At 60.0% G+C, this 41,195-nt stretch carries 28 protein-coding genes and 1 pseudogene; 19 read left to right on the top strand and 10 right to left on the bottom strand.

The window, feature by feature from the left end:
- Window positions 1-190: 190 nt before the first annotated feature.
- From FJV80_RS30860 to FJV80_RS30850, 4 genes and pseudogenes are all read left to right on the top strand, one after another.
- Window positions 191-448, top strand: a complete 258-nt coding sequence (locus FJV80_RS30860; RefSeq protein WP_245437928.1) for a hypothetical protein — start codon at window positions 191-193, stop codon at window positions 446-448.
- Window positions 449-653: 205 nt separating this feature from the next.
- Window positions 654-1,268 carry a hypothetical protein gene (locus FJV80_RS35430; protein ID WP_246689090.1) on the top strand — a complete coding sequence of 205 codons (615 nt, stop codon included), beginning with the start codon at window positions 654-656 and terminating at the stop codon, window positions 1,266-1,268.
- Complete coding sequence (locus FJV80_RS34780; protein ID WP_179301184.1) at window positions 1,265-1,492, top strand: hypothetical protein; 228 nt, start codon at window positions 1,265-1,267, stop codon at window positions 1,490-1,492. The genes FJV80_RS35430 and FJV80_RS34780 overlap by 4 nt, the downstream gene beginning before the upstream one ends.
- Before the next feature lie 185 nt (window positions 1,493-1,677).
- Window positions 1,678-2,586 (top strand): annotated as a pseudogene (locus FJV80_RS30850) (IS110 family transposase); the annotation flags it as partial.
- 927 nt (window positions 2,587-3,513) lie between these two features.
- Here the strand turns inward: FJV80_RS30850 and FJV80_RS30845 are convergent.
- The 3 genes from FJV80_RS30845 to FJV80_RS30835 are packed head-to-tail and all read right to left on the bottom strand — an operon-like array spanning window position 3,514 to window position 4,802.
- Window positions 3,514-3,927: an MAPEG family protein gene (locus FJV80_RS30845; protein ID WP_095789638.1), complete on the bottom strand. Its 414-nt coding sequence runs from the start codon at window positions 3,925-3,927 to the stop codon at window positions 3,514-3,516.
- A 57-nt stretch (window positions 3,928-3,984) separates the two neighbouring features.
- The gene (locus FJV80_RS30840; protein ID WP_095789637.1) at window positions 3,985-4,488 is read right to left on the bottom strand and encodes an SRPBCC family protein; all 504 of its coding nucleotides are present in this window, start codon (window positions 4,486-4,488) and stop codon (window positions 3,985-3,987) included.
- The gene (locus FJV80_RS30835) at window positions 4,485-4,802 is read right to left on the bottom strand and encodes a metalloregulator ArsR/SmtB family transcription factor (RefSeq protein WP_095789636.1); all 318 of its coding nucleotides are present in this window, start codon (window positions 4,800-4,802) and stop codon (window positions 4,485-4,487) included. The genes FJV80_RS30840 and FJV80_RS30835 overlap by 4 nt, the downstream gene beginning before the upstream one ends.
- A 2,216-nt stretch (window positions 4,803-7,018) precedes the next feature.
- On the opposite strand from FJV80_RS30835, the gene FJV80_RS30830 reads away from it, so the two are divergent.
- The 6 genes from FJV80_RS30830 (at window position 7,019) to FJV80_RS30745 (ending at window position 21,737) form a co-directional block, all read left to right on the top strand.
- Window positions 7,019-11,179, top strand: coding sequence for an RHS repeat-associated core domain-containing protein (locus FJV80_RS30830; RefSeq protein ID WP_185973339.1), 4,161 nt, complete (start codon window positions 7,019-7,021; stop codon window positions 11,177-11,179).
- A gap of 11 nt (window positions 11,180-11,190) precedes the next feature.
- A complete protein-coding gene (locus FJV80_RS30825) occupies window positions 11,191-11,766 on the top strand; it encodes a hypothetical protein (RefSeq protein ID WP_142878209.1) in 576 nt (191 codons plus the stop codon).
- Between the two features lie 8 nt (window positions 11,767-11,774).
- On the top strand, window positions 11,775-12,698 hold the full coding sequence (locus tag FJV80_RS30820; protein ID WP_095794083.1) for a hypothetical protein: 924 nt from the start codon (window positions 11,775-11,777) through the stop codon (window positions 12,696-12,698).
- Window positions 12,699-12,947: 249 nt separating this feature from the next.
- Entirely contained in the window at window positions 12,948-18,659 is a 5,712-nt protein-coding gene (locus FJV80_RS35650; RefSeq protein WP_281408800.1) for a calcium-binding protein, read from the top strand.
- A gap of 28 nt (window positions 18,660-18,687) precedes the next feature.
- Window positions 18,688-20,433 carry a type I secretion system permease/ATPase gene (locus FJV80_RS30750; RefSeq protein ID WP_095794101.1) on the top strand — a complete coding sequence of 582 codons (1,746 nt, stop codon included), beginning with the start codon at window positions 18,688-18,690 and terminating at the stop codon, window positions 20,431-20,433.
- Window positions 20,433-21,737, top strand: a complete 1,305-nt coding sequence (locus FJV80_RS30745; RefSeq protein WP_095794088.1) for an HlyD family type I secretion periplasmic adaptor subunit — start codon at window positions 20,433-20,435, stop codon at window positions 21,735-21,737. Before FJV80_RS30750 ends, FJV80_RS30745 begins: the two co-directional genes overlap by 1 nt.
- A 216-nt stretch (window positions 21,738-21,953) precedes the next feature.
- On the opposite strand, the gene FJV80_RS30740 is transcribed toward FJV80_RS30745, so the two are convergent.
- From FJV80_RS30740 to FJV80_RS30705, 7 genes are all read right to left on the bottom strand, one after another.
- Window positions 21,954-23,642, bottom strand: a complete 1,689-nt coding sequence (locus FJV80_RS30740) for an LTA synthase family protein (protein WP_245437931.1) — start codon at window positions 23,640-23,642, stop codon at window positions 21,954-21,956.
- A gap of 772 nt (window positions 23,643-24,414) precedes the next feature.
- Window positions 24,415-24,639 (bottom strand): helix-turn-helix domain-containing protein, encoded by a 225-nt coding sequence (locus FJV80_RS30735; protein WP_095794089.1) that lies wholly within the window; start codon window positions 24,637-24,639, stop codon window positions 24,415-24,417.
- A gap of 422 nt (window positions 24,640-25,061) precedes the next feature.
- Window positions 25,062-25,520, bottom strand: coding sequence for a MucR family transcriptional regulator (locus FJV80_RS30730; protein WP_095794090.1), 459 nt, complete (start codon window positions 25,518-25,520; stop codon window positions 25,062-25,064).
- Between the two features lie 764 nt (window positions 25,521-26,284).
- Window positions 26,285-28,351, bottom strand: coding sequence for a mechanosensitive ion channel family protein (locus FJV80_RS30725; RefSeq protein ID WP_185973340.1), 2,067 nt, complete (start codon window positions 28,349-28,351; stop codon window positions 26,285-26,287).
- Between the two features lie 212 nt (window positions 28,352-28,563).
- Entirely contained in the window at window positions 28,564-29,094 is a 531-nt protein-coding gene (locus FJV80_RS30720) for a hypothetical protein (RefSeq protein WP_142878208.1), read from the bottom strand.
- Complete coding sequence (locus FJV80_RS34755; RefSeq protein ID WP_185973341.1) at window positions 29,064-29,450, bottom strand: hypothetical protein; 387 nt, start codon at window positions 29,448-29,450, stop codon at window positions 29,064-29,066. The genes FJV80_RS30720 and FJV80_RS34755 overlap by 31 nt, the downstream gene beginning before the upstream one ends.
- A gap of 390 nt (window positions 29,451-29,840) precedes the next feature.
- The gene (locus FJV80_RS30705; protein ID WP_095794092.1) at window positions 29,841-31,556 is read right to left on the bottom strand and encodes a hypothetical protein; all 1,716 of its coding nucleotides are present in this window, start codon (window positions 31,554-31,556) and stop codon (window positions 29,841-29,843) included.
- Between the two features lie 25 nt (window positions 31,557-31,581).
- Here FJV80_RS30705 and FJV80_RS30700 point away from each other — a divergent pair, with 25 nt between their 5' ends.
- The 9 genes from FJV80_RS30700 to FJV80_RS30660 all read left to right on the top strand — a co-directional run bounded on the left by FJV80_RS30700 (window position 31,582) and on the right by FJV80_RS30660 (window position 40,892).
- Window positions 31,582-32,025, top strand: coding sequence for a hypothetical protein (locus FJV80_RS30700; RefSeq protein WP_245437932.1), 444 nt, complete (start codon window positions 31,582-31,584; stop codon window positions 32,023-32,025).
- A 208-nt stretch (window positions 32,026-32,233) separates the two neighbouring features.
- Window positions 32,234-33,034, top strand: coding sequence for a hypothetical protein (locus FJV80_RS30695; protein ID WP_095794093.1), 801 nt, complete (start codon window positions 32,234-32,236; stop codon window positions 33,032-33,034).
- A 390-nt stretch (window positions 33,035-33,424) separates the two neighbouring features.
- Window positions 33,425-33,664: a DUF3604 domain-containing protein gene (locus FJV80_RS30690; protein ID WP_095794094.1), complete on the top strand. Its 240-nt coding sequence runs from the start codon at window positions 33,425-33,427 to the stop codon at window positions 33,662-33,664.
- Window positions 33,661-34,536, top strand: a complete 876-nt coding sequence (locus tag FJV80_RS30685; RefSeq protein ID WP_095794095.1) for a peptidylprolyl isomerase — start codon at window positions 33,661-33,663, stop codon at window positions 34,534-34,536. The genes FJV80_RS30690 and FJV80_RS30685 overlap by 4 nt, the downstream gene beginning before the upstream one ends.
- A 44-nt stretch (window positions 34,537-34,580) precedes the next feature.
- Window positions 34,581-35,576: a HupE/UreJ family protein gene (locus FJV80_RS30680; RefSeq protein ID WP_095794096.1), complete on the top strand. Its 996-nt coding sequence runs from the start codon at window positions 34,581-34,583 to the stop codon at window positions 35,574-35,576.
- Window positions 35,577-35,587: 11 nt separating this feature from the next.
- Window positions 35,588-37,552 carry a DUF3604 domain-containing protein gene (locus tag FJV80_RS30675; RefSeq protein ID WP_095794097.1) on the top strand — a complete coding sequence of 655 codons (1,965 nt, stop codon included), beginning with the start codon at window positions 35,588-35,590 and terminating at the stop codon, window positions 37,550-37,552.
- Window positions 37,553-38,043: 491 nt separating this feature from the next.
- Window positions 38,044-39,072 (top strand): alpha/beta hydrolase, encoded by a 1,029-nt coding sequence (locus tag FJV80_RS30670; protein ID WP_210202267.1) that lies wholly within the window; start codon window positions 38,044-38,046, stop codon window positions 39,070-39,072.
- Window positions 39,073-39,110: 38 nt separating this feature from the next.
- Complete coding sequence (locus FJV80_RS30665; RefSeq protein WP_095794099.1) at window positions 39,111-39,437, top strand: hypothetical protein; 327 nt, start codon at window positions 39,111-39,113, stop codon at window positions 39,435-39,437.
- A gap of 36 nt (window positions 39,438-39,473) precedes the next feature.
- Window positions 39,474-40,892: a DUF1254 domain-containing protein gene (locus FJV80_RS30660; protein ID WP_095794100.1), complete on the top strand. Its 1,419-nt coding sequence runs from the start codon at window positions 39,474-39,476 to the stop codon at window positions 40,890-40,892.
- Window positions 40,893-41,195 lie beyond the last annotated feature (303 nt).

Genomic DNA, 41,195 nt, shown 5'->3' with positions numbered 1-41,195 from the left:
CGGGGTATCGACCAGTTCAGGCTCCATCGGCTTGATGAATTTCAGACGCATACCCAGGACTCGCAAACACGCGATTCAATTAGCTTGCGCTAAAATAGTTCCAGAACATTTTAGGTAAGTTGAATGTTTCACTCGCCGCAACATGAGGCACCGTATGTCGCGAGCGCCGAAAGTTGGAGACGAGATCACGTTGACAGCCACCATCCTGAAAGTGATGGAGAGCGGCGTGTCGAGCGTAAGCCTTCCGAGTTACAACTTCCCACTTGCGGTCGACTCGCCGGCAAAGGCCACGGCAGGTCAGAAAATAGAAGTCAGGGGATTTGTCACCCGGGTCGACAAGGAGGATGGTAAAGTTACCGTCCGCATCGATGGCGGCGGCCTCGTCACGGGGGATGCCGATTCAATCACGAACGTGTCGGCGACATCGCGGGTCAGCGTGCGCCAATAGCTATGGAGATGCTCGAACGCCCGCCCTAGGACTTCGGTTGAAATCCAAATGAAGGAAGTCGGTTCTGCGCGCGCTCGGGACGTCTCTTAAGGTTCCCTTCTGCGAACAGCCCGTCTCGCACCCAACCACCCGAGACGGGCTTGGAAGCTTCGGGGACAGGGTCACAACCCTTGACTTCCGGCGCCATAACTCAGGAAAGCAGAAAATGTTCCCTGCTGAGCCCAGGAACTTTCACCCAGGCGGATCGTTCGAACCGGCATGCACGAACCTTCCCGATCTTGGACCGCCTATTCCCGGCAAGCGACATGGCGCCGAGCCGGCACGGGTGGAGGACAATTTCTACGCCTGCTCCTACTGTGGGCAGTTGGTCGACCAGCGACTTGCGCCAGGTGTTCTGGCACGAGGAGCCGGGGCACCAGGCGCTGCGCCGGGTCCGCGAATAGACGAAGGCCGTCTTCACCCCGTTGGCGTAGTTGATCTCCTTGGTCTGGCCGTCAGCCTCATAGAGCGTCGAGGTGATGAAGGCGGGGGCGGAGATCTTGGTGCAGCCCGCGCGTATCAACGCGTCGCGGTGCAGATCGAGGTTCTGGTCATCCGTCGAAACGCGCGCGTGATGGTGCTGGCGGGCCTTCGCCCCTCGGACGCGCAAGGGGCTGCCGCGCCGAACCCGGCCAACTTTGTCCGCACCCTGCTTGATGCGCCCGCAGCCGGGATGGACTTTGGCCGGGCAAAGCTGGCGATCGACAAGTTCGTCGATCCCTCGACCGATGGTTGCCGCCTTGCCGAGATCGACAGCATGCTCGTTACGGTCAAAAAATGATCGCGACACTTCGGCCCGAAGCTGCCTCGACCAGCATGGAGAAGATGAAGGCTCTGCGCACCTTCCTCTACGAGGGCGGCTGGTGGAACAATAGCCGGCCGTTCGAATACGACCTGTCCGATTCCTATGGCCAAAAGCCCGGCTCTCAGTCGCTGGTCAACTACCTCGCGACCCGGAAAGGCAATTGTGTCTCGATGCCGGCGCTGTTCGTCACTCTCGGGTAGCGGCTCGGCCTCAATGTCACGCTGTCGACGGCGCCGCTGCATGTGTTCGTCAAGTTCACCGACGATGCCACGGCAAGACCTGGAACCTCGAGACGACCAGCGGCGCGGGATTCACGCGTGACGCGTGGTGTCGGCAAAAGCTCGAGATGACCGACGAGGCGATAGCCAATGGCGTCTATCTCAAGACGCTGTCCTGGCTGCATCCGGAACTCAAGAAACTCGGCCTTCCGGCCGTCTGCCTGGAGACGCGGCACGTGCGCGCCGCAATGTCGGCGCAGCGCAACAAAACCGACAAGGCCGATGCGCTCGGAATCGCCCACATCATGCGCACCGGCTGGTTCCGGCAGGCCCATATCAAGTCGGAAAGCTGCTACCGCACGAAGCTTCTGCAGACGCACCGGCGCAATCTGAAAGCCAAGTTCCGCGACCTGGAGAACGCCATCCGCCATCCACTGAAGGCATTCGGCATCCGACTGGGCAGGTCGGGCGAGGGGGCTTTCGAGCAGGCGGTGCGCACCGCGGTGGCGGACGATCCGCTGTCGTCCGAGCTGATGGACGCCATGCTGGCGGCGCGCGCAGCGACGTGGAGACAGTATTGCCGGCTGCACGATCTGGTCGTGAAAATGGTGGCACGCAGCGAACTGTGCCGACGCTTCATGGCAATCCCCGGTGTCGGCCCCATCACAGCACTTTCGTTCATGACGGCGATCGACGATCCGTCGCGCTTCCGTCGCTCACGCGACGTCGCGGCCTACTTCGGACTGACCTCGCGGCGCTGGCAGTCGGGCACCTCGATCGACGTTCAGGGCCGAATATCGGAGGCTGGCGATGCTGATGTGCGACGCTCGCTTTACGAGGCGGCATCGGGGCTGATGACGCGCTTCGAGGGCTCGGACAAGGTCAAGAGCTGGGGCCGGGCGATCGCCAAACGATCATGCCACCGCAAGGCCTGTGTCGCCGTGGCGCGCAAGCTGACCGACGGAGCGTTCTATGTCGGCGATTCCGCGGCGACCCGGAGAGATGTCGCCCGGCGCGCTCATCGCAAGGATCGCAGGCCGCTGGGGCGCATCGATGAGCGGTGCAACGGAAATTGAAACGCATGACGCCGACACGCTGACGGGCGCCACCTGACACAAGAGATCCGCTCCAGCGGATGAGGACCGATGCAGACCAGGAACGACGGAACGCACGCTATCTTTCCTGCGGCCGCGCCGATCGCGAGACGGCCGGACCGCGCCGGATTGCCTGTGACGCTGCCCCCCAGTCCGATGGAAAAGTACGCCACGACGGTTCCAGTGCTGCTTTCATGCAACTGGCAGACCCCGTCGCAGATCGCGGAAGACTGCACGGCGCATCGGGGGTCGACGCCAGAATACGGATCGTGACATAGAGCATAGAATAGTGTATTATCGTAGCATAGAGGAGGAACGACGATAGATAGCAAGTCTCGCAAAGTACGACCGATTTAGATGGCAAGATAAAAGACCGCACATACGGCGGTCGGTCGGTTGTATTCTCTGGGTTTTTCGCCCCTTGCTGCACATTGCGCGCTTTTGCTACAATGTGCGATTTGATATTAAGATATCGATTTCATGTTGGAATCTACAAGGTGCGCAGTGCATCCGCTGGCAAACACTGGGCTCGCAGCGTGCTCTTCAACGTCTGGCCTTGGCCAAAAGCGACCTGTCAGCTTGTTGCCGGACAGTTGAAATTCCGACACGTTTCCTCGACACGCCAACGACAGAATATGCGGCTCGGAGTTGGTGTTGGGCGATGTTTAGCAAACGGTCGTTTGGCGGACATCGCGGTGTGCATATTGGCCATCACGGCGACGTCGCCCTCGTGCTTCGAGTGCAGGCTTTGTGCCTCATGGGGTTGGGACCGGCTTTGCCAACTCCTGCAAGCAGGCATTGCTGGCGGTGAACGCTAGGGTGAATGGATGGGCCAGGGCCACGCATCGCACGAGACCAGCTTCTAAGTCTCTGCTGAAAAGCAATGTGCGGAGTCGTGACACCAACGTGTCAATTGAGTGCTGCCCATCCAGTCACAAGTAGGAGAAGAAGGGTGACGAGTGCGCCAGAGACGTACAGGATCGTCCTGATGCTGCCTCCCTTAGCGGCATTTCCGCCACGCAAGTAGACTCCCAGATGGAGCAGGCGTATCCCCAGGTGGGCGCCCACAAGCGCCGCCAAAATGGTCGGTTTGACGCCAACCATCATCGCTAGCACCGCGGGCACGACAAAGGGCGCCAGTGCCTCGACCGAATTCATGTGGACGCGATCGATCCTATAGAGCAGATTTTCGTCGTCTGCCGGGATCACCGGCCCGGAAAGTGCCCCCGCAAATCCCTTTGACGAACCAGAATAGATTGCCAACACCACCGACAGCAAACAGAGGGTGAGCACGCCGAGGATGCTTAACCAATAGACTTCCATTTTGTCTCCACTCCCAAGAATCGCGGTGGGTCCAACCGAGCTTCCGGGTCACGCCCCTTAACCGGCTGCGTTGTCAGGCCGCTCGACGGTGAAAAGGTCTTGGAACCGCTGCAGGTACAGCGGCCAGCCCTGATCGCTATCAACTCCACCGCGCACACCTTCCCAGCCTTCGCCGTGGCGTTCGAAATTCCGATGTTCGATCTCAACCAGGGTTCTTTTTTCTGTCTCGGCCGTGAACCGGACTTCCCATTCGCTGGTCTTGTTCAGGTTGGTCTCGATCTGCCATCGAGGGCTGATGTCCCAGCTCAGAACCAGCCGGTGAGGTGGATCGTAGGCCAGTACGCGGGCCCAGCGGCACTCGCTGCCGTCCACGCCGCGATCGTAGACGTGACCGCCGACCCGACGCTCGAAGATCGTCTCGGCGATAGGTACCGCGAGCAGATTGTGCTCGCGCGGTTTGAAGCTGCCGAAATCCTCGGTGAACACTTTGAAGGCGCGCGCGATTGTCGCTTCGACGACCACGGAATGCCTAACGGGAGCGGGCCCTGGTTGCTTGATCATGTCTCGTCCTTAGTCGGTTCCTCGACGGCCAGCTTGTAGCCCGCGAGCGTCTTCACCCAGAACTGGTCGATCTCTGCCCGAAAGGCCGCGAGGCCATCCGGATCAATCCGGTAGATGCGTTCCTTGCCGGAGCGCGTGTCGGCGACCAGCCCGGCATCCTTGAGGACCCTCAGGTGTTGCGAGACCGCCGGCCTTGTCACGGGCAGCGCATTGGCCAGCCCGCTGACCGAACTGGGCTGGTCGACCAGCAGTTCGAAGATCGTGCGCCGTGTGGGGTCACCGAGCGCTGCCCAATATTTCGCGTTAGTAGCCACTAACGCGAACTTAGATCGACGGGGTCCCTTTTGTCAACCTGAGCAGTCGACGCTATGGAACCTTCCCTGACGCCGGGTGCCAGCATCACGCCCAAAAAGCGGTGAAACGCGCTCTCGAACTCGATGCCGACGCCACTCTCGAAAAATGGACCGATCCGATGCTCGCGCCCTATGGTGATGCCACTTACCTTGCGCGTTTTTCGCAAAAATCTGCGCAGGGTGGCCTGCCAGGGCTCACCTTTAAGGCCAAATCAGTAACCGAGCGCCGACACCGTGCACTGGAACAGGGCCAGCGAAGCTGTCGCGCCGTCAGCTTCGCCCTTCACAAAATCCCCGTCGATCCGCGTGTTCCATGCGCCATGAGATACCACAACTGTCTGCGCCGACGTCAGCCGTGCCTGTTGAGGGCAGGGGGGTCTGCAACTCGAATTAAACGAGAGCCGCCCGGGTACGACTTTCGAGCGCGGGCAGCCCGGCAGCTCGGCCATCCCGTTGGCAATGCATTCAACCTTTCTCGGATGGATCTCAAATCCCGCCACCTAGCAACGGCCGTCAAATACGGCTGCTCAGTGCGCAAAGCCGCCGCTCGTTCGCTACGGCGCCTGTTTTGAGGCGCGCTCGCGAGCGGCTATGCGCGGCCCCTAATCTTAATGACCGCTCTGCGATTTACGAATGAGAGCTTCGAGCCCCATTCCGAGCGCATCGGCGATGCGTCCGAGAACCGTGACACTGGCCGAAACGTCAAAATCGGCCGTCGGACACGATAGTGGGTTTGAAGTGGTAGCGGGAGAGCGCTACACAGCGAGACCCACTATCGAGGAAGCACTCTTCTCCTATCGGCGACGCTCAGCGAGGCGTGGCGCGCATGCGCCATTTTGCGAAACGTCGGCATTCCCCGCTGCTGTCTAGACTAGCCCGACTGTTTAACGAGGTTTACTCATCGGGGTCGGCTATGGAGCCTAACGAGCCTCAAATCGGGGCGCGGCATGATTCCGGTTATCTCGGCAATATCGAACAGGGAGGCCGATGCTCTCGGGCAGGTGCTGCGCGCAGCGATCCTTCTGGGAGATATGGCCGGCCCCTATTGGCTGTGATGCCATATAAATACTTGGCATGGTTGGAGAATTCTGGCTCCAGGACGGCGAACTGAGTCGTACTCATACATGTGCAATACATAAAAGTGTAAATTAGAGAAATTGCATGTATTGACCAAATTTTCTTTGATCTATTTCTTTCTCGAGCTCTTAACAGGCTTTCACGGATATGCTACCGGTTCAACTGCAGGGGCAATGTGGCGATCCTTGCTCCGGGGAGCTCGTGAAGGTGGCGCGGGATTTTCATCGTGTAGGGCGGCGTGTTTGGTGCTGCTTGACTTGAAGGCAGGGGCTTGATGGTATGGCTGTTGGTACAAATGAGTACCCTGCAAGCATTCGCGATGGTGGAAGATGCGTTTGGCTTATATCAATGTTTAACGTTTTATTTGTCACTGAAATAGTTTAAGTTATTTTGTATCGTGGTTTATTCCACATGCTTGGCAAACTGTGCCTTGAAAAATAGTTTATTTGCTGGCGAAATCCGCATTCATTTTTCTTGTTGGGCGGTGATGCGTCGCAGTTGTTTAGCTGTGCCGAGTTTTCTTTAATGTCTGTATTGACAAAAGCATTTTTGGCAAGTGTATTCAAAAATATGCGCGGCGGAGGAGATGTGTGATGGCTTTTTGTCAGTCACATGAGCTCGGTTTTGTATCATTTTCTAAATTATTCTTTTCTAAATCAATAATTGCTATCTCTAGGCTGACGGGGAGCTATTTCGTCGCTGGGCTCGGCCGGGGCTCGAGGGTCCGCGCCAGACTCCTAGCGGCGTTGTTCGTGGCCATCGCTCTTGGTTTTGCGACCGCTCCGGCCGCTCAGGCGACCCCGCATGGCGGATGGAATGGGACGTACCCCACTGCCAGGGACGCCTGCTATTCGATCTGGGCTTACTGGCATCTGCCGCTTCCCCATCCGGGCTACAGCCATTTCACAGGGGCGTTCCCCACGGAAGATCCCAATGTGCAGCGTTGCCATTGGACACACTATCAGGACGGCACCTGCCCCTATGGTCCATTTGGCTGCACGACCATTCTGCCCGGGACTGTTTCCTTCGCTTGTGACAGTGGCTACGAGCGTACGATCGATGATCGGTGTGTCCAAAATGTTCCGCCGGAAGTCCCTCCTGTGTGCTCAAACCCCACTGAAGGCAATCCGATCGTTCTGGGTTCAGGCGCCAAATATTATCAGGCTGAGGATTTTGCGACGCAGGACGGACTGTTCCGGATCGGGCGACAATATCGCAGTTTCGCCGGTGGCAGGGTCAGCAGCTACAATCAGCCTGCTTTGACACCGTCTGTCGGCTGGCAATTCAATTTTGACTATGAGCTGCATCTGGGCGCGTTTTCGGGGTCGCCAAGTGCGCCGACCGGCAAGGTCACTCTGCTGACGCCGGATGGGTCCGGATATAATTTTGAACTGCAGGCGAACGGTACATGGCAAGCCCAGGCTGCGATGGGGGCCGTCCCGGACGACTACCGGCTAGAATTCATGGGAAGCTTGCCGAGCAACCTTGCCGACATGAAGGCTGTGCCGAGGCAATGGAAGCTGACCGGTCCCGACGACCGCGTTTGGACCCTGACAACGATGTCGCCCGTCAATTTCAGCCCTGCGAGCTACAGAGTTGGCCGCCCCATAACCATGCGCGAGCGTGACGGTTATGGCTGGGAATTCAATTATTCCACGGATGGGGCGCTCACCTCGATCGTCGACAGCTTCGGCCGTACGGCGTCGTTCACCTGGCACATCTACTATCCGATGGTCGATCCAAATGCTACCTGGCCGCAGCGGATGCCCGAAGCGATCAAGGACATCACCTTCCCGGACGGTACAAAGGCGACCTATCTCTACGACCCGGCCCCAACGGATACGGCTCCGTCGCCTGATGTAATCCGACGCCTTGTCGGCGTGGAGTGGCGCGATGCATCCGGCACGGTGGTCGATTCCAATGCCTATCACTATGAGGACACGACCTATCCGAGATTCCTGACCGGCGTCAGCGACCATCGCGGCGTGCGCGTTGCGACTTATACCTACGATGCCGATGGCCGGGCGACCTCAACCGAAGGCGCCGGTGGCGCCAATCGGGTAACGGTTGTCTACGGCACGTCCGGCTCCCAACTCACCCGAACCGCCACCACGGCGCTCGGGCGTGTAAAGGTCTACAAATTCGACTACGTGCCCGGCAGCAGCTGGGACATCCGCTTTGCCGGCGTCGATGGCGCGGCCTCGACCAATTGTCCGGCATCCGCCAGCGCGCTGACCTACGACGGCGCGGGTTTCATCGCGTCGTGGACCGACGAGGAGGGCCGCGTCACCAGCTATGTCAGGGACAGCCGCGGCCGGCCGACACAGATCACGCAGGCCTATGGTCTGCCGGAGGCGCGCCAGACCACCATCACCTGGCACGCGACCGTGAATGCCCCGCAGCAGATCGTCGCGCCGGGCCTTACGGTTGACTACACCTACAACACGGCGGGCCAACTGACCGGCGTGACACAGACCGATACCAGCGCGCAGACGGTTCCCTATTCGACGAACGGCCAGACACGCAGTTGGGCCTACACCTATACGACGTCCGGCCTGTTGTCTTCGGCCGATGGGCCGCTGCCGGGAACCGGCGACACGGTCTCCTACACCTATGATACATCAGGCTATCTCGCCACCACCACCGACGAGGTCGGCAATGTGACGACAGTCAATGCCGTCGACGGCCGTGGCCAGCCGACGGAGATTCAGGACGCCAATGGGCTGGTGACCAAACTCACCTACGATGCCAGGGGCCGCTTGACCTCCAGGCTGGACGACCCTTCCGGCATCGCCAGCCGGACGGAATACGCATACGACAATGCCGGCAACGTCACCACGATCACCAATCCCGATGGATCGGTGCTGGCGATGGAATATGATGGCGCCAACCGTGTGACCTCAGTGACGAATGGCCTTGGCGACAAGGTGACCTACACCTATGACGCGATGGGCAACCGCACGGGCGAACAGGCTTCGGACGTCAATTCGCAGGTGTTTTTCGAGCGTAACACGACCTTCGACGAACTTGGCCGGTTGCGGCAGGTCATCGGCGTCGGCCCAGCGACGTGGACCTATGGCTACGATAAGGTCGGCAACCCGACCTCGATCACCGATCCCAACAGCAATGCTGCGACATCAGCCTATGACGGGCTCGACCGACTGATCAGCCTTGCCGATGAGCGCAACAGCACGACGACACAAGGTTTCGGCGCAACCGACGACCCGACCTCCACTACGGATCCACGCAATGTCGCCACCATTTATGTCCGCAACGGCTGGGGCGAGGTGATCCAGGAGAGCAGCCCCGATATCGGCACGACGGTTTATGTTCGCAATCGCGACGGCGAGGTCACCCAGAAGACCGACGCGCGCGGCGTCATTACGATCTACACCTACGACTATGCCGGACGGATCACGACGCGGAGCTATCCGTCGGAGACCGCTTCTAGTGTTGCCTACACCTATGACAGCGTGACCGGTGGCAATCCCGGCAAGGGCCGCCTGACGAGCGTCACCGATGCCGCCGGCACGGTTTCCTACCGATACGACCTGCTCGGCCGTGTCATTCAGGAAGTGCGCACGATCGGGGTGAAATCCTACACGATCGCCTACAGTTGGGACGATGCCGGCAACCTGTTGAGCATGACCTATCCGTCCGGCCGTGTCGTCGAATATGGCCGCGGAGCGGCAGGCGAGGTGCAACAGGTCCGCACCAGCCCGGATGCTATCTCGTCGCCGACGGAACTGGTATTGTGGGGCACGTACGCGCCCTTCGGCCCACGTTCTATCACGGCCTTTGCCAACGATCTGAGGGAAAGTCGCGACTATGATACCGATGGCCGCATCGTGAGCTACGGCGTCGAGGACCAGTCGCTCGGCCAGGATCTCATCCGGCGCGCGCTGCAATACCAGGACAAGCGCAACCTGACCTTCATCGAGGATCAGCTCAACGCCGCCAACAACGAGACCTACACCTATACTGCCAACGGCTTCATCGAGAAGGCCGACGGCCCGTGGGGCAGCCTCACCTATACGATCGACGGCGTCGGCAACATCACCCAGCGCATAATCACCCTGGGGGGCGTGACCTCGACGGATGTCTATACGCAACAGCCCGGCTCGAACCGGCTGACCGGCATTGTCACCAACGGCGCGCCGAGCCGCGGCTTCCAGTCCGACCTTGCCGGCAACATCACGCAGGACGCGACTGTGTCGCCGGCATTGACCAAGGCCTACACCTACAATGCCGCCGGCCAGTTGGCGGGCGCCACCACCAACGGCGCGGCGAGCGGCGCCTATGTCTATGACTATCAGTCGCGACTGGTCTCGCGCACCATCAGCGCCTCCTCGACCACACTGCATATGGTGCACGACCTCGATGGCAATGTGATCGCCGAATACGACGCCTCGGGCACCCTCGTCACCGAATATGTCTCGGTCAACGGTCGGCCACTGGCCATGATCGACAACACCGGTGCGACGCCGGCGCTGTACTATGTGCTGACCGATCATCTCGAACGGCCGATCATGATGACAGACGAGAGCCGCAACATCGTCTGGCAGGCGAGATACCTGCCCTATGGCGAGGTGGGCACGATCATCGGTAGCGCTACGCTCAACCAACGTTTCCCCGGCCAGTGGTTCCAGGTGGAGACGGGGCTTTCGTACAATTGGCATAGGCACTATGATCCGAGCACTGGGCGCTATCTACAGCCGGACCCGCTCGGTATGCCCGATGGCCCGTCAAGGTGGGCGTATGCGAAGAACAGTCCGTTTATGAATGTTGATCCGGAGGGGTTGCAGAATGCGATCCCAGTGCCTTTTCCCGCGCCGCTGGGGCCGTTCAGCCCAAAGCCGTTTCCACTGAAAGATGCGCAGCAGTGGTGTTATGACCATCCTATGCTCTGTAGTTGTGTGCCGGGGTTGCCTGGTCTTCTGGGCTCGCCTTGGCCGGATCCCGTGCTTAACAATGAAGGGGCGGGGCCGCCGGACTATACGCCGCCATTTGACGGCCCGGGTGATTGGGATCCAGGAACTCCTCCGCCGGGAGAAGGCTGGCAGTGGAAAGGAAAACCTGGGGCGCCGGTGGGCGGTAGAGAAGGGGGCTGGACACGCCCGGCTCCTGGCACGCCCAAGGGTAAGGAAAGCGCTCACGATGATCGCGATCATCCCGAAGGCAAACCACCGCATGTGGGCTGGGTGGATCCATCGGGCAAGCATTGGGAGAACTATGGAAACGGTTGGGTGCCAAAAGAATAAGGGATTTACAAATGACCGTTCAGGCTGACACGGAAAGAACACTGAGTAGGGACGAGATTGAACGTTTCATTGACGACCTTGGCGGCTGGGCTCCGTCATACACAATATTGACTTCAGTCCTAAAAAATAAAAATATTGAAGCGAGAGTTCTTCTTCGCGCAGACTATCAAATTAATATAATAAATGATTTTACATCGTGCCCCGTGTATCCAATCATTTTGGAAAAATATTATGATGTAAGAAGGAAGTATTTTAAACGTTTAATTGAAACAGATAACGCTAAGTCTATTATCTTTCTTGACTACACCGCCGATGTCGGCGTAGAGTCAAGGCATAGTATCGAAATTTCCGGCGGACACGTAATATCAGTCGGAGGTTTTCCGACTTATTTATTTCCAGTGGAGGCAGCAAAGTTTGAAACAATCGACGCCAATAGGGAGAATTTCTTTTCACCGGTGTTGGTAACATCGGACGGTGTTGAATCCCTTCTTTCGGATAGATATGTTTTACCATTTGAGAACATATTAGCAATGTATTGCAATGTGATGGACGATGAAACAATACTCTACATTGAAACGAAGGCGTGATATTGCGAATGGGTTCCCCCGGAGGCCTCACAAGCGGTGGGGCGATCCATTGCGAAGGTTTAGTTCCGCAACCCGCAGGCTTCGCCCTCGTCGCAGTCCTCGTCTTCCTCCTCATCGTCTCCGCCATCACCTCGACCTTCGCCCTGACCGCCTGGACCCGGCTCAAGATTGCTTCGAACGAGACCGAAAGCCAGCGCCTTGGCCTGCTTGCCGAAGGGCTGACCAATGTGCTGGCGGCGCGGTTGTCGGGAGACGGCGCCGATCTCGGGCTGCCGCTGAATTTCGAACCGATCTCCTGCGCGGTCGGCGACCTGGCTGTCGTAACGCGGCTGCAGGGGCATTCGGGGCTGATCGATCTCAACGCCGCCGATCACAATCTGCTCGCCCAAGGTTTCGCCTCGCTCGGCGTCGACTCTGAGATGTCGAACCGGCTTGCGATCGCGGTCGAATATTCCCGCAGCGGCGCCAGCATCTTCGCGGCGGCTGCCCAGGAGAAAATCGAGGTCGCGGGCGGCTTCAAGCATGCACCCTTCGAATCCGTGGCCGAGTTGCAGGATTTTTCAGGGCTGCGTACGATTCCCTTGCCGGACCTCTATGGAACATTCACGGTCAATTCGCGGCGCGGCGATCTGGTCATAGGCCGGGCCAACCCGGTTCTCACCAACTTCGCCAAGGTCGGCACGCCTTCGAGCGCGAAGACGCCCGAGCAGGCCTTCACGATCGAGGTTTCCGTCAGTCGGCGTGGGTCGCCGATCGCCGGTTCCGCGGGTTATGTCTTCGAAAGCCGCGCGGGCGAGCATGCTGGGCTGCAGCGCATTGCGGCCTATCCCGAAATCGCGGCCGATGAAGCGGGCGCGAAGCGTGATGCGGTCGGCGGGTGCGTCGAGATTTTCGGTGCGTCGGTCACCGATATGCTTGCGACCCTGCACTGAACCATTGCGGGCATCGAAGCGGCCCGCTCTCGTTCTCGGAGAGGGTAGAGACGTAGCCAAATCCTATGCCAGCTAGTGCCAGTAAACAATTCGGTAAGTATTTTTCCTGCTGAATCTTGTATGAGAAATAAATTTGTAATGCAGAGGCTTGGATTCCCAAAAAATTCGGTAATACTCACCTTAGTAAGAGTTTTATCGATCCAATACATTAAGTATATCTAATGTTTCTGGGCGGAAGGGGGATAGCCGATGTCAAGCGGGAACGACACCATCACCGGCACGAGCGGGGCCGACATCATTGATGCGGGCGAGGGCGATGATATCGTCAACACGCTTGCGGGCAACGACACCATCACCGGCGGCAAGGGCGACGATATCCTCAATGGCGGCACAGGCAACGACACCTATAATTATGCCCGGGGCGACGGCAACGACACCATCACCGAGCTGAGCCTGGGCGGTTCCAGCGACCGCCTGGTCTTCACCGGCATCAACCAGGCCGACGTCACGCTGGTGCGCAACGGCGCCGACGTTACGCTGGTCATCGCCGAAAGCGCGCCCAGCGCCGGCGATGGCGGTTCGATCCTGCTCAAGGACAATTTCGAGGACGTCACCGATCGCGGGATCGACAGGATCGTCTTCGCCGACAATTCGGCCTGGACACGCGCCTCCTTGCGGGCTGCCTGGCTCGCTCAGGTCTCGACCTCGGGCAACGACACCATCACCGGCTTCAATGCCGCCGACACCATCACCGGCGGCGCCGGCAACGACGTCATCGACGGCGGCAAGGGCAACGACATCTACAACTACGCGCGCGGCCACGGCAACGACACCATCATCGAGGCGGCTTCCGGCGGGACCGATGACCGCCTGGTACTGCAGGGGATCAACCCGTCGGCGGTAAGCCTTGTGCGCAACGGCAACGATGTCACGCTCGTCATTGCCGAAAGCACGCCGGGCGCCGGAGACGGCGGATCTGTCCTGCTCAAGGACAATTTCGAGGAATATTATGATCAGGGCATCGACAAGATCGTCTTCGGCGACGGCACGATCTGGACCCGGGCCGCACTGCGCACGGCATTCCTCGCCCAGTCCTCGACTTCGGGCAATGACGTCATCACCGGTTTTGCCGTCAACGACACGATCAACGCAGGCGACGGCAACGACCAGGTCTTCGCCGGCGATGGCGCCGACACGCTCACCGGCGGCAAGGGTGCCGACAGTCTTTACGGCGGCGCCGGCAACGACACCTACATCTATGCCCGCGGCGACGGCAACGACACTATCCAGGAAGACAGCGGCGGCGGTGCCGGTGACCAGCTGACCCTGACCGGGATCAATCCATCGGATGTGACGCTGGTCCGCGACGGCGCCAATGCGTCGCTGGTGATCGCCGAAAGTGCGCCGGGTGCCGGCGACGGCGGCTCGATCCTGCTCAAGGCCAATTTCGACGAAGACAATGGCCAAGGTGTCGACAAGATTGTCTTCGCCGACGGTACCATCTGGACGCGGGCGGAGTTGCGGGCGATGTACCTCGCCCAGGTATCCACGGCGGGCAACGACACGATCACTGGCTTCGGCAGCGCTGAGACCATCAATGCCGGCGCCGGCAACGACGTTGTCGATGCCGGCGCCGGCAATGACGATCTGCGCGGCGGCACCGGCAATGACACGCTCTCCGGCGGCGATGGCAGCGACACCTATCACTATGCCCGCGGCGACGGTGACGACATCATCATCGAAGGACCTTCCGGCGGTGGGCAAGACAGCCTCGTTCTCGAGGGGATCAGCCGCTCGGATGTGACGGTGGTGCGCAACGGCAATGACGTGACGATCTTTATCGCCGAAAGCGCGCCGGGCGCCGGCGACGGCGGATCCGTCCAGTTGAAGAACAATGCGGACCAGTATCCCAACAGCGGTGTCGACGGGGTTGTTTTCGCCGGGGGCACGGCATGGTCGAAAAGCGATCTGTTCGCCAACATCGATTTCGTCGGCGGCACTGCAGGAAACGACACGATAACGGGAACAACCGGCAACGATCTGGTTCGTGCCGGTAAGGGCAACGACACTCTTCTCGGTGGTGGCGGCAACGACGAGTATCACTATCAACGCGGCGACGGCAACGACACCATCGTCGAAGACATCAATGGCGGCACCGATGATCGGCTGGTGCTGGAAGGCATCAACCCGGCCAATGTCAGCCTGGTGCGCAACGGCAATGACCTGACGGTGATGATCACCGAAAGTGCGCCTGGCGCCGGCGATGGCGGTTCGGTCCTTGTCAAGGAAACGTTGGAAGACACTTCCAATCGCGGCATCGAGAAGATCGTCTTCGCCGACGGCACGACCTGGACCCAGGCGGACCTCCGGGTGATGGTGCTCGATCGGGCAGGCACGAGCGGCAATGACACGATTGTCGGTTTCAACGGCGCCGACACGATCCAGGGTCGCGCCGGCAATGACGCGTTGAGTGGTGGGGCCAGTGACGACCTCTACCTCTACGCCCGTGGCGATGGCAATGACACCATCACCGAAGACACCAACAATGGCAGCAATGACCGGTTGGGGTTCAGCAACATCGATGTGGGCGCCGTGAGCCTGGCGCGCAACGGAAACGACGTGACGGTTGTGATCGCCGAAAGCACGCCAGGCGCCGGCGACGGCGGCTCGGTGCTGCTTAAGAACAGCCTCGACGACAACTACGGCCAGGGCGTCGACAAGGTGGTCTTCGCCGACGGCACGACATGGACCAGGGCCGATATCAGGGTCAAGCTGCTGGATCAGGCCGGAACAGCCGGCAACGATGCCATTGCCGGCTTCAACACCGCCGATACGATCCAGGGCCGCGCGGGCAACGACGCACTCAATGGCGCCGGTGGCGACGACACGTACCTCTACGCCCGCGGCGACGGCAACGACACCATCACCGAGGACACCAATAACGGCGGCAACGACCGGTTGGTGTTTACAGACATCAATCCTTCGGCCGTGAGCCTGGTGCGCAACGGCAACGACGTCACGGTGGTTATCGCCGAGAGCACGCCGGGCGCCGGCGACGGCGGGTCGGTGCTGCTCAAGAACAGCCTCGACGACTATTACGGCCAGGGTGTCGACAAGGTCGTCTTCGCCAACGGCACGATCTGGACCCGGGCCGACATCAGGGCCATGCTGGTTTCGGCGTCCGGCACAAGCGGCGATGACACGATCAATGGAACGGGTTCATCCGATATCATCGCCGGCCACGCAGGCAACGACACGCTCAATGGCGGCGGTGGCGACGACACCTATCTCTACGCCCGTGGCGACGGCAACGACACAATCAACGAAGGGACCAACGGCGGCGGCAACGATCAACTGGTGTTCAGCGACATCAACCCTGCCGCCGTGAGCCTGGTGCGCAACGGCAATGACGTAACGGTTGTGATTGCCGAAAGCGCGCCGGGCGCCGGCGACGGCGGCTCGGTGCTGCTCAAGGATACGCTCAACGACAATTACGGCCAGGGCGTCGACAAGGTCGTCTTCGCCGACGGCACGATCTGGACCCGGGCCCAGCTGCGCGACATGCTGCTGACCGGCACTGCTGCCAATGAGACGTTTGCCGGGTTTTGGGGCAATGACACCTTCCGCTACGCCCGCGGCGGTGGCAACGACACGATTTTTGAAGACACGAACAGCGGCAGCGCCGACCGGTTGCTGCTGACCGACATCAATCCTTCCGCCGTCAGCCTGGTGCGCAACGGTAATGACGTGACGGTGGTGATTGCCGAAAGCACGCCGGGCGCCGGCGACGGCGGATCTGTCCTGCTCAAGAACAGCCTCGACGAGAACTACGGCCAGGGCGTCGACAAGGTCGTCTTCGCTGACGGCACGACATGGACCCGGGCCGACATCAGGGTCAAACTGCTGGATCAGGCCGGAACCACCGGCAACGACTCCATCACCGGCTTCAACTCCGCCGATACGATCCGGGGCCATGCCGGCAACGACACGCTCAATGGCGCTGGTGGCGATGACACCTACCTCTACGCCCGTGGCGATGGCAACGACACCATTTTCGAAGGGACCAACGGCGGCTCCAACGACCAGCTGGTGTTCAGCGACATCAACCCTTCCGCCGTCAGCCTGGTGCGCAACGGCAATGACGTAACGGTGGTGATCGCCGAAAGCGCGCCGGGCGCCGGCGACGGCGGCTCGGTGCTGCTCAAGGATACGCTCAACGACTATTACGGCCAGGGCGTCGACAAGGTCGTCTTCGCCGACGGCACGATCTGGACCCGGGCCCAGCTGCGCGACATGCTGCTGACCGGCACTGCTGCCAATGAGACGTTTGCCGGGTTTTGGGGCAATGACACCTTCCGCTACGCCCGCGGCGGTGGCAACGACACGATTTTTGAAGACACGAACAGCGGCAGCGCCGACCGGTTGCTGCTGACCGACATCAATCCTTCGGCCGTGAGCCTGGTGCGCACCGGTAATGACGTGACGGTGGTGATCGCCGAAAGCACGCCGGGCGCCGGTGATGGCGGATCTGTCCTGCTCAAGAACAGCCTCGACGAGAACTACGGCCAGGGCGTCGACAAGGTCGTCTTCGCTGACGGCACGACATGGACCCGGGCCGACATCAGGGTCAAACTGCTGGATCAGGCCGGAACCACCGGCAACGACTCCATCACCGGCTTCAACTCCGCCGATACGATCCGGGGCCATGCCGGCAACGACACGCTCAATGGCGCTGGTGGCGATGACACGTACCTCTACGCCCGTGGCGACGGCAACGACACCATTTTCGAAGGGACCAACGGCGGCTCCAACGACCAGCTGGTGTTCAGCGACATCAACCCTTCCGCCGTGAGCCTGGTGCGCAACGGCAATGACGTAACGGTTGTGATTGCCGAAAGCGCGCCGGGCGCCGGCGACGGCGGCTCGGTGCTGCTCAAGGATACGCTCAACGACTATTACGGCCAAGGCGTCGACAAGGTCGTCTTCGCCGACGGCACGACGTGGAGCAGGGCGGATCTGGTTGAACGGGCCAACGCGACGGTCAGTTATGCGTCGAATTCTGATGCGGTAACGGTCGATCTGGCGCTTGGAACTACGGTCGTGAACCATGCGGCCCTGGTCGGGCAATTCGTCCGCGTCTACCAGACCAATGGCAACTACCTTTCTCTTGCCGAAGTGCAGGTCTTCGAAAACGGGCAGAATGTCGCACTGACTGGCATAGCGAGCCAGAAGACGACCGGATGGGGAGGCGATGCCGGCCGCGCCAACGACGGGAATACCGATGGAGATTTCAGTCACGGTTCCGTGAGTCACACAGGAACGCCCAACGTTGGGGAATGGTGGCAAGTCGACCTTGGACAAACCGCTACAATCGACAAGATTGTCGTATTTAACTGGCCAGATTACTCATACAGGCTCAGCGACTTTGACATCGTCGTGACTAGCCAGCAACTGTCAGCATCTGCAACACTACAGGACGCGATCTCGCAGCCTGGTGCTCAATCCGTGCACTACGCAGGTACATTTCCCACAAGCGATACTGTGTTCGCGACCAGCGAAACGCATACGTTGACGAACATCAAATACGTCATTGGGTCCGCTTTCAATGACACCCTTCTTGGAGACGCATCGGCCAACATGCTCCTCGGTGGCGCCGGAAACGATGCGATTGAAGGGCGAGGTGGTCAGGACCTTCTGTCGGGCGGAGCCGACAACGACACCTTCATCTTCAAGGCCGGCTTCGGTCTCGACACCATCACGGACTTCACCGCTGGAGCCGCGTCCGACGATATTATCCAGTTCGGCAACGACGTCTTCGCCGACTTCGCCTCCGTGCTCGCTGCCGCCAGCCAGGTCGGCGCCGACACGGTGATAACCCACGACGCCGGCAATACGCTGACCCTGAAGAATGTTGCGCTGGCAAATCTTCATCAGGACGATTTCCAGTTCATTGCCGCCTGATGCCTGAACTGGAATTCACTTGAAGGCGATGCCGCAGTCCCGTCCATCAGAGCCGCCGCGAACGACCCTCGCGGCGGTTCTTGGCTCCTTCCGGCGTGCCTTCGCCGGCATTGCGCTGATGAGCGGTGTCGTCAACATACTGGCGCTGACCGGCTCGTTCTTCATGCTGCAGGTCTATGACCGCGTGATTCCCGGCCGCAGCGTACCGACGCTTGTCGGGCTTGCCGTGTTTGCAGGCACGCTGTTTGTTTTCCAGGGCGTGCTCGAGCTCATCCGGTCGCGGCTCCTGGTGCGCATCGGCATGGGGCTGGATGCCAGGCTGAGCGGCCAGGTCTATTCAGCACTCATGCGACTGCCCTTGCGCACCAAGCTCGCGGGGGATGGCCTGCAATCCTTGCGCGATCTCGACCAGGTGCGGTCGTTCCTGTCGAGCGCGGGGCCGACTGCGCTTTTCGACCTGCCGTGGATGCCGCTCTATCTCGGCATCTGTTTCCTCTTCCATTTCTGGATTGGCATGACTGCGCTCGCCGGCGCCATCATCCTGTTTGGCCTGACGCTGCTTGCCGAGGCCCGCACGCGCGAACCCGCCAAGGAAGCCAACCGCCAGGCCGCCGCACGCAACACGCTGGCCGAGGCGACACGGCGCAATGTCGAGGTACTGCAGGCGATGGGTTTTGGCTCGCGCATCGCCTCCCGCTGGGCCGATATCAACGCCGATTATCTCGGCACCAACGCCAAGGCGAGCGATCTCGCCGGCACGCTCGGAACCATTTCCAAGATCCTGCGCATGATGCTGCAATCGGGCATACTGGCGATCGGCGCGTGGCTCGTCATTCACCAGGAGGCGACGGGCGGCATCATGATTGCGAGTTCCATCATGATGGGCCGGGCCCTGGCGCCGATCGAACTGGCCATCGCGCACTGGAAGAGCTTCGTCACCGCCCGCCAGGCCTGGACGCGGCTCACCCAGCTCCTGGCGCTGCTTCCCGAGGCCGCGGCGACCGTTTCCTTGCCGGCGCCGGTTTCAGCCCTTGTCGTCGAAGGCATCAGCGTCACGCCGCCGGGCGAGCGGCGCGTGGTCGTGCAGGATGCCAGCTTTGCGCTGGAAAAAGGCGCTGGCCTCGGCATCATCGGGCCAAGTGCTTCCGGCAAATCCTCACTGGTGCGGGCAATTGCCGGCATCTGGCTGCCAGCGCGCGGCGCCGTTAGGCTGGACGGTGCAACGCTTGACCAGTGGTCGCCGGAGGAGCTCGGCAAGCATGTCGGCTATCTGCCGCAGGATGTGCAGCTGTTCGACGGCACCATTGCCGAAAACATCGCGCGTTTCGAGCCCGAGGCGTCCTCGGACAGGATCTTGTCGGCCGCCCGGGCGGCGGGTGTGCACGACCTGATCGTTCATCTGCCGGAAGGCTACGAAACACACATCGGCGAGGCCGGATCGGCCCTGTCGGCCGGCCAGCGGCAAAGGGTGGCGCTGGCGCGGGCTCTTTACGGCGATCCGTTCCTGGTCATACTCGACGAACCCAATTCGAACCTCGATGCCGAAGGCGAGGCCGCCCTGACCGAGGCGATCCAGGGTGTTCGCGCCCGCGGCGGCATCGCCGTCGTGGTGGCGCATCGCCCAAGCGCGCTGGCGAGCCTCGACCAGGCCCTGGTCATGGCCAATGGCCGGGTCCAGGCCTTCGGGCCGAAGAACGAGGTTCTGAACAAGGTCACCCGGCCGGCCGGTGTCCCGTTGAAAGTCGTGCCCGCGCCTGAAGAGAACGTGTCCTGATGGCTGTGGCTCCCACCATCGATCGCACCATCCGGCGCTATTTGCTTGGCGGTGTGGCCGCTTGCATCTTTCTTGTCGGTGGCGCCGGCAGCCTGGCGGCGGTGACCGAGCTTTCCGGCGCGGTGATCGCACCGGGCAAGCTGGTCGTCGATTCCAGCGTCAAGAAGGTGCAGCATCCCACCGGTGGCGTGGTCGGCGCCATTCTAGCACGTGAAGGCGATGCCGTGATGTCCGGGCAGGTCCTGATCCGTCTCGACGAAACCGTCACCCGCGCCAATCTGGCGATCGTCACCAAGGGGCTCGATGAATTCGATGCGCGTCTCGCCCGCCTCGAAGCCGAGCGCGACGACCATGCCGACATTGTCTTTCCCGCTTCATTGACATCGAGGCGCGATGACCCTGGCGTCGAGCGCGCCATGGCCGGCGAACAGTCGCTGTTCGAGTTTCGCCGCCAGGCTCGCGCCGGACAGAAGGCGCAATTGGAAGAGCGCATCGCGCAGCTTGCCGAGGAGGCCTCGGGGCTCACCGAGCAGCGGACTGCCAAAAGCCGGGAGATAGAACTGATCGGCACCGAGCTCGACAGCATCCGCATGCTCTGGCTCAAGAAGCTGGTCTCAATCGACCGCATGACGGCCTTGGAGCGCGACGCGGTGCGGCTCGATGGCGAACACGGACAACTGACGGCGTCGATTGCACAGGCCAAGGGCCGCATCGCCGAAACCCGGCTGCAGATCATCCAGGTCGACCAGGATCTGCGCAGCGAGGTCGCGACCGAGCTGCGCGACGTTCAGGGCAAAATATCCGAGTTCGTCGAACGCAAGGTTTCCGCCGAGGATCAGCTCAAGCGCATCGACATCCGCAGTCCGCAGGATGGCGTGGTCCACCAGCTTGCCGTCCATACGATCGGCGGCGTCATTTCGCCGGGCGAGGTGATCATGCTCGTGGTGCCGGTGGCGGATGATCTGACCGTTGAGGCTCGCATTGCCCCGCAGGACATCGACCAGCTCTCGCTGGGGCAGGACGTGGCCCTGAAGCTTTCAGCATTCAACCAGCGCGTGACGCCGGAACTGAACGGCGTGGTCAACGAGATCTCCGCCGATCTCAGCGTCGACGAGCGCAGTGGCGCTGGCTTCTACACGGTTCGCGTCAGCCTGCCGCGCACGGAACTGAAGAAACTGAAGGGCCTCACCCTGGCGCCGGGCATGCCTGTCGAGGCGTTCTTCTCCACCGGCAGCCGAACCATGCTGTCCTATTTGGTGAAACCTCTGGCCGATCAGATACAGCGCGCGTTCAGGGAAGAGTGACGCTCCTGCGTCGCCAGTTTGCGCTCTTCAGGCGGGCTGCCTTTGGGCCGCTTTGCTGATTGTCAGGCCGCGGTTTGGCGAGATTAGAAAGCGGAGCCGACGCCCGCCGATCGCCATCACAACCCGCTGCAGTCTGGCAAATTCGCGGCGATGTGGGCAAGACCATCGAGTGCTCCGCGCTCCAGCCATCTCAGCTTGCCGACGCGTCCCGTGGCGTTAATGTGGGCCGGCCTCGGGCGCCGTAGCCGACCGTGTCGGTCTCGGCTGCCAGAATGACCTGACGAGGATATCCTCGGCATAGATCGCGCCATCGAACTGACCCTGCCCGAGTTCCTGGGTCAGCGTCGGCCGATCCCCAAGCAGCGAGACGCCAAGGCCAGCCTGGCCATTCGCGGGCGGCACACCCAGCGCGTCGAGGATGGTGGGAAATATGTCAATCGTGCCCGAAAGTCCGACATATGTTCTGGACGGGATGCCATCTCCCGACAGTGAGAAAAAGTTGCGTCTTTCATACTTGTTCAGGCGGTCCGTCACCGCGCTTGGCGCACTGAGATGGTCGCTTTGCAGCGCCAGAACGGTGTTCGCCATCAGACCTTCGGCCTCGGCTTTGTGAATGAAGTCGGCAATGAGCATGTTGGTGCATTTCACGGCGTGGAGGATATTGGGAACTTGCGGGGAAAGTCCCGTCTTGCCGATACATTTGTCGGTCAGGTAGCCATCCATCGCATGCCCGCCACTGACGGCGATCGTCAGGGAGAACGGTTTGCCATCGCGCTGCGCGCGCCGCAAAATGCCGAAGCTCAGATCGAGGACTTCGGCGTCGTCGGCGCCGAAACTGTTGCCGCGCCCGGCGAGGGCGGCCACCACTTCGGGACCCCCGAAAAGCGATGAGTAGCCATGGGTGGAATAGAATGTCCCCTGACCGGTGAAGCTGAGTGGCCAACCGGTAACAAAGTTCTGCCGATAGCCCCGCGCCTTCAGGGCATCGCCCAGGCAGGTCAGGCCAGGCAGGAATTGCGAATGCTCCTCCAGATACCGGCGCGAGGTGAAGAACGTTATCAGCAGCGGCGTTCCACAGTTCGCGGCGACCATCCCTGAGATGGAGTTGTTGGTGTAGGCAAGCTGCACCATGTTGCTCGCCGAAACGCCACGCCTGTCGAATTCCAGCAGCGGCCCCATGACGTCGCCGAACTCCGCCTCGTTCATGTAGGTGCGCTCGGCGCTCTCGATGAAAATATGAACGAGGTTTTTTGGCGCGACCGTCACGGACGCTACCGCAACCTGCGGCTCTGCCAAAGCGATAATATCGACGAACCGTCGGGACAGGAAATCATGCAGCGGGTTGGTATGGATCGCCGCCGCGATCGGACGCGTCAGCATCGGGTTTGCCGCCAGGAAGAACGCCATCAAGGCAACGTCCAATCCTCTGGTCAGCGTGCCGCGCGCCTTCAGGGCGCCGAGACCGAGAAGAACGACCAAAATAACCAGCATCGTGCTTCCGGTATTCCACAAATACTCAAGGACGACACCCGGCGTAAGCATGCCGGCGCCGGCATGCATGAACATCGCACCCCAGTCGAAATAGCCGAAGACGCTTTCCAGATAGACATAGACAAGGAACAGAAGGCAGGGGAAGAGCGAGAAATAAGGTCTGAACCGCCTGCTTCCTTGTCGATCCGCCTTCCTGTCCCGGAAGCCGTCAAGCCAGAGAAGCGCGATCAAAACCCCCAGGCCGAGAACCGCAAGCAGCCCCTTCTCCTGAACATAGATAAGCGACGCGAGCCAGGTGAGCGATCCTACCGTCGCGACGCTAACCAATGGACCAACTGACCAGCAACGAACCGCAAGAAGTTTCGGCATACTTTGCACCCATGCGCCAATCGCAAAGTTGATATCCAGTATCACTTAAAACTATTATAATGAAATTCTGAAAAATCGCAGATATCTAATTGCTATTACTTGAGAAGGCGCTAATATACATCACCCGAAAATAGCCTCGGTTTCGACCCTCTGCCGTCTACAACGCCTTGCATAGTGCCCGAGCCAGGACTGATCCAAGGCGGTTTCCACCGTTACACCTTGGCCCTCGGCCAACCCTCGCCTCACACCTTTCATGACCATCAGCGTGCCCGACAAGTGCTCGCGGTTCAGGACCAACCTTGACGTTGGCATTTGATTTCGGCTCTCCGCATTTGCCAGGGGGGCACCAACAGCCGACAGTCTGCTTGCGGCCCCATTTCAGTCATCCCAATCGCGGGCCAGTGGGGCCGTTCTGAGAGCAATATATCGTTTCAGCGAGCGTCGATTGCCGATAGCTCCGGCGCTCAGCAGTTTGTCAAAGGTGCCGTGGCGCGAGATCGACACTGCGTTGTGGGGCAGGGAAGGGCGCATGTCTTGCGCCGATAACGCCCTCGCAGGTCGCTGGCTATATTTGCGATCTATCACCCGTCGCACGACGGTTGGGCAAACTGGCAAATCTATGATTTCAGGGGAAATTGGATCGAAGCGTGACCAACCGTGATCCACAATGGTCGTAGGGTGTCGAGCGGGATCGTTGTGCAACTCCCTCTCGCAGTAAGCTATCTTGTTGAAAGATATTGCAAAAATCTCTACACCCGAGAACGTGAGGGGAGGCTTATGGGGGCGGTGTTGGATGCTCCGCCGTCACTAGCCACGCTCACTCACCGCCGTTCATGCTGAATCGCTTTGACGCACGGCACGCCACTGTATTCTTGTGATCCCACGTCTCTAGTTCCTCAATTGGATACAACACGGCTTTGCCAAGCTTGACGTACGCCGGTCCAATCCTCTTGGCTCGCCAATTTCGCAGCGTTCCAACAGAAATGGTGCCGCGATAGCGTTCCGAGACTTCCTCAGCTGTCAAAAACTTCCTGTCGTCCATCAAGCTCCCCAAATGTCCGACGTCGGGAACATGGGAGCAGGCTCAAGCACGCTCCCAAACCCTTGGTCATGCAGTTGCGTGGCCATGAGTAGGTATGTGCATCGGAAATAAAAGCCGCTGAGTGGGGGAGTAGAAGCAGGGGATATGTCTGGATAGAAATCGGATCAACTGCCAACGGGTGTGCAAGGTCGGTCAACCTGGGCCAACCGAAACGCTCGGTGACCACGGCACGAGTTGCGAGTCGAGGCCGTCGTTGATCATCGCCAAGCGGCCCGATGACAGTTTCAGTTTCCGCCCCGCTAGGAAAAAGGCCGGCGCCCTCGCTGGGAGGTTGCCCGAATGGCGCCGGCCAGACGGTCCTTTTCAGGTCCGCCGCTCGCCAAACACAGCTGAGTCTTTCCGTTGCGTCAGGTAGTGGCGGACTACGCTTTGGCTTTCTGCTTCCCAGGTGCCTTCTTGGCTGGTGCGACGGGTTCAGCCTTGCGGCCAAGTCCGATGGACTTCGCTAGTTGCGAGCGCTGAGCAGCGTAATTCGGAGCTGTCATTGGGTAGTCGTGCGGCAAGTTCCACTTGGCGCGATAGGCCTCCGGTGTCAGGCCGAAGTCCGTGCTAAGATGCCGTTTCAGTGATTTGAACTTCTTGCCGTCTTCGAGGCAGATAATGAAGTCCGGCGTCACCGACTTCTTCGGGTTGACCGCGGGAGTTTGCGGCTCAGCGATCGGTGGGACCGGAGTGCCAAGTCCGGACAGCGAAGCATGAACCGATGCTATCACGTCCGGCAAGCCAGACACCGGCAATGGATTGTTGCTGACATATGCTGAGACAATGTCGGCGGTTAACTCAGTTAATTCGGCAGAGCGGGTATCGGATTCGTTGGTCATTGGTGGTCCTTTTTGCCTGATTTATCCCCTCTCTATGGGCGGATGATCAACGACGCAACCGTCGTCCTAAGCCTAATCTATCGAACTGCAGTGGAGCCAACGCAGAATTTGTAAGGTCTTCGGACAACCCTTTGATGTTATTTCCGAAGTAGTTCCTGCCGTCGAGCGAATGAAGCTCGTGGAGCGGAGCTGCCTGCCCAGCCTCCGGTTTGGCTGGGGTTCTTGGAAGCTTTTCGAACTTTCTGGGTCACGTCTCAGCCCGAGTTGCGCGCGCTTATGGACAAAGCGGGACACTAGATTCGGCTTTTGGATAATTTCGGTGGCAGCGACTTTCTGGCGCGTGTGACTTCCTGATAGCGCCGGTCAGCACGACGCCCCCAACGGCCCAAGTTCTGAATGGCAGCTTTGCGGCGGAACCCACCGCCCAATCCCGGCCGCTTGGCATTCCACCGTCACTATCTGAAAGCGGACATAGCGAAGTTCAGTTCGACGCTGCTCGAGTCGCGGCACCCGGCATCAACTGGCGGACGCTGTTGTCAGCAGCAGAACTTCGTAGCGGTATTGTCGGGCAGCATTGCCTAGAATGCAGCGCCTAATAGAGCGAGAGGAATCCGAAACCAACCTTCTCTGGCCTGGAGGTCATCAAGCAGCCATCGGCGAGATGACTGCAGAGCCGAAAAGGCAAAGCACTCCCCAGGTCGCGCGTTGCAGGCGCCACCTGGATCTTGCCGGCCTTGTGGCTGACGTTCGATGCTCTTCTTTAGCTAGTTGGCAGCTTGCTTCATTTTGAGTAGTTGCTGCGCGGCAGCCGCGTTGTCGCCGCCACCTGCCACATGTACGGTTGGAACGGCGAGCTTGATGCCGTTATCGTCAAATGCCTTCTTAATCATCATGAACGCTCTCCGCTTGATGCCGAACTGAGTTCCCGGCTTGGTCATCAGCTTCATCCTGATGTCGATCCCTGAGTCGCCGAAACTGTCGACACCTTGCATTTTCAGTGGCTCGATCGTATCGGCCGCGAATTCAGGATCCGCGGCCAGTTCCTGACCGATCTTCTTGATAAGCTTGCGAGCGAGGTCTACGTCAGAATCGTAGGTGATACTGAGAGCCATCTTGTCCATCACCCAGTCACGGCTCATGTTTTGGATAGCGCCGAGCGCGCCGAACGGCACGGTGAAAATCGGTCCGCGATGATGCCGCAGCCTGACTGATCTCAGGCTGAACGATTCGACAGTGCCCTTATAGCTACCGCTCTGAATATACTCGCCGACACGGAAGGCATCGTCCAGCATGTAAAAAACACCGCTCAAAATGTCCTTGACCAGCGTTTGCGAACCGAAGCCAATAGCCACGCCGAAAATGCCGGCGCCGGCGATCAAAGGTGCGATCTGTATGCCTAGTCCGGACAGGATTGTCAGCACAGTGACTACGGCGATGAAGACAGCGAGCGCGTTGCGGAATATCGGCAGCAGCGTACGCAGCCGGCCGTCGCGGGCAACGTCGCCGGCGTTGGACCCGGCCGCCGGCGAAAGCGCCATCCGGTAGGCGATCAGCGCCTTCGCCATCTGCCAAAGTAGGTCGGCAACCAGGAGAACGATGATGCCATTAAGCAGGCCTGAAATCACTAGCTCGCCTGTTTTACTGCCTGCAAGGGCTGCAGCTCTGATGCGCCAGAGATAGGCGAGCCATGCGACCGCAGCGCCGATCACTGCCGCCCTGGCACCCCTGACGATCAAAACGTTCCCTACGATGCCGAGGGCGCCACTGCGCTGCGCCCGGCCGACGAAAGCCTGTGCGACGCTGCCAACCCCACGTACGACGGCCGGCAACAGCAACACATAGAGGCCGAGCCATAGCACGCCAAGCAGTCCTGCCACCCAAACTAGCCAAAGCGCGATCAGATAGAGCGTCAGCAGCGATTGCCTGACTGCGGTAGCTGCGCTGCCCGGCCGGCGCCATACGATTTCGACAGCGACGGCGAGCATGCCCAGGCCACAAAGCAGTGCAACCACCCGCGCAACGTCGATGGAGAAACCGATGCCAGGCATGAGACTGGCCACGGCCCAGCCAAACAGCAGAAATCCGGCCATGAGGTTTACGCGCGGAATCCAGAAAGGCCGCGCGGTCTCATCTGTGGCAGGAACTGCCGTCGGCGTCTCATCCGACGTTCCGCTGCCCGCGCGGGCTACTCCAAACAGCAACATGGCAACTGCTCGGATGAATCGCACTGCGACGAAGGCGAGCAGCAAGGTCAGCACGATGCGGCGAAGCAAAGGCGGCCATTCCAGCGCGACAAACGATCCGATGGCGGCCAGAGCAAATGTCACCAAGGCAGCGACCTCGGACAGGAGTGCCTGTTTGGGGTCAACTTCTCCGCCAGAATGGCCCAACGCCAAAGCCCGGCGAACAAGCCACTCTGCGCCGAAGCCGATGACGGTCAATACTGCCAGGATCAGGATCACCAGGCCGGGCCTGCCAGTATTCACGTCCCGCGAGACGACGCCGGCGGCATTGGCAAGCTCTTGCGGGATGCGAGGAATGGCGTCACTGAGCGTGACGAGTCGTGCGCGAACGGCCAGTTCCCAACTAGAGATCGCATCGGCCAATGATGCGGCAGACGGTTCCTCGGCGGCTGCCGGTGTCTTTCCCTCGAGCCATACCTTCACCTCGGGGTCGGAGAGCAGGTCGAGGAGTTGCCGCGCCTTTGCTGGCGGCACGCCGTCCGGAGGCTGTTGGGCATGAGCCCAAGAGGTTGCAGCGAGCAGCCAGAAGAAAATCGGAACGACTGCCTTCACCAAAATACCAATTCGAGTGGGCAGTGCTTTGCTCATCGCGCCCTCCGGCAATTCTCGATCGACAATAAGATCGGACTATCCCGCAATCGAACGAACCATGGCGGATCGAACGCGGAACCTTGCTACTTGACCACGTCAGACTCGCCCGGCCGCCAGGACTGTTGGTGACTGGGCCATGCAGGTGGTCATGCCCTCACAACCCCACCATCGCGTCGACCTCTATGCCGGTCGAAAATCGGTGGAATCGATCAGCCTGACTTTTGTGCGGTCAGGCACTTGCGACCTGCTGCCATAGCCTTGAAGGTGCCCTTCAGATCGACGACAAAGCTACCCTGGGTTTGCGGAAAAACGGTCATCTTGTATTTCTTCGCCACGTCGCGTTTGAAAGATGGGTCATCTGTCAAAATGTAACCTCCCGAAAAGCCGCCTTTGAGTTGGCCGGTCGTTGTGGTCACCACGCCGCGGTAAAGATGGCCGTCGATATCGACGAAGATGTCCTTGACTCCGTTCTTGATGCCAATGTCCAGCTTTGTGAACACGCCAAGGTACCCGACCGCCTGGTTTGCGGCTACGCCCATTTGCACCGAACCTGGGCCAAACGCACTCACGATCAGGCAATCTCCGCGTGTTTTATTTGCGTAGACAGTCCAGCCCTCGACATCGTCCCCGTATTTGACAAGATTATCGCTAGCTTTGGGGAGGGGATTTTCTTGCGCGCAGACCGCCGTCGCAGAAAGCGCTACTGACGCTACCAATATGAGTGCTGTAAAATTTCGCATGGTTCTCCCTCAGATTTAAGAGTTTTTAGTTCGCGGCCTTTGAAGGCCGGGTGAAGCGACGGTGCTGCCCCCGAATGCCAACAATGCCCAGAAAGATTTGCTTTCGCTTCGCGCCGCAGTCGCAGCTTCCCTTCAACAGTCAGACAATGTAGTTCGTCCAACTTTTCATCCGCACAAGGATTCGTCGAACGACGGTGACCGACGCCATATGGTTGCTGTACACGGGGATCTGACCTGTCGATCCGGCAGGCAGCTGGTATGGCGATCTCGTAAGGGATTGCCCAGACAGCGATCGCGCCGTAGACGACCAGCAAAAGCACGATGATCACGGTAATGAGTGCGACGCTGTCGAGCATTGTTGTTTCCATCCGAGGTCGAGGCGCCCTTCTTCAGTCCACTTTCCCGCCGGGCTTCTTGCTTTTCCATCGATGCTGCCGGCGGGACCATGGTCATGCATTGACTGGAGCAATGCATGACCCACCTACGCTGGGGCATTGTCCCGTTGTTTTGAAGGTAACTAACTGTAGCCTACCCATTAAAAATGCGGTCTGGCCCGCTGCCGGTTCGTGGATACCGATAAAGGTTTGACGGAACTGGAGGAATGCAGAGCCGAGCGCAGGTCGCGCAAGGTCTAGGATGGCGCCGGGGCGGGCGTGTTCGGTTGCCTCAGGCGCTTCGATAGTCTTCCGCGACAGAAAACGAGCTATGCTAGCTCGACTGCGCGGTTTAAAATCGGCGCAGCCCACTCAATCAGGGATCACAAGACCTGCTTTTCTAAGCGAGCCGAGAATGGTCTCGACATCTTGCGGGCGGGCCAAACGCATTGACACTTGCCCCCTCAGGTTCTTCACCAATGCCGGAAAATTCTGTTGAAGCCATTCGCTTTCGCGGTGCGCTTCCGCAACATTTCCTGCCTCACCGTTTATCGCAGCGCCAATCAAATGATAGATCGGATTCATCGGCGAAGGAGCTTTCTTCAGCCAGTTCGCTGCTTGCGCATAGTCGCCGCCAAAATAGGAGCAGAGGGCCAAGACCGCTTCATAGTCGGCTGAGGTTCCGGGATTCAATTGACGCGCCCCCGCTATCATCGAGCAACCTTTCGTCCATTGTCCTGAAACGGCCAGGCGCTCGCCATATTCGCTCAAAAACTCGGTGTCGTTTGGGTTGAGTTTCAAGCTCTCCTCGCCTAGCGCCAACGCGGCATCAATCTGTCGGTCGAAATAGAGTGCCAGCATTTTTGCCTGACGCGCTGGCATATTCAGGGGATCGAGCGCCGCGGCGTGCCGGGCGGCAGCGAAAGCGCGCTCAAGCGCTGATGCCGGAGGCCTCCCATCGACTCCATACCGGTAGTCATCGACATAGACCAATGACAGGAGACCCCATGCCGAGGCGTAGCCGGGGAAGCGATCCACAGCTTTCTCAAGGCATGTACGGACAGCGGGACGGCGCTCCGGATCCATTTCCAACCGATACGCATAGAAAGAAAGTGTACAACCATAGGCTACCCAATCATCGGGGGCGTTGCTCACGTCGAGATCCTCGTCCGCCTGGAAGATCACGCCGTAAACCTGAGCCAAATTTTGTGATACGCTGTGCGCAATTTCCTTCTGGGCATCCCGAAATACCGAGACTTTCAATGGGCCGTCGTAGGTATTTGCCCAAATGACCGACCCATTTCCGCGATTGATGAGCCGGACCCGAAGCTGAAAGGCCTCATCCGACAGCGTGACACTTCCAGCGACAACAAATCGTGGTGGCGCCAATGAGGCATCTTCCGGCTTCGGGGCTGACTCCATAACCAGCAAGTCTCTGAACTTGGAAAGCTGCTCGACAATTTCCTCCTTCAATCCACTTGCAACCACGCCTGCGGCCTGAGTGCCGCCCGGATTGTCAAACGTCTGCACGAGCACTCGGGGCCTTGCTGGCTCGGTATATGTGGAGGGCGCCCACCACCACCAGACCGATAGAGATGCCACGATCGCCACAAGAGGCATGAGCACGGCTGCCAGCACTCGCGGCCGAGTTCTCCACAGGGTCGGGCGCTCCGAGACTGGCTGCGCGACAAGTGGGGCCGGGAGCGGTGCTAACTCAGTTTCGGCCTGGCGTGCGAACGAAGGAACATATCCGCCCTTGGGAATTGTTATGAGTATAGGATCCCTTTGTCCTGAGGTCAGGTAGTAGCGTTCCAGCGCCCGACGAAGGTGGCCGGCCTCAATGCGGACGATTGGGTCCGTCTGAGGGTCAAATGATTGGCCACGGCCGAACACTTCGACCGCGATGGTGTAAGCCTTGATGCGATCGCCACGCCCGGATAAGGCTTCCTCGACCACGTAGCTAAGGAAACGGTGCTCACGGCCCGTGGCATCGAAGTCCGCGCTGCCGAGGATCAGGCCAAGCTGGGCGCGACAACTCTCGGCAGGGAGAACTGGCTCCGCTGTGAAGGATGATTCAGGCTTATTCACTGCCCCTCGCTCGACCAGTGACTACATGGTCCCCCACGTAATTTACATTCCCCAGCCGGTCGTGGGCAATATACAATTCACTCAGGTCGCGAACTGGCGAATTGAAAATCGAATTGAAAAAATCGTTATTTCGGTCGGATTTATGTCAGATCAACGAATCATGGCCACGCAACAGGAATCATCCGAGAGACAAAGAGCGATCCTAGCGGCGGTACGCCGCTTTCCGCAGTTTGAGTTGGCGATCCACCGACTGGTCGTTCGGAGTGAGAGCTTTCTGGAAATATGCGAGGAGCTTGCGGACGCCGAGCGGGCGCTCTCAAGTGTCGACCAGACCACAACGACATTGGTCGAGGCCAGACGAGCCGAATGGCAGCAACTTGTTGACCGGCTGGTTGGAGAGGTCGGGGCAGCGGTGCGGGACTCAGAGGCTCCCCGCAACCTGGGCGTCAATCCTCGGCCGCCATGGTAAGCGCCACGGATGGTCAGAACTGGTCGGTGGTCAGCCTCCCGCCATACGGGGTTCGATTGCAATTGCACAACCCTGTTAACGATAGGATGCTGTCGCAATGCGGTTGTCTAACAATCAGCCCTACGGCGCTACGTCGTGGTCCAATGTCGACTAAGCCTTCTAATGAAACCGGGACTGAGAGTCGCAACCCACAACCGAGCAAAGATCAATGAAAATTTTCTGTCGGACGGTGACTACCGGCTATGCCGCGCTTTGTATCCTGTGCCTTGCTAACAACGCGGGCGCGGCCGATCTGGTCTCCCCGGTGACGCCGGACCTGAAACCCATAGTGACCGAGCAGGGATGGACGTTCAGCGTCGCGCCGTATTTCTGGGCTGCTGGCCTCTCGGGCGACGTGGGGCAGTTCGGTTTGCCCGCCGTCGAGGTTGATTCTAATTTTGGCGACATCCTGAAGAATCTTGATTTCGCGGCCATGGCCGTTATCGAGGCACGCTACGACCGCTACAGCATTTTCGGCGACCTCCAATACGTCAAGATTTCCGCCGGCAATGGCACGCCCAAAGGCATCTTGGCAGACAGCGTCGATCTCACGTCGCAAACTTTTTCAGGTCTGGGTGGAGTTGGTTATTCAGTCCTCCAGAGCGACGCTGGACGTCTCGATGTGGTCGGCGCCATGAGGGTCTGGTCGGTCAATACGGACCTTGAGTTCCATGGTGGAATTCTTGACGGCCGCTCCGCCAGCGACGGCAAGACCTGGGTAGACGGGCTGGTTGGTATTCGTGCGAACTATTCGCTCACACCCGAGGTCTATGTCACCGGTTGGGGAATGGTGGGAGCTGGCGCGGCCAATGTCGATTGGGACGTCGCAGCCGCGCTGGGCTATCGTTTCAACGATCGATTTTCGGCGGTCGTCGGCTATCGCGCATTGGGCGTCAACTACGACAATAACGGGTTTGTCTTCGATGTCGTGCAACAAGGCCCGATCATGGGTCTGATCATGCGTTTCTAGGGCAGCGCCCAAATCGCAGCAATTGCGCCAGACCTTCGCAGGGTCCTGGCGCGGGGTTTTGAAGAACCGGGGTAGGGCGGACGGGCCGGCGCCACTACCCGCGTTAAGTTGGCCAGTCGCGGCGCTGATAGTGATGCTGACGGCCAAGTAGAACGTGCTGCAGGCAAAGAATGCGTCTGAACTCGTGGGTGATGCGCGCCAAAAGGTCGGCGACGACTTGGCCGGGCGGAAGACACGCAGTTTTCCCGAACTCGTTGCGCAGAACAGGTCTGGACGTCCGAAGCCTGTGATCGACAGCTTGCACCCAGCTGCATCTTTACAGTTAATTACGTTCCCCACCCGCGCCCTTTGTGTGCAAACCATCCCAGGCGTCCACTGCTGTTGGCCGCGATGCAATGGGTACATTGGGAAGAGGGCATGGGCTACCTCAGCGAAGTGAAAAAGCCGGAGATGCTGCAGAGCGAGTATGCGCGCACAGCGTTGCAGACTGGCCTGCGGTTCGAGGCGAAGCTCGGAGTGAATACCTATGAATTCGGCATGATAGGCTCGACCGACAGCCACACCTCGCTCACCACCACCCAGGAGGAGAACTTCTTCGCCCGGATGTCAGCGCGGGATCACCGCAAGTGAGTTGGCTGAGAGAACCCCTGCTGCATTTCGCGGTCGTCGGCGCGATCCTGTTCGGCAGCTACTCGTGGCTGCACGAAAGCAGTGTCGCCGCTTCAGCTGTCCAACCCGTCCGCATTGGCGAGGGCGATGTACGCTGGCTGAAGCAGACGTGGTCGAGCCAGTGGCTGCGCCAGCCCACGGCGGAAGAGTTGAAGGGTTTGGTCGACGATTTCCTGAACGAAAAATTGTTGGCACGCGAGGCTGAAGAGATGGGCCTTGAGCAGGACGACTCCATCATTCGCCGCCGCCTGGCGCAGAAGCTGAAGTTCCTGGTCGAGGACACTGCCCAACTTGCCGAACCTAGCGTGACGGACCTGCGGCAGTTCTATGCTGCCAATCCCGCACAATTCGAGACGCCGGGAAAGCTGTCGTTCAGGCAGATCTACTTCGATCCGAGACATCGCAAGGACGCCGCAGCGGACGCCCAAATGGCGCTCGCCGCGCTGAATGCGACGGGCGACGCGGACGCGGCGGCGGGTGATCCTCTGATATTCGGCGACAGTTTTGAAAACACCAACGAGCTGGCGCTGTCGGGGATGTTCGGTCCGGACTTTGCACGCGAGGTCATTGCGCTCGACCCCGGCCAGTGGCGCGGTCCGGTGAAGTCGGGGTACGGCGTTCACCTGGTGCTGGTCACCGAGCGCACGCCGACGGTGTTGAAGCCTTTCGAGACGGTCAGGGATGCCGTTCTTGGCGAATGGCGCGGCGCCAAGCAGACAGAGCTCACCCGCGACTATCTCGTCGAGCTGCGCAGGAAGTACGCGGTAGAGGTGGACGACAGCGTTAAGGCGATGCTGGGACCAGAGCCGGCACACAACGTGGCGGCAAAATGAGGCGACCGGGCAAAAAGTCTCTTCTCATGGGATGCGCCCGCGCAATGGAGCGCGTTGCGCTGGTCGTGCTGGCAGCGGTCATCATCGTGCTGCTGCCCGCGGCCGCCTCTGCCCATGAGGTACGCCCCGCCTATCTCAGCGTGCAGGAAGAGGCGCCGAACGAGTTCAGCGTGCTGTTCAAGACCCCGATGCAGGGCGACGCGAGACTGGCGTTGTCGGCGCTGTTTTCCGGCAGGAACGAGACGTTGACGCCGATCGTCTCCCATCCGACCGGCGATGCGATGGTGCAGACCTGGCACATGCGCACGCTCGACCCGCTCACTGGCCAGAACGTTCTGATCGACGGCTTGCAGAACACCATGACCGACGCGCTGGTCCATGTGGCCTTCGCCAACGGCAACAGCTGGACGGCGCGGCTGACGCCGAGCGAACCTTCCGCGGTAATCCCCGCGTCGCAGAGCGCCTGGGCGCTGTTCGCCACCTATGTCCGCCACGGCATCGAGCACATCGCGTTCGGTTTCGACCATCTGCTCTTCGTCTGCGGGCTGATGCTGATCGTGCACGACTGGCGAAAGCTGGTGAAGGCGATCACCGCGTTCACGGCGGCGCATTCCATCACCTTAAGTTGCGCGACGCTCGGATGGGTGAGGCTGCCTTCGCTGCCGGTGGAGACGATGATCGCCATCAGCATCGTCATGGTCGCCGCCGAGGTCGTGCGCATGGAGCGCGGCCAGCTCAGCCTCGCCATCGTTCGGCCCTGGATGGTGGCCTTCGCCTTCGGCCTGCTGCACGGCTTCGGCTTTGCCAGCGCGCTGGTCGAGCTCGGCCTGCCGCAAGGCGACATCCCCCTGGCGCTGCTCAGCTTCAACGTCGGCGTCGAGCTCGGACAACTGGCCTTCATCGCCGTGTTGCTGAGCTCGGTATACGCCGTGCGGCGGGTCATCTTCATTCCCCGGCAGGCGATCGTCGCGTCAGCCTATGCCATCGGCATCATCGCAGCATTCTGGAGCGTCCAGCGGCTGGACGCGATGTTTTCATAGTGGAGGTTCAAATGAAGTTCAGAAATCTCGATCGCGCACTGCTGAGAAGTGCAGCACTTGCAGGCCTGTTGGTCGTCGCGCAGTCCGTTCGGGCTCAGGAGGCTGTGAATACGGATATCGGCGACATCGACAAGACCACCGGCGCAACGGTGTTCCAGACAAAGCGGCCCTACTCGCCTTATGCCGGCCGCAACTTCCCGGTGCGGCCACTATTCGGCGACACCCATTTGCACACCGCGCTCTCCTTCGATGCCGGCGCTGCCGGCGCCAGGATCGGGCCGCGCGAAGCGTACAAATTTGCCAAGGGCGAGGAGATCGTTTCCAACACGGGGCTGCCGGTGAAGCTGTCGCGCCCGCTCGACTTCCTGGTCGTGGCCGATCACTCCGACAATCTCGGTTTTTTCGGCGATTTCCTCGCCGGCAAACCCGAGATCCTGCAAAATCCCCAGGCCCGCACCTGGTACGACATGATGCAGTCGGGCAAGGGCGCCGAGGCGGCCTACGACATCGTCAAAACCTTCGCACAAGGCAAGTTTCCGAAGGAGATTACCTATTCGCCGGGCAGCGCCGCGTATCGTTCCACCTGGCAGAGCATCATCGACGCGGCCGAAGAGGCCAACGAGCCCGGCCGTTTCACCGCGATCATCGGTTATGAATGGACCTCGCTATCGAAGGGCAACAATCTGCACCGCAACGTGATCTTCCGCGACAACGGCGACAAGGCCGCGATGATCGAGCCCTATACGACGCAGCCGCCGCTCGGCTCCAACAATCCGCGCGACCTCTGGAAATGGCTGCAGAACTATGAGGACAAGACCGGTGGCCAGGTGCTGGCGATCGCCCACAACGGAAATCTGAGCAACGGCACGATGTTCCCGATCATCGAGTCCTTCACTGGCAAGGAGATCGACCGCGAATATGCCGAGCAGCGGGCGCGCTGGGAGGTCCTGTACGAAACCACGCAGATGAAGGGCGACGGCGAGAGCCATCCGGTCCTGTCGCCGAACGACGAGTTCGCCAATTTCGAGAAGTGGGACAAGGGCAACCTCGACCTCAGCGAGGCCAAGAAGCCGGAGATGCTGGAGTTCGAATACACGCGCTCGGCCCTCAAGAATGGCCTTAAGCTGGAAGCGAAGCTCGGCGTGAACCCCTACAAGTTCGGGCTGGTCGGCAGCACCGATTCGCATACCGGCCTCGCCACCGCCGATGACGACAACTTCTTCGGAAAGGTCGCGTCGGCCGAGCCAAACCCCGAGCGCACCTCGCATGCCTTCATGTCCAACGCGAAGCTCGGGCTGAAGATCATGGAATGGGAGATGACCGCGTCGGGCTACGCAGCGGTGTGGGCGCAGGAGAACACCCGCGCCTCGATCTTCGACGCCATGAAGCGGCGCGAGACCTATGCCACGACCGGGCCGCGCATGGTGGTGCGCTTCTTTGGCGGCTTCGACTTCGAGGCCGCCGACGCCAACAGCCGCAGCCCGGCGATTGCCGGCTACAGCAAGGGTGTGCCGATGGGCGGCGACCTCAGCCACGCGCCCGACGGCAAGGCGCCGACGTTCCTGGTCGCCGCGCTGAAGGACCCGATCGGGGCCAATCTCGACCGCTACCAGATCGTCAAGGGCTGGCTAGACGCGGCCGGCGAGGTGCATGAGAAGATTTACGACGTCGCCTGGTCCGGCGACCGCAAGGCGGACGCCAGCGGCAAGCTGCCGCCGGTCGGTAGCACGGTCGACGTGCCCAATGCGACGTGGACCAACACGATCGGTGCGCCCGAGTTGATCGCGGTCTGGAAGGACACGGATTTCGACCCCTCGCTGCGTGCTTTCTACTACGGCCGTGTCATCGAGATCCCGACGCCGCGCTGGACCGCCTACGACGCGAAGTATTTTGGCCTGACCTTGCCGGCCGACGTGCCGATGACGACCCAGGAGCGCGCCTATACGTCGCCGATCTGGTACAATCCGGCAGGTTAATTTGGGTGGATCCCTGCAGGAGGGCCTGCATCATGCGTTTGTTGGATGGCAATTTTGTTGCTGTTCCAAAACGCGCCAGCTGAAGTCAATTTCCGGCCACGAGCTTCAGGGTTCCGGCCGTAGGATACAGTTAGTTACCTTCCTTACAGGACGCTCGAAACGTAAGCGGTTTCCGCGCCACCGTTGGGGATTGATCGCGATCAGTCAGCTGCCGATCTTGTATTGGGTCGGCAAGCGGGTTGTGTCTTGACTGACCTTTACGCAAGTCGCGTCACGCGACGACTTGTGTCCGATCACGGACAACGCTCGGCGGGGGGAGGCAAGGCTGCCTTCTCGGAGATGACATCGGGGTGCACGAAAGAATGAAGCTGGTAAATCGCTGCCGGGTACTGGTGGGAGTGAGCATGCGAGCAGGGCGAACCCTGGCAATATCCTCTGCTTGCGCACTCATCCTCTCTTCTTGCGCAAGCAGGCCTGAGACCGGGGCCCTTTTGTCGAATACCTCCGTAGCTCAAGGTGCCAGTTCGCATACCATTCTCGTTGCTACCACTCGAGCGCCTGATGCTCGACCGGGAACCTACTTCGATGGCGAACGGTCATCTGCCCTGAACTTTGCATCGATCACCGTCAGCGTGCCGCCGAACCATAGGGCTGGCAATGTCGAATGGCCTTCTTCGAAGCCGGGAAATGCTCAGACGGATTTTGTCACGCGAGATGGCGAGGTCCTGCCGAACGAAAAGCAGTTTCTGGCCGAATTGAACCAACGTTTGAAAGCTCAGCCCAAAGGCCAGCGCAAGGTCCTGCTCTTTGTGCATGGTTACAACACGCTGTTTGCCGAAGGACTCTATCGCTTCGCGCAAGTCGTTCATGATTCCCGTGCGCCTAGCGTTCCCGTCTTCTTCAGTTGGGCCTCGCGGGGCAAGACGCTGGACTACGTATATGACAACAACAGCGCGACTATCGCTCGCGACAGATTGGAGCGGACGCTGCGCCTTTTGATGGCAAGTGATGCTGATGAAATCAACGTCCTCGCGCATTCGATGGGCAACTGGGTGACCGTCGAGGCATTTCGGCAAATCAAGATATCGGGAAATATCGCTTCAGCCGGCAAGCTTGGCACGGTGATACTCGCCGCCCCCGATATCGACGAGGACGTATTCAAATCGGAAATGCAGCGAATCGGAAAACCTAAAAAGCCGTTTTTGATCATTCTCTCGCGCGACGACAAAGCATTGGGACTGTCGCGAGTTATCGCTGGCGGCAAAGATCGGCTTGGAGCGAGTAAAGACAGTGCGGGCCTCGCAGATCTCGGCGCCATCGTGGTCGACCTGTCGAATGTGAAAGCGACGGATGCGACCAATCACGGCAAGTTCGCTCAAATTGCAGAAATTGCGCCGGAACTTCGCAAGGTCCTGGCGCAGGGTATTCCAGATCAGGAAGAGGGCGGGCTGGCCGGCGCCACTACCCGCGTTCTCACGTTACCAGTCGCGGCGCCGATAACGATGCTGTCGGCCAATTAGAACCTGCTGCAGCTATTTGAATTTAGAGAGGATGAACGATGACAAGAATTAGCTTGAGATTGGCCGGTGGCGCGGCTGCGATTGCCGTCGCTATAATTTTTGGCGGACTGATCGACGAAGTTGTACCGCTCCCCTCTTTCGTCGGCGACGCGCAGGCGCGAGTTGGTCATCCGCTCACGCCCGGCAGCGTCGCTGGCGTTGCCAGGCGTACCACTCGCCGAACAATCCGCCGGACGGCTATCTACGTGAACAGCCTCCCGGCCGCGTGTGTGAAGACCACCGTCTACGGCCCCGTGCTGTGGCACTGCGGCGGCAAGTACTATCAGGCTCATAACGGGCGCTACGTCGTGGTCCACATACAGTGACTTGGGGTTGACTTCTGGAAACAGCGGAGGGGAAAAATGCCGTTGGTTCAAAGCTTCTTCGGCAGCATCTTGTTGTGTCTGGCCGTGGCGCTTCCAGCACAGGCGCAGGACGCGCCGAAACCGACTAGCTGGCAGGAACAGTACGCCTATTCCCTCGGACTGCAGGCCTATGTCTTTGGATTTCCCTACGTCTACCTGCCGTCATTGCGCTGGAATTGGGTGACCGTGCCAAAGCCTGCCGGAAGCATCACGCCCTACGCGCCGCTGAACCACTTCTACAACGTCCGTGATCTGGCCACGGCCGAATACCGCGATGGCGGCTCGCCGAACAACGACACGCTGTATTCCATCGCCTGGATCGACGTGTCGAAAGAACCGCTCATTCTGACTCATCCCGACATGGGCGACCGCTACTTCACCTTCGAACTGGCGAGCATTGACAGCGACAACTTTGCCTATGTCGGCACCCGCACCACTGGGGGCAAGGCGGGAAGCTACGCGATTATCGGTCCGAACTGGAAGGGTCAGCTACCGGCTGGAGTGAAGTCTATCACGCCGTCCAGAACCAACAGCGTTCTGATCCTCGGACGCACATTGGTCGATGGTCCGGCCGATCTGCCTGTCGTCCGCAAGCTGCAGGACCAGTACACGCTGATCCCGCTCAGCCAATGGGGCAAGGCCGAACCTTTGCTGCCTGCGAGCCGCGATGTCTGGGCTCCCTTCGACGCGAAGACCGATCCGCTCGGCGAATGGAAGACGATGAACCGGGCGATGACCGAGAACCCGCCCGAGGCGAGGCTGGCGAAGCTAACCGAGCTTTTCGCCAAGATCGGCATCGGCCCCGGCCAAGACATCGACAAGCTGGACGAGGACACCAAGCGCGGTCTGGCGCGAGCTTCCAAGGACGGCTTTGCCATGCTTCATCAGGTGATCCGCTCTGGCGCTCTCGGCAAGCGCGTGAACGGCTGGAATATCCCGCCGAAGGCGATGGGGACGGCGGGCCTGATTGACGATTTCCTGCTGCGGGCGTCAATACAGTGCCTTGGCGGGATCATCGCCAACGACCCGGACGAAGCAGTCTACTACAACACCGCGCTTGACCAGTCAGGCCAGCCGCTGGACGGCAACAAGCAATATGCGATGCGCTTTGCTCCCGGCCAACTGCCAGAAGTGAAGGCGTTCTGGTCGATCACCATGTACGATCCCACCTACAACCTAGTTGCTAATTCCATCAACCGATATGCAATCGGAAACCGGACCCCGAACCTCAAAACCGATGCCGATGGTGGTCTGACGCTTTATATCCAGAGCGAGGCTCCGAGTGCAGATAAGATGGCGAACTGGCTGCCAAGTCCGAAAGCTGGCTCGTTCACCGTCATTATGCGGACTTATATGCCGGACAAAGCCATCGTCGACCAGACGTGGGCACCACCGGGAGTCGCGCCTGCTCGCTGACCACCCGATGTAATCGACCGAGCAAGTCCGAAATGGGGTCGGAGGCAGAAGGGCGGCTTACCGCCTGCGATCCCCTAACCTGGCGGGGACTATGAATAGACAAGAAGTATTCCGGAAAAGCGTGCTCGGCGTCAGGCTAGCGCCGACAAATCAAGGGAGGGCGAAAAAGGTGAACAACGATCAGGACTTGCCGGAAGCCGATATCGGCATCAAAATCACGCGCCGCGACGCATTGATGGCCGGCACGGCGGTAGCCGTTTCCCGCTTGGTTGCACCAATCGGCCTTTCGGGCGCGCTCGCTGG

Origin of the sequence: Mesorhizobium sp. WSM4310 (genome assembly GCF_007003935.1) — a bacterium.
Classification (GTDB): domain Bacteria; phylum Pseudomonadota; class Alphaproteobacteria; order Rhizobiales; family Rhizobiaceae; genus Mesorhizobium.
This window is presented reverse-complemented; position numbering and strand designations above follow the sequence as displayed.

What these genes read in the sequence shown, in the direction of transcription:
- FJV80_RS35430 (WP_246689090.1), top strand. Translation starts at nt 654, where the DNA reads ATGTTCCCTGCTGAGCCCAGGAACTTTCACCCAGGCGGATCGTTCGAA.
- FJV80_RS34780 (WP_179301184.1), top strand. Translation starts at nt 1,265, where the DNA reads ATGATCGCGACACTTCGGCCCGAAGCTGCCTCGACCAGCATGGAGAAG.
- FJV80_RS30845 (WP_095789638.1), bottom strand. Translation starts at nt 3,927, where the DNA reads ATGGAAGTCTATTGGTTAAGCATCCTCGGCGTGCTCACCCTCTGTTTG.
- FJV80_RS30840 (WP_095789637.1), bottom strand. Translation starts at nt 4,488, where the DNA reads ATGATCAAGCAACCAGGGCCCGCTCCCGTTAGGCATTCCGTGGTCGTC.
- FJV80_RS30825 (WP_142878209.1), top strand. Translation starts at nt 11,191, where the DNA reads ATGACCGTTCAGGCTGACACGGAAAGAACACTGAGTAGGGACGAGATT.
- FJV80_RS30820 (WP_095794083.1), top strand. Translation starts at nt 11,775, where the DNA reads ATGGGTTCCCCCGGAGGCCTCACAAGCGGTGGGGCGATCCATTGCGAA.
- FJV80_RS35650 (WP_281408800.1), top strand. Translation starts at nt 12,948, where the DNA reads ATGTCAAGCGGGAACGACACCATCACCGGCACGAGCGGGGCCGACATC.
- FJV80_RS30750 (WP_095794101.1), top strand. Translation starts at nt 18,688, where the DNA reads ATGCCGCAGTCCCGTCCATCAGAGCCGCCGCGAACGACCCTCGCGGCG.
- FJV80_RS30745 (WP_095794088.1), top strand. Translation starts at nt 20,433, where the DNA reads ATGGCTGTGGCTCCCACCATCGATCGCACCATCCGGCGCTATTTGCTT.
- FJV80_RS30735 (WP_095794089.1), bottom strand. Translation starts at nt 24,639, where the DNA reads ATGGACGACAGGAAGTTTTTGACAGCTGAGGAAGTCTCGGAACGCTAT.
- FJV80_RS30730 (WP_095794090.1), bottom strand. Translation starts at nt 25,520, where the DNA reads ATGACCAACGAATCCGATACCCGCTCTGCCGAATTAACTGAGTTAACC.
- FJV80_RS30725 (WP_185973340.1), bottom strand. Translation starts at nt 28,351, where the DNA reads ATGAGCAAAGCACTGCCCACTCGAATTGGTATTTTGGTGAAGGCAGTC.
- FJV80_RS30720 (WP_142878208.1), bottom strand. Translation starts at nt 29,094, where the DNA reads ATGCGAAATTTTACAGCACTCATATTGGTAGCGTCAGTAGCGCTTTCT.
- FJV80_RS34755 (WP_185973341.1), bottom strand. Translation starts at nt 29,450, where the DNA reads ATGCTCGACAGCGTCGCACTCATTACCGTGATCATCGTGCTTTTGCTG.
- FJV80_RS30700 (WP_245437932.1), top strand. Translation starts at nt 31,582, where the DNA reads ATGGTCCCCCACGTAATTTACATTCCCCAGCCGGTCGTGGGCAATATA.
- FJV80_RS30695 (WP_095794093.1), top strand. Translation starts at nt 32,234, where the DNA reads ATGAAAATTTTCTGTCGGACGGTGACTACCGGCTATGCCGCGCTTTGT.
- FJV80_RS30690 (WP_095794094.1), top strand. Translation starts at nt 33,425, where the DNA reads ATGCAATGGGTACATTGGGAAGAGGGCATGGGCTACCTCAGCGAAGTG.
- FJV80_RS30680 (WP_095794096.1), top strand. Translation starts at nt 34,581, where the DNA reads ATGGAGCGCGTTGCGCTGGTCGTGCTGGCAGCGGTCATCATCGTGCTG.
- FJV80_RS30675 (WP_095794097.1), top strand. Translation starts at nt 35,588, where the DNA reads ATGAAGTTCAGAAATCTCGATCGCGCACTGCTGAGAAGTGCAGCACTT.
- FJV80_RS30665 (WP_095794099.1), top strand. Translation starts at nt 39,111, where the DNA reads ATGACAAGAATTAGCTTGAGATTGGCCGGTGGCGCGGCTGCGATTGCC.
- FJV80_RS30660 (WP_095794100.1), top strand. Translation starts at nt 39,474, where the DNA reads ATGCCGTTGGTTCAAAGCTTCTTCGGCAGCATCTTGTTGTGTCTGGCC.